Genomic DNA, 51891 nt, shown 5'->3' with positions numbered 1-51891 from the left:
CCTAAAGGAATTTTGCGTTTAAACATAATTAGTTACTCCCTACTCCCCAGTCATCGCAACTCTAACTTTAGAATTTGTTAAACCCTCTACCTTTTGACTCGACTCTGGGGTGAGGCGGATTTTAACTTCTACTACTCGTGAATCAATATCGGCTGCGGGGTCGGTGCTGAGTACGTCTTTTTTGGCTATCAGTAAGCCAATGTCATCTACTGTCCCTTCTAGTTTTCCTGGGAAGTTAAGTTGGGTGATAGTTGCACTTTGTCCGATTTTGACGCGATTGATGTCAACTTCATAAACTTCTGCAACGACATACATTTGATTAGTCTGTCCGATTTCTACAATCCCTTTGTCGCTGACTACTTCCCCACCCCAAGTCTGAATTTTGAGGATTTGACCGACTTTAGGCGATTTAACATAAGCTAAATCTAAGTTAGCTTGAGCTTCTTGTACGGCGGCTTTGGCATTTTCTACTTCTGCTTGTGCGGCTTGCACATCAGTGGGACGCACCTCTGCAATCTTTTCTAAAGTGGCTTTTGCTTGTTTGAGTCTTTCTTTGAGGGTTTCTGATGTTTGAGTCCGGTTAGCCACAGCCTCCTGTAAACGCTCTTGTGCTGTTTCTAGGGTTAATTTTTTGCTATCTCTCATAGAAGCAGAAACAGCACCTGTTTTTTGCAGATATTGGTAACGCTGATATTCTATTTCAGCATTTCTAACTTCGGCTTCTAAGCGTTTGACGGTCGCGACTCTAGCAACTACTTCTTGACGCAGTTTGGCTTCTAATTCAGATATTGTGGCTTGTTGAGCAGCAAGTTCTCCCTGTTTTGCCCCAGCTTTTACCTGTGCTAATTGTGATTGGGCAACTTTAACCTGTTGTTTGGCTCTATTTAAAGCCGCCAGCCGAATATCCCGATTATCTAGAATAGCAATGATTTGACCTTTCTGAATGCGATCGCCCTGTTTCACCAAAAGTTCTGCTACGCGATTACTACCAGCTGTCTGCGAAACCGATACTTGTATCACTTCCCCTTGGGGTTCTATCCGACCTAAAGCTGTCACTGCTTTCATTACAGGACGACTGACAACGGAAGTAGCTTTTTCCCCAGAATTTCCCGCACTGGACAAAAAATACCATGAACTCGCACCACTAGCCACAGCTAAAGCCACAGCACCCACAATCAGAGTTCTATTGGGATACTTAAAATTCCTAACTCTATCTGGATGAAGGTTTTGCATAAAGTCACCGCCGGAGTTGGAGCAATTAAATTTACTGTATACAACATTTATTACTAAATGAGCTTTATTCAACTTGTTGTATACATTTTCTAGTGTACACTTAAGAAAATATCTGTCAAGTAATTCCCTATGGGTTTATCGCAAGCAATTCTGACCTGTTTAATTGATGCTCCTCACAGTGGTTATGATCTGTCTAAGGTTTTTAGTGAATATGTAGGTTATTTTTGGCAAGCTTCCCAGCAACAAATTTACAGAGAACTAGGGAAACTGGAGTCCACAGGCTTGGTTGTGTCCGAAATTATTCCCCGTGAAGGTCGCCTAGACAAGAAAATTTACTCAATCACAGAACAGGGGAAGCAGCATTTAGTGGAATGGATGCACAAACCCAGTGAACCTGATGTCATTAGAGAAGATATATTAGTGAAGATTTTTGCTGGTAGTTTAGTACCAGTTGGTGTGCTGATAGAAGATGTAGAACGTCATCGGAGAGTTCATATAGACAAATTATCGACATATCGACAAATGGAGCAAGAAAAATGTCCTCCATCAAAAGTATTAATTAAGGAAGATAAACTAAGAAATTTAGTTTTAAAAGCAGGTATGAGATATGAACAAAATTGGATAGATTGGTGTGAGGAAACACTTGAATTATTAAAAAATCTACCCCCAGATTGAAGCAGATTTAGATGGTGTGGATTAAGCATCTATTTTTTAATAAAAAAATAGCATTTATAACTTAATTTATAAAAATTGTGAGACTGCATAAACCCAGTTTCTCCAATAGATTGGGTTTACGCAATCTCAAATATGATTGGAAATCGCTACATAAATAAAACCCCGGAATTTTTCCAGGGCTGTCCTCGTGAACCACCATTTAATTTTTATCCAATTACTCCAGAAATGATGAAAATTATCTAGACATAATTCTCTTATTTATGTCTCAATAATCAGGTGATCTAAACTACTTTGTTCGTTAGGTGGTAAGCTTAGAAATATATGGAATTAATCTAAATACAGAAAAATATACCCAGGGTTAAAGTAATTTTTAAATAATTATTTCCAGACATATTTCAGGTTTTTATGTCTAAGGAATCAATCTTCAGCACTTGCTTTATTCAACATATTAATCAAGAATGAAATCAGCCTCTAGCAATATAGCAGGCCATCTTGGTAATAACCTAACCTTATCCAATGTCCGTAGTCCGCGCAAGCGGACTTTTTTTATATCAACTATTATGTCTAAAACTTTGATGTTTTAGCCTTGATTAAATGAATTATCTAGGAGATAATCAAAACGCTATCTGACATAATTGTTAATTACAAAGGTAGCAATTAGCCCTTGTAGTTAGTCCGCCAAAGCGGACTTTATTTATACTTTTTATAGATTGTCATTGTTGTTATATCAAAAAACATAGATGTATCAATTCACTCCGGACTAGCTTAAAAAAGGTAGCAGGGTATATTCATGTTTCATCTTTAGTTGTGAATTTTTTTTCATGAGGATTTGGATTAAAAATACTACTTCCAACAATATCAATGTAGATACCTCAATACCTATTGTTATATGTTCTGGTGTAGGTAGTTCATGCCAACTACTTATAGTCTAGTTAGAATAACTAAATGTAGAGTATTATTGGAGATAAAACTGTGGATAATTTAGGTAAAAAGAGATTGGAAACTGTGTTAGCAATTACCACTTACGCCATTGGTAGTGGTACGGCTTCAGTTACACCTACACCAGGTGGAGAAATTCCCAAACAGTTAATATTAACTACTTCCGATATCCTTATGTACACTGCTATTTGGAAGATTTACTTTGAAGAAGACTTATCAAGTAAGGGACTGATAGAAATCTTGGCAGAATTGGGTTTAGTGACATTTGGTGCTACGGGAACAGCTTATGTAGTGAGCAAAGCAACTACAGGAATTTTAAAAGAAATTACTAACTGGACTGGCCCTGTGGGATGGGGTTTTACATCTGCGATCGCAGGTTCTTTAAGCGGTTTATTTGGTGCTATTTGGGCAATATATTGTGATTACCTTTATTCTCGAAGAGAGCAGCCAGTTTAATTGATTAGTGTCCTATAGGTTTCGATAAGTTTAATTGGGAAATAGCTAATAGGTGAACTATCGACAGTTTATACATAAAACTGGAAATATATCAGATACGAATACAACAACTGATTCAGTTGTACAATAATTCCCTATTTCTCACTTGAACTTATCAACTAGCTATAAAAATAGTATCCAGGCATCAATTCTCATCCCTTGATTTTCAATAAATGGCAGTTGCATTTAAGGAATTATTGCTGAGAAAAAACAATAAATCTAATTATTTTCCTGCATTTTTCTGACTATTTTAGTTACTATCTTTCTGGGTATGAATCTTACCAGTTTGGCTAGTATTTTATTTTCTAGCCCAGGAATAACAATAGTTTTACCCTTCATTAAACCACGATAACCAATCTCTGCTACTGTTTGAGCATCCATCATATTTTTTTTCTTGATCAGCTTCGAGTCTGCCATTCCGGTTCTTTCATGAAAAGCTGATTCCGTTGTTCCTGGACACATAACTGTCACACTCACACCTGTACCTTCTAATTCATTAGCAAGTGCTTCGGAGAAAGATAAAACATAGGCTTTAGTCGCAAAATAAACTGCCATTAAAGGGCCTGGTTGAAAAGCAGCAGATGACGCGACATTTAATATTTTACCCTCACCTTGCTTGACCATACTTTTCAAAAATAATTTAGTTAAATGGGTAAGACATACTAAATTCACCTGGAGCATTTCCAGTTCATCATTAAGGCTTGTTTCATTAAACAATCCATAAGTGCCAAATCCCACATTATTGACGAGTACATCAACATTAATGCTCTCCTGCTGCAACTCTGTAAAAATTTCTTCAGGAGAGGTTGAACGAGATAAATCTTTACTAATAATTTTGAGAGAAATATTAAATTTTTCTTGAAATTCAGTAGCAATTTCTGTGAGTTTTAACTGATTTCTATCTACTAGTACAAGGTTGTAATTATCATGGGCAAAAATACGTGCTAGTTCGTAACCAATGCCGCTAGCTGCACCAGTAATCAGAGCAGTTTTCTTGTAGGACTGATCGTGTGGTTTATTCATATGTAATGTTATTGCAAGTAATAGTAATAGATTTTCTACTTAGTGTTTAAGTAATTCTTACTTAAGATATATACTTACCAATTGATATTTCTTAAATAAGATCAAACCCTACAACAGTATATTTAAAGTATTGCCATAATTCTGTATTAAGATATGCCAGTTGTAAAATTTCTCAGAGCAAATTTGAATAGCTTAGATTGTTTGATCCAGTTTATATTTTTGTAGCGATTTACCATGCTTTGTAGTGACGTATAATAGCACAATACATTTCAGATAAGCCCAAAACTTTCATATATAGGCGCAATTTATCACGTCTTTTAGTGGGTTTAAAATAAACCTAAATCTACATATTTTGCTCAAAAATACCCCAGATTACTTAAAATTATCACTCTTGACAGAGTGTACCTAAACCTGGAAATATGCAACCTATATGCAAAAAATATATTCGTAAAACTTTCGTGAAAACAGACAGCATATTTTACCGATTGTTCCAAAGTTTCCCCGGTATTTTCTTTGAACTTATCGACCAGTCTCCAACAATAGCAAATATCTATCAATTTTCGTCAGTTGAAGTCAAGCAACTAGCATTTCGTATTGATGGGGTATTTCTCCCCAACAACAATACATTACCTATTTATTTTGTTGAAGTTCAATTCCAACCAGACAAAAAAATATATTCACGGTTCTTTACAGAAATTTTTCTGTATCTGGATAAAACCGAATTGCTCAATAATTGGCAAGGAGTAATTGTTTATCCTAGTAAAAGTATTGATATAGGAGAAACAGAAAGATATATTGAATTACTGACATCGCAACGAGTAAAACGTGTCTATCTTGATGAGTTAGACTCAACAGATGAACAGTCGATTGGTATAGAGACAGTCAAGTTAGTCATTGAACCAGAAACCACTGCGGGGATGAAAGCCAGGGAGTTAATAGTCCTTGCTCGACAACAAATAAAAGATGAAATTACCCAACGAGACATTATACAATTAATAGAGACGATAATTATCTATAAATTTCCTAAAGTTAGTAGAAAGGAGATTGAGCAAATGTTAGGTTTAAGCGATTTAAAACAAACTAAAGTTTATCAAGAAGGCAAACAAGAAGGCAAACAAGAAGGTAAACTTGAGACTGTACCCTTTATGCTCAGTTTAGGTGCAACAGTAGAGCAAATAGCAGAGCAACTAGGCTTAGATATTGAACAAGTTAGACAAGTAGCTCAAAGCCAGCAATCACAGCAGCAAAAATAATCAATTGATTACAACAATTCTGTAATAGAAAACTGTCGTTGACGGTCTAATTCTTGCAGCTTCAATTTTTCGGTATAAAAAGCTTGATAATAAGACTGCCATTTTTCTGGTTCAGCTTCTGGATCTGTTGTTTCCCACAGTTCCAAAAAGTGGCGATAACGCTTTTCTCTTAGCACTCGTTCCATACAAGCGATCGCAGCTTGCACAACTTGAGGAGTACGCATGATCTCTTTCTTCCCTTTCTCATTGAGATGAAACAGATGAGAGATGATTGCTATATCTTCAGATAATTCTAAATATCTGTCTTGCAAACTAGAGATTAAATCTACCTGTTCCTCCATTAACTCTAAAATCTTTTGCCACAAAAATCGATGGTGAGAAAGGCTAAATTCTAAATCTCGCTCTTCTAAAGCTGCAACAATAGCTTGACGCTGTTCAGCACAATGTAAGTAAATTCCTAGTAACAAGGCTTCTGCTTGTTCTAGAAGGCTGCGGTCTTTGGGAATTAGGGATTGGGGACTGGGTACTAGAGAAAGTTTGCCCCCATTACCCGTTCTTTTGATAGCTACAGGCTGAGAATATTTAGCTATAGATGGAGTGATTTGAGTTAAAAGATTTTCGACTCTTAGAGGTTTAAGCCTATCATCTCCTAAAGAAAGTATTTCAGCACAGTGATCTATGTAATAGTCGCGTGTATCAAGATTGTTGATATTTTGCAGTAATTTAACAATTTGTTGTGTAACTTGTTGAAAATCTGTAGCCTGTTTTAAGTTACGGTCTTGAATAATTTGCTGAATCTGCCAATCTATCCACAGAGGCGCATTGACTAATAATTGTTCATAATCTTCAGGGTTATGGGAACGTAAATACTCATCAGCATCTTTGCCATCGGGAATATTGAGAATTTTCAGCTGAACTTCACCCTTGTAAGCTAAATCAGCTATTTCCCCAATAGCTCGTTCTGCCGCATTTGTTCCTGCTTTATCAGCATCAAAATTGAGTACCAATTGTTTCGAGTCAGTGTAGCGCAACATCAGCCTGACTTGTTCCAAACTCAATGCTGTACCGAGGGAGGCAACAGCATTATTAATACCCGCAGCGTGGAGAGCGATCGCATCAAAATATCCCTCCACTACCACCGCTTGATCAAGTTGGGAAATCCCAGCTTTGGCTTGATCTAAGGCGAATAAAGTTCTCCCCTTATTAAATAATTCTGTTTCTGGGGAATTTAAATACTTTGGTTGCTCGTCACTCAAAGTTCTACCACCAAAGGCAATCACTCGTCCTTGCACATCACGAATCGGAATCATCAGGCGATCGCGAAATACATCATAATACCCGCCGCCTTCCTTCCGGGGTTTAATCAAACCTGCCTTTTCCACCAACTGCACCGGATAGTGCTTATCTTCTACCAAATAGCGGTGCAGAGTTTCCCAACCGGGAGGGGCATAACCCAAGCCAAACTGCTGGATTGTAGCTTCATTGAAAAGGCGATCGCTGCGTAAATACTTGAGTGCCGATTGTCCTTGAGATTGACGCAAGGCGTGTTGATAAAACTGTGCGGCTGAAGCCAGAACCTCATACAACTGTTCCCGCAAAGATATCTGACGCTGTAACTCTTGGCGTTGTTCTGGTTCGAGGGTTTTGACAGGCACTTGGTAACGCCGTGCTAAATCTAACACCACCTCAGAAAAGGAGTGCTTACCCAAATCCATCAAAAATTTAATTGCATTACCCCCAGCTTGACAGCCAAAGCAATAATACATTTGCTTAGTTTGGCTGACAGTAAAACTAGGACTTTTCTCATCATGGAAAGGACATAAACCGACGAAATCCTTACCACGTTTGCGTAATACCACATATTCTGATACAACATCCACAATATCAGCACGATGTTTAATTTCTTCAATTGTGTCTGGGTGTAAGCGCGGAATTTGCATATTAGTTAATGGTCATTAATCATTAGTGAATAGTCATGAATTTTTCTTCTCTGCCCCTCTGCTCCCCTCGTTCTTCCCCAACTTGGGAGAAATAGCAAAATATCAATGATTAATCACATCTGATAGATATTATATTGTTGTTGCCAAATGAAGAATATTGTATAGAATTGCTAGTCTTAATTTTATTCAGAGGAATTACGGTAAATGGGGCGTATCTTTATTTCAGCAGCCCACGGAGGCCAAGAAGCGGGAGGGATAGATCCAGGTTCGATCGCTGGCGGGACTACAGAAGCGAAGGAAATGATTTTGCTGCGCGATTTGATTGTAACAGAACTGCGATCGCGGAGTTTTGAAGTGTTATCTGTTCCTGATGATCTCAGTGCTGCGGGTACTATTGCCTGGATTAATTCTCGCGGTCGTCGTGGTGATGTGGCTCTAGAAATCCATGCTGATGCTGCTAGTAGTCCGGTTGTAAGGGGGGCTAGTGTTTTTCACATTGCCAGTAATAATGAGCGCAAGAATAACGGCGAACTACTGCTAGTGGGACTGTTGCGCCGTGTTCCTCAACTGCCAAACCGAGGTGTAAAACCAGATACCGAGAGTGGTTTAGGGAGTTTAGCCTTTTGTCGGCAAATTGCGATCGCCTCTTTATTGCTACAAGTAGGGTTTATCAGCAATCCAGAGGATCGGGCTTTGCTGCAAAATCGCCGCCGAGATTTCGCTTTGGGCATTGCCGATGGTTTAGCATCTTGGAGTCGTGTTATTGACCCCACCCCAGGCACTCCCCCAGATCCCAATTATCCCCCAATCAACATCAACATTAACGGGCAAACCTACGCAGAGCAAGGAGTTTTAGTCAATGGTAATGCTTATATTCCCATTGATTTAGTAGATCGGCTGCGAATTGACTTGTCAAAATCACCCAATGTCAATCGGATTACCTATCGCAAAGTGGTGTATCTCAAAGCTGTAGAATTGCGCGATTTTAATATTGCTGTTGGTTGGGATGCAACTACTCGTACTGTCACTTTGCGCTCAAATTTGGTGATTTGCCCTGGTCAATTTGACAGAATTATGGCGAATGGCAACACTTCAGAAGTTGAGATGCAACTCTTCTTAAGAAACAACAATGAAAATGCCCTCAATAAGTTTCCTGACATACCAAAACTCTATCGAGAAGAAGGAGCTTCAGAAGGAGTTAATTATGACATTGCCTTCTGTCAGATGTGCCTAGAAACAGGATTTCTGCGCTTTGGCGGAGACTTAAGACCTGAGCAAAATAACTTTGCGGGTTTAGGATCTATTGGTGGTGGTGCTGAAGCCGCCTCTTTTCCTAGTGCCAGAATTGGAGTCAGGGCGCACATTCAACATCTCAAAGCCTACGCCAGCCTAGAACCTCTAGTGAATGAGGTTGTCGATCCTCGATTTCGTTTTGTTACACGTGGCGTAGCCCCACTCATTGAACAACTCTCAGGACGCTGGTCAGCAGATTTAGAGTACGGTACAAAAATTACCGCCATGCTCAAACGCCTATATGATTCAGCTGGATTTCTGAATGCTAATAGAGTTTAGAAATTGGGCAGTGAGCGAGTAAAGGAGTGAAGGATAATAACTAATGACTTACTACTAAGCACTCACTACTCACTACTCACTACTCACTACTCACTACTCAGCACTCAGCACTCACCATTCATAGCGCATCTATAAACTGCTTTACCTTGTCTTGGATAGTCGCATCTGCGATTTGCTCTGCTAATTGCTGGGCATTTTGATAACAAACTCGCGCTAAACTTTTACGTTTTGTTTTGGCGTACAGGCTACCCATGTTGAGCAAAGTAGCAATTTCACCGACAGAATCACCCTGTTGTTGATAAATCTCCACAGCTTGCCTGTAGAATTTTAGGGCTTTGCGGTGAATATCTAGGTGGTTGTAGATATAACCGATGTTGTTGAGGGTATTCGCCTCGCCAGAGCGATCGCCCATAGTACGACGTGATAAAAGCACTTGATGATAAAGCAATAATGCTTGTTTGGGTTGTCCTATATCTATATAAATAGAAGCAATATTGTTTAAGGTAATCGCTTCACCAACAGCATTTTTCGTAGCCTTTTGAATTGGTAGTGCTGCTTGTAGAAATTCTAGAGCTTTTTCATGATCGCCTAAAATACTGTAAGCAAATCCAATGCCATTGAGGGTTGTCGCTTCACCAGAAAAGTCTCCCAGTAATCGACGCATTGCTAAAATTTGATTTTGTAGTAATAAAGCCCGTTTGGGTTCACCTAATCTGATATAAATCAGTGCTACATCATTGAGAGTAGAAACTTCCCCAAGGGTGTCTTGCACTTCTCGAAAAATTTGTGCGGCTTTCTCTAGATACTCCAACGCCTGGGAAAGTTTTCCTATCCGACTATAAGTAGAGCCTACATTACTGAGTGCTGTTGCTTCTGCTTGCAAGTTACCAAGCTCAACCGCAACAGCTAAAGCCTGCTTAAAAGCATCTAATGCTTGTTGCATCTGACAACAACCCAGATAAGCTAAACCAATGTCATTTAATGTATGCCCTTCTCTGGCTCGATCGGAAATGGCTCTGGCTAAATGTAAATTTTCCTTGACTAAATCGAGATATTCTGGAAATTTTCCCTGCTTATAGTAGCCATTGGCTGTATCACGACGTTCTTCCCACTCTTTGGCTTGATTGCAAGATTGCGTCATTTGACCTCAGTTGCACTGCAAATAAATTGGCGGGTTATTCTTGGACTTCTAGCGAGAGCAAGTAGCCCAAGTTAAGTTTAGGTTAACCTTTATTTTCTACCTTTAGGTACAAGACGTAAAGAAATAGGTGTGGTAGATTTAACCCGCTATCAGCAGTATTAGTTAAGCTGTCTTAAAAAATCGAATGATTTCGCGGACATGATCCAAAAATTGCCCATCGGTGGAAAGTTGCGCGATCGCATTGCGTGCTTCCTTAGCTAATTTTTCATGTTCGGTTTGATTGGTAGCACGTAATTCCTCTAAGTTAGCAGCTATTCTAGCTAAGTCTTTGCGGGTTTCATCAGCAAAACGTTGTTGAGTAGCTGGTAAGGAATAAGGTTGTTCTGGGTTGAGTTGGTCTTCTAAAACTTGGACTTTTTGCTCAAATTCGTAGAAGCGATTGCGGAGTTCGACAATATCTTCACGGGGATATTTCCACTCTTGGCTAATCATCGTCAGCCTGGCGTATAAATATTCATAAGCGCGGATAGCTGGACGCAAGATAGTTAATAACAAAGCCGCACCAGAACTGATATAACCTACAGCACTAATACCCGTGGCGGCGAGGGTATAAAGACCAATAGTTGAAACTAAGTGTAAAGCTAAAGCAGCCCAGAGCGATCGCTTGGCTAAAATTTTGACATACTTAACTTGTCTTTCGTCTACAGGTATTTCTTTTTCAATTGACTGTGCGGCTTCCGCTAAAACTTGCTTGGCTTGAAAATGGATATTCCAAGGGACAGTGACAATCACCAACAACCACCAAAAACTTGCACCCCCAATTACCCAGTCGAGGAAATTACCGGCTGGGACATGAAACCATTGCAGCACGCCAAAACCTAGCAGCACTACAGCCACAATCCCGACAATCGAACTAATAAAAAAATTGAAATACATATATAGCCCTGATCTTGGTAAAACTATCACCTCAATCATGGCTAGACTATGGCATTTCTACGGAAAACTTTGTGATGCTTTTTCTAGCTGCATACATTATCTACGGGATGAGATAGCTACGCCAAACTGTTTGGGTGTCTTGACTACTCTTACTTGGTGACAGCAATCGCCAAGTTTTACCTTCTTGTTGAATCTGTAAGTAAATTTCAAACGGTTGTTGCAGTTTTGTCAACTGTCTCTTGGGTAGCTGAAAAATTAAGTCGTAGTTTCCCAACACTCGGAAAGCCGGTAAATTTTCAATCGTCAAAGGTTGTTCCTGGCGAATTTTCAGGTGTTTAATTTCAAACCTTTGGAACTTAAGATCCAACTGCTGATTGAGTTGCTCTTGGGTTTGTTCTAGCTGGAGTGCGATCGCTTTCTGCACTAACTCACTAGTTGGTAACAATCCAATATTGCCACAACCCACTAATAGCATCAGCAAAACCACCGTTACAACGAACCGCACCATGTTAATTCTTATATAGTTTCAGCGATAGTATAGCGGGAGATACCTAAAACTCCCTCATATATTATGTCATCACAAACTATTGGTCTTAATCAAGAACTTTACACCTACCTACTGGCTAATTCTGTGCGAGAACCGGAAATTCTCCAAAAATTACGCCAAGAAACAGCTAATCATCCCCACTCTGTCATGCAGATTTCTCCAGAACAGGGACAATTTATGAGCCTGCTAGTGCAGTTAATGAGCGCAAAAAAAACCTTAGAAATAGGCGTATTTACTGGCTATAGTTCCCTTTCTGTCGCCTTATCGTTACCTAGTGATGGTCAGTTAATTGCTTGTGATCTCAGTGAGGAATTTACAGCCATTGCCAAGCGTTATTGGCAAGCAGCAGGAGTTGCGGATAAAATTGACTTGCGATTAGCACCAGCAGTAGAAACTTTAGATACCCTATTAGCAGAAGGACAAGCAGCAACTTTTGATTTTGCTTTTATTGACGCAGATAAAGAAAATTACCTCAATTATTACGAACGGGCTTTGCAATTAATCCGTCCTGGTGGATTGATCGCCATTGACAACGTTTTATGGTCTGGAAGAGTTGCCGATCCGCAAATCCAAAACCCTAGTACGCAAGCTATCCGTAACTTCAATCAAAAGTTACATGATGATGAACGAGTCACAATTTCTCTTGTGCCAATAGGCGATGGCCTAACTTTAGCACTCAAGCGCAGTTAATAGAGATGTAAATATTAAGTAGATGAGGCAAAAAGCGGTGTGAAGATTCCTCCCGCTTTATTGCCGTAACACAACGGCAATAAAGCGGGAGGATTTGAGCGTTAGAGACAGTAGAAATTAGCCATCACACAATACCATTCTGCGTTGCATTACTCGTTGCTTTAAAGCAACCTACAATTTAAGGTTTATTTTATAAATAATCTCTGACTACAAACTTGTTCAATAATATCTGCCAGATGTGCAATTTCACTCTAAATCTATAACTAAAGTCAGATATTTAGTCTCTCCCAATGACAGTATTTTTATAAGGCTTCATGATTACCAAAATATCATTGCGTCTTGTTGCGCGATGGTGTTCCGCCCAGTATAGCTGATGACCGACCGTCGGTGGGAGACATTGCCAATTTATACAAAATTATATTTCTCTAACTTATTGTTAAAAATTTTCAGATGCAAGTAATTTAAAATTAATTAGTGTAGGAACAAAATTTAATGTTGAGATTATTCCCCAGAATCCAAAATAAACTATTAAGAAATTTCATAAGATTTCCTTTAATAAGATATCATGCTGATCTTGCTTATCAAACAGATATAAAAGAACATCTTCCCTATTTACCGATTCTTTCAAGCCATGATTTAAATATAGTAAAAGCAATAAAAACTCAAGGAATAGCAATTACATCTTTAGATGAATTAGGTATTTCATCTAATCTCCAAATTCTCCAATTAGCACAAAAATTATTACCCAATATTAAATCTAATATTGCTGTACAAAAAAATGGATTTGTGGTTCATGCTAATGCTGAACAAATGATTGAGTATCCAGAAATATTCTTGTGGGGATTAGAACAAAGATTGTTAAATATTATTGAAAATTATCTTGGTTTACCAGTAGCCTATCATGGTGCATATTTTCGTAGGGATATTGCTAATCAGTTAGAAACAGGATCAAGACTTTGGCATATAGATACAGAAGACCGACAAGTTATAAAAATAATACTTTATATCAATAATGTGGATGAAGAGACCGGGCCATTTCAGTACCTGCCTCAACCTTTAACAACAGAAGTGGCTAAATCTTTAAATTACACATCTGGCTATCTTACAGATAAAACAATGCAAAAGGTGATATCTCCAAAACAATATCAATCATGTGTAGGGGCTGCTGGTACAGTAATTTTTGCAGCCACTGGCAGTATTTTTCATCGCGGTAAGCCACCAAGCAATTCAGATAGATTTGCCATTTTCTTTGATTACACTTCTCATAGAAAAAAATATTTATACTATAATACTTCGCCTTTAACTAATGAGTTTTTAGTCAAATATTATAACCATCTTTCAGAGCAACAAAAAAAATATATTTATTGGCAATAAAAAAGGAATTGGGCATTAGAAAAAATTATCCCTAATCCCCATTTCCCATTCCCCAGGAGTTATTTAATTAATTTTGACTTTTGACTTGATTTGTCCCCAATCCCCTCATTCACTCATCACAGAGGCGCAGGCTTGCGCTGCCTGCCAGAGTTTCTGTACAAATAGTTCTGTGCGTGAAGCAAAGCTGTCGCCATTAGGCGAATCGCTGATTACGGTCACAAACACACCGTCTGCATCTTCAGAACCATCTGATAACCAAGAACCCCGCAGGGTAATTTCCACATACTCAGCATCACCAGTTGACACATCAATAATTTCACTGTCAGCAAATCTGGATTCAGCCTTGAGTGCTTCAATTCCTGGCAAATCCGCAGGTAGCAAAAAGGAAGCAGTGCTGGGTTCAACGCATAAAGCTTGACCAACCCGTAGTGCTAAAATTACTCGTTTTTGTACCCATTCTTCTAGCGATAAGGCAAGATATTCCAAATAAAAACTGCTTTCGGTGTAAGTTAATTTCAGCATTCCTTATGCTCTCCTGCTATTCCAGGTTTGCTTGCACATCTATCCAAAATTCTGTGGCACTTTCTCGCCAAGTTTCACTAAATCCAAAGGCTACAGCCGGGTGAATTGGTGGTTTTGGTTTAGTCCGCAACTGCATACCCACCTCAACCGGAGTGCGGTCGCCTTTTCGAGAGTTACACCTTTCACAAGCTGCAACCACATTATCCCAAGTGTGAGAACCACCCCTAGAACGGGGAATCACATGGTCTAGTGTTAAACGCTTATTGCTACCGCAATATTGGCAGCTGTGATGGTCTCTACGCATAACCTCCCGCCGATTCACAGGGGGAACTTTCCATGTCCGTTCAATCGCAGCAATTTTTAGGCGAATATATTTTGGGACATCAACTATCAAGCTGGGTGAGTGAACTCGCCACCCACCTTCTGTAGAACCAAGCAAAGGTTCGGCTTTATTGGTAATTAACAGCACAATAGCCCGCTTAATATTAACCCGGCACAGTGGTAAGTAGTTTTGCGAAAAAACCACCACGAATTGCTCTAATCTTGGCATCGCGTTAGCGTAGCTTATCGAAGATGTCGCCACAGCTTCACTCCTTAATAAAAAACCCCCGCTTCTGATTTAGGTGAGGCGGGGGTAAAAATTTGACCATCATTTTGTTTGGTCTTACCTTGGTACAGCATTTCTCCGTCTGTACCTCCCGCTTGTTACATCTAGTTGTGGTTTGGCATTCAGCCCATCCATGCTGAAATATCTAAAATCATGATTTTCCTCTGTGATTTGCTCATGCTTGTGGCTACCATCGCCCATAAATAAATACTCCACGCCCACAGCAGCTGATTCCCAACTAATGCGATAGTTAGTTGCGCTCCAGAAAGTAGAGATGGGGTAAATGGCTTTCACAGAAAATTTCACCTATTGAACATTTCTTTAAACATACTACACTTGTATTACTATCCTGTCCATACTTTAAAGGAGAAAAATTCATGCACACAATTACTCGCACCCCAACTACCGATATGGAAGTTACTAGCATTCGCTTGGAGCGAGAACTTAAAGAGAAACTCAAAGAAATCGCAGGCAATCAGGGGTATCAAGCTCTCATCCGCAATATTCTCTGGAATTATGTACAGCAAAAATCTGGCGAGTGGAAACCGCGATTTTCAAGAGCCGATATTCGCGCTAGTATAGCCGCCACAGCTCAACAAGAAGAACGTTGTGTACTCACAGGTCAACTCATTCAACCCCAACAACCCATGTTATTAGGACTAACCAAAAACGGCGATATGGTTCCTCTCACTGTCGAGAGTCTAGCCGGATAGTCTGCTATGCAGGTGAATACAGCTTAGTTGCTGCTTGATAAGCTACTAGGTTGTATTCATCACTTTTTTATTAGAAAATTTCTATGTTTATTACTTGACAAATAAATAATTTTAATTTAATTAAGTTAAACACTATAAGTTTAAACACTATAAGTAGAACGACTTGAAAAAACCAAACTATGTTAAGTAATGTAAAAAAACTAGGATTGAGTTCGTAGTAAGGACTTTAGTCCTTTTTTGTTCGCGGAGCGTCCCGCAGGGAACGGAGAGAACGCAGAGAGAACTAAAGTTCTTACTACAAACCTTTAATTATTTACCCTGTTCTACTTAGTAATCTGCTTTAATTTTCCTACTTAATTTGAATAGACAGGGAATAGGGAATCAGCCTTTTTGAGTAGGGGAAGTTTTAAAAATTGGACACAACAAAAAACCCTTTCCCCTCTTTTAACGGCCTATTCCTTCACTTCACCCCACAATTGTGGGGTGCTAAATTCCCAGGTAAGCTTTTTTACAAGCTATCTTACTTAAAAATTTGCTTCGCAACAGTAGTAATGCGGTGAATACATATGAAGTTCTGGTTTGAAATCTAGAGATATCACGGTTTATGTATAGTTCCCAACAAGATATCTTAAGGCAAAAGTTATTGATGAATACTAGACCATCTACTTAAACATAAGTTAGATTAAGTGTTCTCGAAAGTTTTGAGTCTTTCAATGATCATGTATAAATTTTCTTAATATACTGATAATTTGCTCATCTGCAAAATAAAGGGGCTATAACAGAATGATAGAAAATCTTGAAGGAAGATTTGCCATCCATCCGGTATAGCCACACAAATAACGGTGAATAATATGCCAAAAATTTGGGTGCAAGCACAATGGGGTCATTATTCAAGAACAAATCAGGAATGAAAAAGCATTTACTAGTGTCACTACAACGCCCCGATGACCCAGAGAGACTCAAACCATACCCAGTCAAACTGATGCAGCATCAGGAAGAAACAGCCCACAAGTTGGCACAAAAGATTAATCACATCATTGCTAGCCGTCCATCGACAGCATTGATGCTGCCAGAAATTGCCAAATGGATAGGAATGTCCACCAATGTAGATTGTTGCTGCTTAGTTACGGTGACGAGTGAGGACTCAACCGAAGCAACAACCGCTAGTTGGTGTTCGGATGAATATCTAGGAATGCCCCAGCCAGATGAACTATTCTCTGTTGAACAGTTAGTGCTGCAATGTGCTAATGAACCCTTCACGATTGAGGATATTGCCACAATTCGTAATAGTTTAGCAATTGGGTGTCAACAGTTACCATTACCTATCAAAGCGGTGTTAGCAATTCCTACCCGCTTTGGCGGCAAAAATAATGGTGTAATAAATCTGATACAGTTCCAATCCTATGATTGGGGGAATTCAGAAAAACAAATTCTCAACACGATCGCCTCATCCTGTGCGATCGCTTTTTCCCAAGTCACCCAAATACAGTTAATTTCTACCCAGCAGCAATATCTACAAAAAAGCAATCAGCATCAAAGCCTGATCAAGCAATTAACTATACTTAGTCGCAGTAACTTGGAGTTAAATCAAATGCTCCAACTCGCCATAGCATCGACTGCTGAATCTTTACAAGCAGACCGGGGTTTATTAATCCTCCTCAAATATACAGATCCATTATTTAGAACTCGCACTAAAAAACAAATTCCCCAAGCTAAAGCCGACATTGTTGGTGAATGGTGTAGGGACAATCCCAGTCAAACTGAGTCTTTAAATCAATCTTTTGCTCTAGCAGATTGTGCTTTGTGTCAGCGAGCTTTTCTGGAGGGGGGCAAGCCATTGATCATCAATGACTACACGGATTTACAAGATACTACAACCGTTGCCCCATTATTTGCGATTACAGAATTGCCAGCTGTGCTGTTAATGCCGTTAGAAAATCAAGGTAGAATTTTAGGCTTTTTAGTGCTACAGCAAGCAGTAGCTCGTGAATGGCAACTAGCAGAATTAAACTTGGTGGAAATGGTCTGCGCTCAAGTCAGCAATGCCATTATTCAGTCAAAAACACTACGACAAGTCCAGACTTTAGTCGATGAGCGCACCGCCAAACTGCAAACCAGCCTGGAACTACAGGCCAAACTGCATGAAAGAACACGGCAATATGTAGACCAATTGCGGGAGTTGAGTCGGCTCAAAGATGAATTTATGAGCAACATCAGCGATCGCCTGCGTTACCCTCTGACGAATATGATGTTGTCTATCAAGAACTTGCGTCTACCAGGGATTACAGCCGAACGCCAAGACAGATACTTAGAAATTCTCGAAAAAGAATGTTCTAAAGAAATCAACTTAATTAATGACTTGCTCACTCTGCAAAAACTAGAGACGCAGCAAGAACCACCACGCTATGAAAATATTCATGTCAACACGAAAATCCAAGAACTCAGCACTTCTTTGACTGCAAAACTGGTAGAGAAAGGCTTAAGTATAAATTTAGATATACCAGAGCAACCGTTAAAACTTCAAACCGAACTGGAGAGTTTTGACAGAATTCTGCATGAGTTATTAAATAATGCGTATACATACTCAGAGCGGGATACGATTATTCACCTGCACGCCAGTCACCAAGTTAATCAGTTAGTAGATCAAGTTATGATCAAAGTGACTAACACAGGACGTGGCATCTCCCAAGAAGAGGCAACCTATATCTTTGATAGGTTTCGTCGCGGTAGAGGCGGTCGTTGGACACCCGGTACTGGCTTAGGACTCGCTTTAGTGAAATCCTTAGTGCAGCATTTAAATGGAGCGATCGCAGTTGAGAGTACGCCCATACCTGATTCTCAACTCAGTGAAATCTGTTTCACCCTGACTCTGCCCCAATTTTCTGACGAGAACACACCATATTCTGAAAGTGACTAACCAACAAACAAGCACAGAGGACTTTGAACTCGATCCCCATCTTGATCCTGACTTGGGTTTGGTTGCGGATACAGCTAACTTACCCCCAGTAGAAGTCCAAATCGCCAAAGTCGCCGAGCGACAACGACAAATTACGGCTAAAGTTCAAATTCCCCATCCAGTAGAACGAGTCTGGAAGGTATTAACAGATTATGAAGCTTTGACTGATTTCATTCCCAACCTAGCCAAAAGCAGTCTCTTAGAGCATCCTGATGGTGGGATTCGACTCGAACAAATCGGCTCTCAGCGTTTACTCAATTTAAACTTTTGCGCCCGTGTAGTTCTAGACTTGGAAGAATCTTTCCCCAGAGAAATCAACTTCCAAATGGTAGAGGGAGATTTTAAAGGCTTTTCTGGTTATTGGTGTTTAGAGCCTTATGTCCTTGATCAACTAATCGGCACTAATCTCTGCTACAGCATTGAAATTTGGCCAAAATTGACTATGCCGATCACAATTATTGAACGTCGCCTCAGCAATGATCTCAAATCCAATTTGCTAGCGATTTACCAGCGAGTCAATTACCTAGCAAATCAAAAGTAACTATAAAGATTAAGTTCCTACAGAAATCTATCTGTAGGAACTAATTCTTAAATATAGGTGAGACTTTTCAATCTCTTTTAATTTAATCAGTACCCCCAGGGGAATTCGAATCCCCGTTACCTCCGTGAAAGGGAGGTGTCCTAGGCCTCTAGACGATGGGGGCATCAACCTCAGACCTTTTATAAATTAACGGATTTTCCCGATGATGTCAATAGATTTGGCAAAAAAAATTTTTAAGTTCGTCGTAAGGACTTTAGTCCTTCCTTTTTCAGCAATTTAGCCTACCCTGTTAGACACTTATCCCAAAGTACACAGTGAACATCTTCCAAAAGGCAAATTATTCACATCTATCAACAGGTGTATTTTTTTTAGTGTTTAATACTCAGAAAGTTATGCTGATTGTTGGCAACTTGCCATACTCACTCGCCAATATAGCGAGAAATAGAGTATTGTGAAAAACTACGTATGAAAAAAACTCTGAAGTTCACAAAAAATAAATGGTCTAATGTTGTACCCTGTAAAGGGAATCTTCATTATTCTTTACAAAAGATTTTGCAATACATCGCTCAAAATCCATAGCATGGAAGCATCTTTTGAAGTCACCCTCCAGATGGTGATCACTGTCGTTGCAGGTATTAGCGCGCAAGTATTGGCGGCATATTTTCGTGTACCCAGCATCGTCCTATTATTATTCGTGGGTATTTTCCTCGGTTCTGATGGAATTGGGCTATTACATCCCCAGTTACTCGGCACAGGACTGGAAGTAATTGTGGCCTTAGCAACGGCAATTATTCTATTTGAAGGTGGACTAAACCTAGATTTGCGAGAGTTGGGTAGAGTTTCTTTAAGCCTACAACTGCTTGTCACCTTGGGGACACTGGTAACGTTGATTGGTGGGAGCATGGCGGCTCATTGGTTGGGTGAGTTTCCTTGGAATATAGCTTTTCTTTACGCTTCTATTGTCGTGGTGACAGGGCCAACAGTGGTTGGCCCCTTACTCAAACAAATCAATGTAGATCGACAAGTAGCAACACTGCTCGAAGGGGAAGGTGTATTAATCGATCCAGTTGGTGCAATTCTCGCCTTTGTGGTGCTGGACACCATCGTTAATGGTGACGGTGATCCTATCAATGCCATCGTCGGGTTAGTCATGCGCCTTGGTGTTGGTGCGGCGATCGGTGCTGTAGGCGGTTATGTGATGAGCTTGATTTTCAAACGCGCCAATTTTTTGTCATTTGAGTTGAAAAACCTCGTCGTTTTGGCGGTGCTATGGGGTTTGTTTACCCTAGCGCAGATGATTCGCACCGAATCAGGGGTAATGACTACAGTAGTTGCTGGGGCAGTATTTGCTAACTCCTCTGTACCAGAGGAACGCCTCTTGCGCAGCTTTAAAGGTCAACTAACCATTTTAAGTGTTTCTGTACTCTTTATTCTGCTAGCGGCTGATTTATCTATTGCCAGTGTGTTTGCTTTAGGTTGGGGCAGTTTATTTACTGTTTTGGTGTTGATGTTTGTCGTTCGCCCCATTAATATCCTGTTGTGTACTGGGAACAGTGACTTAAATTGGCGACAGAAATTATTTTTAAGCTGGGTTGCGCCTAGAGGTATTGTTTCCGCCTCAGTCGCTTCCTTGTTTGCGATTTTGTTGACCAAACATGGAATTAATGGTGGTGATGCAATTAAAGCTTTGGTCTTCCTGACAATTATCATGACAGTGGTTTGTCAAGGATTGACGGCTGGCTGGGTTGCTAGATGCCTACAAATCACCTCTCAAGACGCTAAAGGTGCGGTAATTGTCGGTTGTAATCCCTTAAGTCTATTAATTGCCCGTTTCTTTCAAGAACGGGGGGAAAATGTTGTACTCATCGATACTGAACCAGAATTTTTAGCTCAAGCTGAAGCTCAAAATATCAGAGTAATTGCTAGCAGTGCGCTGGATGCTGAGGTGTTGGAAGAAGCAGGACTAGCTTCGATGGGGACTTTCTTAGCGATGACTAATAATGGTGAGGTGAATTTTGTTTTGGCGCAACGAGCCGCCGAGGAATTTAATCCTCCAAGGGTTTTAGCTGTTTTTCCCCGTGACCCCCAAGCTAATAATTCCGCTAATAATAAAGTTCACCAAGCTTTTGTCTCGGATTTGGCAATTAAAACTTGGAATGAGTATCTCAGTAATGGACGGGTAAAATTAGGGACAACTACACTCAATAAAGCAGAATTTGCTACCCAAAAGGAACGTATCCAAGAAAAAATTCGGACTGGAGTTTTAGTCCCGTTGTTGGTAGAAAGAGCAGCACGTCTCCAGATTACGCCAGCCAACCAAGAGTGGGAAGTAGGCGATCGCATTATCTACCTATTGCATGACCCCAGACCGAACCTGTTAAAACGCTTATCTGGTGCTAGTCAGTCTACGCCTCTAGTTCTAGAAAAGTTACCGGAGTTGGAAGAACTACCTTTAACAAAATTGGCTCAACTTTCTGCTAGTGATGCACCTGCAAGTTGAATTTTCTCCTCGGCTTGTTCTGCATACATTTGCTGTTCTTGCCACAATAAAGCTGCCAAATGCACCACAGCTAAAATAATTGCCCCTAGAGAAATTATGTAGCTGTGCAGGGTGTATAAATGTTCAACCGTAATGCTGCTAATTGCTCCACCACCTGTAAGAATATCTCGCAGTTGTGAACCAATCACAGGAATAGCTTGGATCTTGCCTAGCTCAATGTTAAACCGCCAGTAACCTTCTTGAGTCCAATCGAGGATCATGGCTGTCCAATCTAGCGCGATCGCACTCAAGGTAAATAAAATCCCACTTACCCAAGCAAATAGCCAACTCCGGCGAAATTGCCGTCCTAAAAACATGATGACAATCTGCACCAGAGCGATCGCAATCATCGCATTACCTGCAATATCATGCGCTCTATGGAACAGCCAACCATAGGAAACCTCTGTATCAATCATTCTCAAAGAGTTATAAGCCCCGCCGGCTGTCGGTTCGTAATAAAAAGACAACAAAATGCCAGTAGAGACATAAATCAGGCATAGAGAAAGAATTACGACCGATAATATCGTGGCGATTCGCCGCAAAATCCTATCAAACTGGGTGCTTTGCATAGCTCACCCCTCCTAATTATTGGATTAATGATATATTTTTATTACAATTCTAACTAAGATTTATTAAAAATAATAACTAAAAATCAATTTCTCTCTGTGCCTCTGTGCCTCTGTGCTAAAAGCCCTATGCTACCGTCACCTGTCTTTTTCAGAAGAAATAGCAAAACAGGCAACATTTCCTGATGTGGTAGCTATGGTAATATATCTCGGCTTGCCGATATTCATCACCACAGCTTGAGTTTTCTTTCAGAAGTGCAACTAGTGACTAATCTTTGGTTTTGAGCAAATAGACTTATGCTCTTAGACTGATGCGATCGCCCTGACTAGTAACTACCCTATGCTTAAGCTGAAATGGTGCGGGATGGTGCAACGCATAACAATGGAAATTTCTGAGTGAGCATCTCATTAACCAGCTCATCAGCCAGTGCAACCAAGAAAACGCGTGATAGCTTAAAAAATTAAAGAGTGGAAAAAGTTTCCATGATCGTGTTTTGCGCGTCAACATGGACAGCTATGATTTTTCCAAGGGACGCATTTATTACAATCAAGATAAAATTTCTTTGCTAGTCAACTGCAACCGAGCCGAGTGAACGATTAACAGCTATGTCTTACGTCTCCCTGATAAAAAATATACCAGAATTTCTCAGCCAACCAACTGGGATAGCAGCAATAGCCTCTGTCGGCATTCACGGTGCTATTGCATTGATTGTGCCATTGATGCCTGTAGATTCTAACCAACCGAAAGAATCATCTACACAAAAAACAGTTGGAGTCTTAGAACTCAGCCAAGCTGACCAAAGTCGGCTACCACAGACACCAGAGATGAACTCAGTTGCACTACAACCACAAGTGCCTTTACTACAAAATCAATTTCCTCAACAACCGCAACTGAGCAATCCACCTAATCTGGATACCCAGACAACAGTCTTAGCTCCTTTGCCACCACCTGTCAATACACCGCTATCAATGCCACCGCTTGCGACAATTCCTGAAAATTATTATCGCACACCCTCTTTTCCACAACGTCAGGCTTTGCGGGTATCTCCCAAGAGAAATTTCCAATTTGATAATTCTACCTTCAATCCGGCTAATAATAAATTCGCTCGTGTCACACCTCCTAGTTTTGATAACAAGGAGATAGTTCCAGAAGCCTCAAAACCTCTATCTGTAGACAAATTGCCAGAATTGAGTGCAGCGACACTACCAAACGATTTGCCTGCGACTCAACCTGTTACGCCACCTGCTATTACTACACCCAATAACAATCAAGCCAATACACAACTTGGTGGTAATGCAGCTAAACTCACTCCCATTACTGAGACTCCCAAAGTAGGAGATAATTTAGCCCTTGCCAATCCAAGCATACCCAAATCAGAGCAAGGAAATACCCCCAATCTGAATAATTTGCCTTCAAAGCAAGCTGAAATTGGTGAAATTGCTCAGGTAAACTCATACGAAAATTTGAGAAAAGCACTTCAGCAGCAATACCCCAACTCGCAGGAAAAAGCAGTTATTCGGAGCATTATCCCTACAGAGAAACCAGGTCTTGACAGTACACTATTAGGTGTCTTAGTGGTAGACCCCGAAGGTAAAGTGTTAGATATCAAGTTTCAAGACAGGTCAGTTTCTCCTGAACTAGAACTGAAAGCAAGGCAATATTTTAATCGAAACAAGCCTAAAGCTGATCAGCAAATCAGCCGTTATCCATTTAGCTTGCGTTTTCAACATGGCAGCAGTGTTACAGATGAAACGAGTCAAGAAAAAGCTCCGGCTGTAGTTATTCCCAATTCAGGTAATAATCCGGGTGTCAATAATAGTCAACCTACACCTAAACCCGAAGCTAAATCAGAGCCTTTACCACAACTACAAATCAACAAAAATCAACCTGCATCGAATGCAGTCATAAAAGCACCTTCTGAGCAGACTGTAAACAAAGATGATTTATCATCCTCGCTAGAATCTGGTCAAGACCTGATACAGAAGTTGCAAAATTTGCGTGAGGCTAGACAGCAAAAGCAAAACTCTAATCCTTCAAAGCCATAAAATTAGCTAATTGATTCATAAAACTTAAGAACCTCGGTGTCGCAGAGAAACCGAGGTTCTCTAAGTATGGGAATATTCACCAACCTTTCTCGGCTTTTTGGAAGACGTAAGCAGCCACCGCTAGAATTTCTTGCTCACTTAACTTCTTCTTGAAGGCAGGCATAGCATTTTTACCATTTTCTACTTGATGAATAATTGCCTGTATGGAGTCAGTATTATAATTGTCTAGATACTTTGACAGTGCTTCTCTTTGCAAGGTTTTGTGGGAAATTAGAATATTACCGCCACCTATATGACAAGCAGCGCAGTTATTCTGAAAAATTTTAGCACCTGGGGATATTTCTGCTGCTAGAACTGGATTAGTAAATGTAAGTTTAAGTATAGCGATCGCCACGAATAAAATTAATAAGACTATTTTCAAAATATTTTCCTCAGAACCAAGCTTTGGCAATTGCAACGCTTTGATTGCTCAACCGTCCCACCCACAAAGGGATGGGGTTTTACGCATCACGTCTCATAAAATTTGTGGTGACTAGTCATATTACCCTCTAACTAAGGGGGAATATGACTAGTCACCACTATTAATTTATAGTATTGCTCTTGGCTAATTTAGCTGTGGAGCATGGAAAATCATTTGGTCTAGCCTTCGACAATGATTTTACCGACCATACCAGCACCCCGATGAGGTTCGCAGTAGAAGGTGTATTCCCCAGCAGGAGCATCTGCGGCGAAGGTAGTTGTTTCTTTTTGGCCAGGACTCATCATCAACTGTTTATGAGACAGTGCTTTAGCTAAATCAGCACTTTTAGCAGGGTTGAGGCCAGAATCAAAAACAACGTTGTGGGGAGGTACTTTGTTGTTTAACCATTCAATAGTATCGCCTGGTTTAATTGTCAACTTTGCTGGCTCAAATGCCAACATTCCTTTATCAGTACCCAGTTTAACTGTATATGTTTCAGCCGCAGCACTAGGCGTGAAGATGGCGACACTGCTCACAACTAAAACAAGTGTCAATACAGCCAGACTAAAGCGTCTCCAGCTTGCCGCAATTAATTTCATAGCGTTCTCCTAGATAAAGAGTTTTCATTTTCCTGATCTCATTTTAAATAAAATCAAGACCAAATATGACAAGTTGTCGTAGATAGAAGTTTTTTTTTGAAGAAAAGCCAGAAATCAATAGTAAAAACTTAACTAAGAGCTATATTTTTATATTTTTTCAAAATACTGTTGAGCCTTGTATGTATAGCAAAAATTCCGAGTTCTGGATTCTGAGTTTTGGGTAAACTAGGAAATAATGATGAGAAATCAAATACGATCACTCAATAAGATTCCTGGTCTTATTACTCAAAACTCAGAACTCAAAACCGGCTAAACGCCGCGCTACCGCTAACAGCGAGAAGTTGCAAAGAGGGTCTCCCTCTCTTACGAGACGCTTACGCGAACCGGGCAAACTTCGGTGACTCAAAACCGGCTAAACGCCGCGCTACCGCTAACAGCACTGAATTTAGTAGTAGATTTTACCACCACCCCATTTGTCGCCCAGAATCTTGGGCTGTAGAAGGATATGACCTGCGATCGCTTTCAGGTCATCGTCGGTCAGATTTCGCATTTCTGTGAAAATATCTGCGCTCTTGATGCTGGGGTGTAATTCGGAAATTTCCTCTTCCCCGTCGTAGGTGGTGGGATTTTTCATGTAATCTACCAAACCTTCAACGTTGTCACGCTTAGGTGTTGCTAAAGCCAATGCTTCTGGTTCAAGCCCTACGTTCTGGTTGGTCTTAGTTACACCACCGACGTGACATTGCGCGCAAGCGTACTGAAATAACCGTTTACCTTCTTTGACTTGTTTTAAACTCAGTGTAACGTTATCACCCTGAGCATTTAATTTCACTGTTCTGGTAGCTTCGTCTAGTTCCACTGCTGTTGCGCTACCGATAACCAACTGAAACGTCAGTAAAATAGTAGCGGCAACAACGCCAATAAGTCTTCTAAACATGTTTCCCCTTAAAGATTTTGACGCTCAACACAGCTAAAAAAGTGATACTCAATCTCTAGGATTAGCACAGAAAAACCTTTGGCTACAGTCACACTGTAGTCTACTGATATCTCTGCAATCGCTAGGTTTGCAAAACCCATAATGTGTGTTAGCTAACAGATAGAGATTAAGTCGCTGTAATACCAATATCATGTTCAGAGTGCAATTTGTTGCCCAAAATCTGGAATGGGGGATCAGGGAGTGCTGTTAGCGGTAGCTCGGCGTTTAGCCGGTGTTGTTAGCGGTAGCGCGGCGTTTAGCCGGTGCTGAGTGCTGATGAGAGAATACTTGCTCAACTCCTATTCATCCCTTACCACCTGTGAAGGTGGCACTTTGGATGAAGTAACGGTTAAAAAAGGCGTAAATACATAAGGCTGGTAGGGTAAAGACCATAGAGGCGGCCATGATGTAGTTCCAATAGCTGATGTACTGTCCTTTGAAGGTGTTTAAACCTAGGGGGAGAGTAAACATTTCTGGGTCGAATAAGATGACTACTGGTAGTAAAAAATTATTCCAACTACCCATAAACACAAAAACCGCCTGTGCTGCTAAGGCTGGTTGGGCTAGAGGTAAAATAATATGCCGGAAAATCCCAAAGGTGTTTAAGCCATCGAGTTGTCCGGCTTCTTCTAGCTCTTTAGGAAAATTAACAAAAAACTGCCGCATCATAAATATAAAAGTAGCGTTGACCATACTAGGCACAATCATGCCTTGATAAGAATTGAGCCAACCTATCGCTTTCAATATCAAAAATGTGGGAATTAGAGTAATTTGTGCGGGTACAGCTAGGACTGCCAAAATCAAGAAGAACCAGAAATTTCTCCCAGTGAAGCGTAGTCTAGCTAAGGCATAACCAGCCATAGAATTAAACAGTAAGTTTAACCCCGTGACGCTGACAGCAATTAATACACTGTTGAACAACCAGCGTAAAAATAGAGGTTCTTGTAAGAATATTTGCTTGTAGTTGTCAAAGGTAAAATCTTTGGGAAAAAAATTAAGTTCCCCCCCAATAATCTCAGAAAGGGGCTTAAATGATGCTGACAAAGCCCACAGAAAGGGAATTAAGGTAATAACTGCATAGATAGCGAGGACTATATATAACAGTCCCTTGAGCCAGGAAAAGCTAGAGATATTTTTCACCTTCTTTCTCCTCCAAACAGTCGCCGTTGTAGCAGTGTCACGGCAATGATCACTACTGCTAATAAAAAGGCGATCGCAGCAGCATATCCCATCTGTAAATAGCGAAACACAGTTTGATAAATCAGCAGCACAACAGTCAGAGTGGCATTATTTGGCCCACCAGTCCCACCAGAGAAAATATAAGACTGATCAAATAATTGAAAAGTCCCAATTATGCCTATTGCTACCACAAAGAAAGTCACAGGTTGCAGTAAGGGAATAGTAATGTAAATAAATTTTTGCCACCCATTAGCCCCATCAATTTCTGCTGCTTCATAAATTTTTTGAGGAATATCTTGTAATGCTGCCAAATATATGACCATATAAAATGGTGCAGTTGACCAAATATTCATAATCATGATGCCTTTAAGAGCAACTGATGGATCACCCAACCAATTGTAAGTAGGTAGTCCTATAAAGGCGAGAAAATTATTTAGTAATCCATCAGTGTTATAAATCCACATAAAGATGAGGGTTAGCACCGCCGAAGATGTAACGGTAGGCAAAAAGTAGAGAATACGCCACCAATTTTGAGCATGAATCCCAGAATTTAAGGTTACGGCTAAAACCAATGCCAAGATAGTTTGGCTGGGTACAACAATTGCGACATATTCGGCTGTATTTTTCAGCGCAATTCCAACTCTGGTATCTGTAAATAGTCGCTGGAAATTACGAAATCCAATAAACTCATAATCAATACCGCCTAAAAGTTGCACTTTGTGCAGGGAAAGAAACACAGCGTAGAGAATAGGCAGTAATACGAAAGTTCCTAAAACCAGAATGGTAGGCATCATGAACATATACCCTGCGATGGTGTCTTGGATGTTCCATCTGCGGCTTCTTCTGTACCTGCGTTCTAGAAACACAATTAAACCTCCATCTCAACTGCTATTCAGTCGATTGTAGCGATGAAGAATACGAAATACTTGTGGCCTATGGCGAAGAATACTCCTGGTAGTCTCGATAGCCTTACTCCAGTTAATCTAGATGATCCTTTTGCTAATGCTGCTACATATGGTTCAGCTATCAAGACAGACTTCAATAATATACAAGTTGGTGATATTTTCTGTTTTAACTGGGATCTTACACTCGCATTTGATGAAGAACGCAGAACTTTTGACGCTGACAAAGCTTTTGTGACTATTAATGGTGCAATTACTCTTGTTTGTTGACAGATTACTATCTAGCACCATTGATAATCCATCTACTATTCTCTGCATCCCATAACAGAGAGAAGCGCACAGGATTAGATGATTGATTACCAGCTTTCATGAAATATGTCAACCGAGTAGTAACTGTAGCTGTTTCTGTATTCGCTTCTACTAAATTGACGTTCTCAACATTAACGCTTTGTACCTGTCCTCCCCACCACTCCACGTAAGATAGATAGCCTTTGGGGTGCAGCTTGCTATTTTGAAAGCTGGGAGATAGCATATTCCAGGCAGTTTTATACTCACCCTGATTGATAGTTGCATAATAATTCTCAATTGCTTGTTCTGGTGAGGGTCTTTCAACTACTGGAGTTTGAGATGATGTATTCTCTTCTGGTTCTGATGTAGTGGGTTCAACAGGTGGTAAATTTTTGGTGACAGGAGGATTTACCTGTGGTGCAGTATTTTGAGTTGTTTGCTGATTTGTGGCTGTTTCAGGTACTTGAGGGGTAGGTGTCGGTTCTACATTTTGGCTGGTGTTGCTGTTGGTTGTAGATTCATTAGAAGATGTTGTTGACTGTGCTACTGGTTGATTTGGTCTAGTCAAGGCGAAACCAATTAAGACAGATGCACCAACTAAACCCCCAGCAATTAAACTACCAAGTACAACTCCCCGATTACTATTGCTCTGATTTACAGGTTGAGACGATGGGGACGATGCTGGACTGACGGCGACAGTATTGGATAATGTTGCAGCAGGTGGAACTGTAGCTATTTGTGGTTGTTGATAAGGAACGGTTGGGGGAGTTTGTGGTTGTTGATAAGGAACAGTTGGAGGGAAGGTGGCTGCACCTAATTGCAAGGCTTCTAACATTTCCCTAGCGGTGGCGAAGCGTTCTCTGGGGTGGTAGGCGATCGCGCGATCAATCACACCTGCTAATGTAGGACTGACACTCAAGGCGTGTGTGCGCCAGATAATTTCCCCACTCCTGGGATCTGTCTCTAATTCCTGTGGCTGTTTCCCCGTCAGCAAATAAATTGTTGTCATCCCCAAACTATATATATCACTGGAATACATCGGTCTACCTGCGGCTTGTTCACTGGGCATATAGCCTGGTGTCCCAATCACAATCGAGCTGGTAGGATCACCTTGGGAATTAACTACTGTTCCCATAGATTCCCTTACTGCACCAAAGTCAATCAGTACAGGTTTGCCATCCCGATGACGCAGAATAATATTATCTGGTTTAATATCGCGATGAATGATCCGCTTAGAATGGACGTACTCTAAGACGGGTAATAGATTCACGAGAATGTCTTTAACCGCGCTTTCGCTGAATATGCCTTGTTGACGAAATTTGGCTGTGAGTGTATCCCCTTGCACCCACTCTTGGATCACATAAAATTGCCCATCCGATTGAAAATAAGCATATAAAGTGGGAATTTGATCTGTATAACTCCCCAAGTCTTCTAAAATGGCCGCTTCCCGTTGAAAACGCTCTTGTACTAGTTGGTAAATCTGGGGATTATGGTGAATAGGTTTAAGCTGTTTCACTACGCAGCGACGGCTAGATGGCATTTGGGTATCTTCTGCCAAGAATGTTTCCCCAAATCCACCACTACCCAAAGTTTGAACTACTCGATAGCGATTGTCTAGCAGCGTTTCCATAAGTCGGTGTCAGTCAGGACGAGGGTGTTTACGGTATACTTTAACTCATTTAGTCTAGTTAACTATACTAATAATTTATGCGAATTGATGTAACTGCGTATTTTGTATTTCTAATTTTACTGTTGATGCGATCGCTAATTAAATCAGTGGATAGATTCATTCATGGGGATACCCCAAACCCCATACCCTTCTTACAGCCTTTCTGTTTTATCAATCAGCCATAATGGAGATGATGTTTCTCTCTTTAAAAAGAAACGGAGAGATTGAGATATGTTTCTGCCTGATGTTGTGGAATAAGAAACTTGAGCATCTATAGTTGCTGTGTCATTACTTAATTCTTGACTAGTCAGTTGTTGAATCTCTGCATATTTGACTTGTTGCCACCAATCTCTAAATGAATTGAAACCAGTAGTATTTTGATTTTCTTTTGATAGATAATTCCAGGCAGCTTCATATTCACGTCGATTTATATGTCCGTAAAAATCTTGGATAACTTTCTCTGGTGATGGTCTTGTTGCAGGAATTACTGTAACTTGAAAAACTTGCCCATTACGTTCTACTTCAATTGACAAAGGATTGCCGATTGTGCTATTTGCTATTAATTTTAGTGCTTCTTCATCTGTAGCAACAATTTGATTATCAATATTGCGAATTACATCACCTACACGCAATCCCCCAATAGAAGCTGGATATCCCGGAACGACTGTAAATACTAAAACTCCATTATTTAATGTAATCGGAACGCCTAAACGACTGCTGAAATTTTCTCGATTTTCTGGTGTCAGTGTCACCATTTGAAAACCCAAATAAGGTTTCTCCGTTGATGTTGTTGTTGATGTTCGTGTAGGTGTCTGCGGTTCAGCCGTAGGGGTTTCACTAGGTAGGCTGGAGATGGGAGTTGAAATTGTGGGTTGTTCAGTAGGTACAGGCGTAGACACATCTACTGTTTGCGGTTGTTGGTTATTGTTGTTGGCGAAACTAATAATCGCCACCGCAGCAATCAAACCACCAGTAATTAAACTCCCCACCAAAATTCTTTGTTTACCATTACTTTGATTTGCAGGTTGAGGAGAAACGGCTGGACTGACAGAAATTGTTTTTTCAGGTATGCTTTGGGGTGTTCCTACTGTCGGGGGAAAGGCGGCTGCACCTAATTGCAAGGCTTGTAACATTTCCCTGGCGGTAGTGAAGCGTTCTCTGGGGTGGTAGGCGATCGCGCGATCGATCACACCTGCTAATGTAGGACTGACACTCAAGGCGTGTGTACGCCAAATAATTTCCCCATTCCTGGGGTCTGCGTCTAATTCATGCGGCTGTTTCCCAGTCAGCAAATAAATTGCTGTCATCCCCAAACTATATATATCACTGGAATACATTGGTCTACCTGCGGCTTGTTCACTGGGCATATAGCCTGGTGTCCCAATCACAATCGAACTGGTAGGTAACCCTTGTGAATTGAATACTGTTCCCATAGATTCCCGCACTGCACCAAAGTCAATCAGTATAGGTTTGCTATCCCGATGGCGCAGAATAATATTGTCTGGTTTAATATCACGGTGAATGATCCGTTTAGAATGGACGTACTCTAAGACGGGTAATAGATTCACGAGAATGTCTTTAACTGCGCTTTCACTAAATACACCTTGTTGGCGAAATTTAGCTGTGAGTGTATCACCTTGCACCCACTCTTGGATTACATAAAATTGCCCATCCGATTGAAAATAAGCATATAGGGCAGGTATTTGGTCATTATAGCTGCCTAAATCTTCTAAAATGGCCGCTTCTCGTTGAAAACGCTCTTGTACTAGTTGGTAAATTTGCGGGTTATTGTGTATCGGTTTAAGCTGTTTCACCACGCAGCGACGGCTAGATGGCATTTGGGTATCTTCTGCCAAGAATGTTTCCCCAAATCCACCGCTACCCAAAGTTTGAATTACTCGATAGCGATTCTCTAGTAGCGTTTCCATAAGTTGCTAGACACAGGGGTAATAATTTTTTGTTTTAAAAATTGCCACTAAAAATGCTGATGAGTAAAACCCATCAGGGATAATCAGGTTGACGTGATTACTTTTAACTACATACGCACTAGGGCTTATTTCTTAAAATATCTTAAATTATTACGGTCTTGATATCTAGCAATATAAGCTGCATTATTCTGCTCTAATCTTGAGAGTAGGTTTCCCGGAAATTCTTTTGGTGAGTATAAAGGACGATACCAAGGTTGGTTGTTAAAGTAATTCTGGATTCCAGGATTGTTAAAACGGCGACCGTGAACGGCGAAAACTGTATTTCGCATAATATCTAGCTCAAAGCCAGTTTTACCAGCTAAATCTGCATCAGTAACAGCTCTTTCGGAAAGCCAAAAATAATTGTTAGTAGTTGGTAAGTCTGACTGTTCTAATGGTGGTCTTTCGACATCTGGAGGTAGTTGAGGTTGAGGATTTTCTGGAGAGTTAGCGGGGTTAGCTTTGCGCGAGGAACGAATTTCCCGCAACGTCTCGACTAGGGATGGTGACGCTGCTACAGGTGTTGTCACAGGAGTAGAAGTTGCAATAACTTGGGGTGTGACCGAAGATGTAATATTTTGGTTGGCTAAGGGTTGCGGCGATTTTGTTAATACTTGACCAATAATCACAGAACCACCTATTAACCCGCCTGCAATCAAACCGCCAATCAAAATCGCATTCTGATTATTACCTGAAGTTGGCGGCTGAGTACTAGTGGGAATTGTGTTAGGCGTTGGTGTGGTGGCTAATGGTTGTGTAACGGGGATGTCTGCTAAGGGTCTGGTGACTGCTTGAGTTGGTGGTATGGTGTTGGCTAAACCTTGCAAAGCCTCTAGCATGGATTTTGCTGTGGGGAAGCGATCGCGGGGATGGTAGGCGATCGCACGATCAATTACACTGGCAAGAACAGGACTAATATTCTGTGCGTAATTACGCCAAATAATTTCGCCTGTTTGCGAGTCGGTCTCTAATTGTTGTGGCTGCATCCCCGTCAACGAATAAATCGCGGTCAGCCCTAAACTATACAAATCACTAGAATAAACTGGTCTACCTGCGGCTTGTTCGCTGGGCATATACCCAGGTGTACCAATGACAATCGAACTGGTAGGTAACCCTTGTGAATTTACTACTGTCCCCATTGATTCCCGCACTGCACCAAAGTCAATTAGTACAGGTTTCCCATCTCGATGGCGTACCATGATATTATCGGGCTTAATATCACGGTGGACAATTTGCTCGGAGTGGACGTAATCCAGAATAGGTAAGACATTCAGCAATATTTCCCGGACTGTATTCTCACTTAATCGCCCTTGTTGTTGAACTTTGGCTGTGAGTGTATCCCCTTCAACCCACTCCTGCACTAAATAAAATTGCCCATCCGCAACGAAATAAGCATATAAGGACGGTATTTGGTCAGTTTTCCCACCCAGTTCTTCTAAAATTGCCGCTTCTCGTTGAAATCGTTCTTGAACTAACTGATAAATCTGGGGATTATTTTGAATTGGTCTAAGTTGTTTCACCACACACCGCCGCTTAGACGGCATATAACTATCTTCTGCTAGATAGGTTTCGCCAAAGCCACCAGCCCCCAATGTGCGAATCACTTGATAGCGATCGTTTAACATTTGTATAGTCATATTTTATTTTATTTCAACATAATTCGTAACTGGTAATTAAGATGATATAGTTCCCAAGCTAAGTTCTAAAATTAGCATTTTTAAATTAGTTGTGGTCTAAATCTTAAAATAATTCAATTACGAATTACGAATTACGTTAGCGGAGCGGGACGTTAGTCCATTACGAATTATTTTAAATCCAGTAATCCTGTTTCTTTTAACTTAGGATTGAACCGAATTTGTGTTTTTAATCCACGCAATTCTAAAGCTGCTAGAATTTCTGTTTCTAATCTTCTGGCTGCATTTTTAATGATTTTCATTTGCGTGAGTTCATCATTAGTCGGTTTTTGATAATTAGCCTCTTCTTCCGGTGTCATTATTGTTTTAACATCAATAGGCTGCGTCCATACGGCTTTTTGTTCCCCATTTCCTACAGGAAGACTACCATTTTCAGCTATCCAAGCCTGCTCAATATTTTCTAAAATTGTCCGACTAGGACGTTCAATTGTTTCTACTTGCACCCAATAACATTGTTGGGGTTGACGAACTAAATGCTGTCTGAGACTTAAGTAAACATCACGAGAGTAACCAACAAATTGCAGTTCTCTTTCCTGATTAAAGATGGCATATACTCCAATTTTTCCCTGTAAATCTTCAGGTAATTGACCATTTTCATCAATGTAAGGAATATATTCTAAAGCTGTGAGGGTAGGTAGATTCGTTTCGTTAGTCATACTTAATTCAAGTTAGGGAATGGAAAATGGGTAATTGGGACTAGCAAAAGCAGAGGGTTAGAGAAGATTTTACCCCATTCCCTATACCCCATTTTCAAAACAGTATTGATTTCAACTAGCCTGTGATTGTTGTTGTGTTTGAACTAAATACAAGAGTTCTTGTGTAGTCAGACTACGTTTTTTTTGGACTGATTCTTCTCGTACTGCATCTAAAAGAGATTGGGTGTCTTTAGGGTTGAGAATAATGCCGTGTTGCTGCAATATGCTAGATAAAAGATGTTTACCAGAATGCTTACCAATGACTAAACGTCGAGAATTACCTACTTCTTCTGGTGCAAATGGCTCGTAAGTGTTGGGGTTTTGCAGTACCCCGTGAGCATGAATACCTGATTCATGAGCGAAGTTATTTGTTCCCACTACGGCTTTCCAAGGTGGTAAATCATAACCAGATGCAGATGCTACCAGTCGAGACATTTCGATTAATCGTCGTGTGTCAATATTTAAATCATAGTGATACAAGTGTTTCAGAGCCATCACAACTTCTTCTAAAGCTGCATTCCCAGCCCTTTCACCTAAACCATTAACTGTAGTATTTATTGATAAAGCACCTGCTTTGATGCCGGCTAAAGCGTTGGCTGTTGCCAACCCAAAATCATTGTGAGTGTGCATTTCTACTGGTATAGCCAAAGATGTGACTAGTTGTTTGATTTTGGTGTAAGTTGTAAAAGGTTCGAGAATGCCTACTGTGTCACAATAGCGAAACCGTGATGCACCCCATTCTTGGGCAGACAGCACTACGTCTAAAAGGAACTTTTCTTCGGCTCTGGAAGAGTCTTCTCCCCCTACAGAGACAAAAAGACCTTGATCTAGGGCAAAATTCACACTATCTTTGAGTTTTTGTAGCACTAATTGCCATTGCCCTTGGAATTTGGCGTTAATTTGGATTGCAGAGACGGGAATTGATATATGTACGCGTTGTAACCCACAAGCTATGCAAGCTTGAATATCGGCAATTACAGCGCGATTCCAACCCAATAACTTGGCTTGTAAACCTAACTCACAAATTGCTGCTATGGCGTTCTGTTCCGCCTGACCCATAGCCGGAATGCCTACTTCAATTTCATCAACGCCAATTGTATCCAGAAATGTGGCGATCGCTATTTTTTCTTCTAAGTTAAAAACAACACTAGCTGCTTGCTCACCATCACGTAATGTAGTGTCATTAATCAAAACTGGGTTCATTTTTATGGGTGATGACTGTTAAATATTTATAGTAATTTATTATGCCTGTCAGTGTTACCGATTATGAAAAGATTATTATACTCAGCATTACTATAAATACTTAGCCAATGTTATTAGTAAATTAACTCTATATTGTTTCTGGAAGATCATAGAAATTGTACTAATTTAGTAACTGCGATCGCTCCCAGAAAATTACTACATTCAAGTTATTTTTTACCTATTTATTTTATCTGTAGAAATTCGTTTATTCCTTTTCTGATTGGCCTGCGATCGCCTATCTATTATTATGTATCAAGCCTAACAAAATGATATAAGACTCATATAGGACTAGTATTTGATTTTTGTTAGTGTTGGTACTAGCCTGCACTTGCGTTTAAAAACTCAAGATAACTCCCAAAGGCTTCTTTCCATCTCCCCAATTCCCCACTCCCCACGATCTATTCTCTAAATTCAAAAATCAAACCGGATTTCCATATTTATAACCTACCTACTTAATCAGCATTAATTGAGGTATTCGACAATAAGTCTGTATCATCTGCTGATATTTCCGCGTTGGTAATTCTGACATGATGAAAAAATCCAGATATCCAGGGTAAAGCTATGAGAATTGCTGTTAAAACTAACAAAAATAAGGAGATGCCAAAAATTTGATCACGGGGAATCTCCAGCACACCCCGCAGAATTACTTCCCGTAAAGCAGAAACTATGGTAATTTCTGCGGCTGCACCTACTGAAATTTTCTGTGTTTGTAAATAGTCAATTAATAAGCGAAATAACTCTACCAAAATTAAAATAAACAAAATATCAGATGTTACTTCCCGTAAATCTAATGGGTGTAAAAAAGATAAAAACATATCACCCAAACGGATGAACATAACGCAAAATAAGCCTACACAAAGAGAAATAATAATAATATCTTGAAAAACTTCAAGATTAGTGACAATTGTTGCTCGATTAAACCAGGTATTTAACTTGGTGATGATCCGTTTTGGCATATTGTCTCCAGGATATTTTGAGTTCTATTTTTCCATGATAGACAATTAAATAAATAAAATTATCATAATTTCATTAGTTTTTATATTTTTCCTAACAATCTAAAATCATGAAGATTCACCTCATCTTAAATGTATGCAAATTCACTTTTTATGCGTCTAATTTATAAAATATAGGAATCTTATTTGATTTTTGAAAAACATTAAGAGAAAATACGTGTGAGGATATAGGACTCATCTTTGATTTTTGAAATACACATAAGGTATGTTAGCGTCAGCGTAACGCACCTTCCCCAAAGCTTTTGGTGCGTTAAGGCTTACGCCTAGCACACCCTACATATACTAAGATTTTTTTTTATAAATCAATCGGATTCCTATAGATATAGGTTTCCCAGTCAGCAAATACAAACGGAAAATGCTTCTATGACAGCACTTACATTGAATCTCAATTCTGTAATTAAACTGACAAGAGAGCAGTTTTATCAGTTGTGTGCAGAAAACCCCGATTTAAAATTAGAACGCAATGTCCAGGGAGAGTTAATTATAATGCCACCGACGGGAGGAGAAACAGGGAGAAGCAATGTTAATTTAATTCTGCAAGTAGCATCATGGAACGAACAAAATCAACTTGGCGAAGTTTTTGATTCATCTACTGGATTTACTTTACCAAATGGTGCTGACCGTTCTCCTGATGTTTCTTGGGTGGAAAAATCCCGTTGGGAGGTTTTGACTAAAGAACAAAGAGAGAAGTTTCTGCCTCTGTGTCCTGATTTTGTCATTGAAATCATGTCACCATCTGACACTTTGAAAAAAGTTCAAGACAAAATGGATGAATATAGATCAAATGGGTGTCGTTTAGGTTGGTTGATCAATAGAAAAAGGCAGGAAGTAGAAATTTATCGCCCAGGACAAGCAGTGGAAGTATTAAAATTACCTCCAACTCTTTCTGGGGAGAATACTTTACCTGGATTTGTACTCAATTTACAAAAAATCTGGTAAAAATGCGTAGTGAGAACTTCAGTCTTCATCTCAACTAAGTAAGTCTGTGCAATAAAACCAAACTGTGTGAAGAAGAGTAGATAAGGCTCAAACTCTTTTTCCCCCTGCTCTCTGTACCTGCCCTTATTCCAACAATAATTATTTACGCCGACCTACTTATTTCTTAGTTCAATTAATGATTCTCGTTTGACAACCTACAATTGATACGACGCTGTCAAAGCTACAGCCAGACCATCCGCCGCATCATCAGGCTTGGGAATCTCTTCTAAATCCAACTCCCGTGCTACAGCTTCCTGCACTTCTGATTTATCAGCATTGCCATAGCCAGTCAAAGCTTGTTTAATTTGAGCAGGGGTAAATTCTACATAGGGTAGATGATGCTGCGCCAAGGCTAACATAACTACGCCTCTGGCCTGTGCCACGAGGATAGTGCTTGACATACGATAGAAGAACAGTTTTTCAATCGCCACCAAATCTGGCTGCAAATGATCAATCAGGGTATGTAAATCATCGAACAAGGTACACAGGCGTTCTCCTGTATCTATGCCTGCCGAAGTTCTAATTACCCCGAAATCCAAGACACTGACTGTTGTATCTTGTATACTAGTTGGGCTTTTTGTACAGGTAATTGCCCCAAATCCTAAAATTGCTAGTCCGGGATCTAATCCTAAAATGCGCTTTTCCATGAAAGTTTATGCAACCAAGCCAAATTATTTGGCAACTTTGACGATCTGCCCTTAGTGTAAATGCAACGGGAAAGTTCCATAACTTCATACTTGGTGTTAAAACCAGTTAGTGTACATTTTCTGTTAATTATTGTTTGTACCACTGTTCCGAATCAGGTATGTCAATAGGTTTTCTCAGACAAGCCCTCCACAGGCTGCAAAAACAATCACGCAGTCGAACTTCCCATCGGGTGAACCAGTGGTTTAAATGGTTATCTCCTGGACTGTCGATCAAACGATGGTTGCTGATTAGTGTTGGGGGTGTACTGCTGACAATTTTGGGGTTGGCTATTTGGATCAAGCTGACCCCCATTTTTTTGATATTGGAATTGCTTAAGGGATTTTTGAGTGCGATCGCCAATATTTTACCCAACTATGTCAGCGGCCCTCTAGTCATACTTTTTGGTTTGTTATTGGTGCTTTGGGGGCAAACTCGCACTGTGGGTTCAATTACTCAGGTACTAAGGCCAGATGGAGAAGAAGAACTTATTGATGTACTTTTAGCCCATCGCCGATTGTACCGAGGCCCGAAAATAGTTGTGATTGGTGGCGGTACAGGACTATCTAATTTACTCAGGGGATTAAAAACCTACAGTGCTAATATTACCGCTATTGTCACCGTCGCTGATGATGGTGGTTCTTCTGGTAGACTGCGCCAAGAGTTTGGAGTTTTACCACCAGGAGATATTCGCAATTGTCTAGCAGCCCTCGCAGATGAAGAAAAATTATTAACAGAATTATTTCAATACCGTTTTCGGGCTGGTGATGGGTTGACTGGCCATAGTTTTGGCAACTTGTTTCTCACAGCCATGAGTGAAATTACTGGGGACTTAGAAAGGGCTGTGGCTGCTAGTTCTAAAGTGCTGGCGGTGCGAGGACAAGTTTTACCTGCTACTTTAAGTGACGTTCGTCTGTGGGCAGAATTAGCTGATGGTCGCCGCATCGAGGGCGAGTCGAATATTCCCAAAGCTGCGGGTAAAATTGTCAAGATTGGTTGCGTTCCTGATAACCCTCCAGCTTTACCGGCAGCTATTAAAGCTATCAAAGAAGCTGACTACATTATTATTGGCCCTGGTAGCCTTTATACCAGCTTAATTCCTAATTTGTTAGTCACGGGAATTGCTGATGCGATCGCTCAAACTGAAGTCCCTCGCATCTATATTTGCAATATCATGACCCAACCAGGCGAAACTCAAGGATATAGTGTTGCTGACCACATTCAGTCTATTGATGCTGCTTGTGGGCAAAGACGGCTATTTGATGCGGTATTAGTCCACAAAAAATCCCCCTCAGCCAAATCACTCATCCGTTATGCTCAACAAAATTCTCACCCTGTTTTCTTAGATAGAGAAGCTGTATCCCAACTAGGGCGAAGAATTGTTTTAGCGAATATTCTGTATGAAGATGAAATCGGCTGCGTGCGCCACAATCCCCAGAAGCTCGCAAAAGTCCTATTAAAGTGGTACGGTGGCGCGCATCATGGAAAATAAGAAATAGTCCACAGTCAAAAGTCTATAGTCAGAATACCTAATGACCATTGACCATTGACTAATTATGAAAATTTTACTCAAAGATGCAGACGCAACGCTCAACTTAGGTATCAAGCTGGGGCAAACTCTGATTCCTGGTAGCGTCATTTTACTAGAAGGTGATTTAGGTGCTGGTAAAACTACATTGGTACAAGGGATTGGACAAGGTTTAGGCATCACTGACCCTATTGTTAGTCCTACATTCACCCTGATTAATGAATATTCCGAAGGACGCTTACCCCTTTACCATCTTGATTTGTACCGCTTAGAGCCACAAGAGGTTTCAGGATTAAACTTAGAAATTTACTGGGAAGGTGTTGAGGTGACTCCCGGTATTGTAGCGATTGAGTGGGCAGAACGAATGCCCTACAAGCCAACTAGTTATCTCCAGGTGCATTTGACTTATGGGGATGAAGGCACTCGTCAAGCCGAAATTACACCCTTCAATTGCACTATCAACGACTTGATTGCTAATTTGTGAAAAGCTTTTGTTAAATTTTGGTAAAAAGCTGCCAATACTTCAGTAATGTCAGGGTTGCTCATCAAAGACTGTGCATGAGGATAAATCAACAATTCACCCTCCAATACATCGGTATTTTTTTGATTTACCAGCACTAACAGCATGATTACCAATCAACTTTAATTAAGACACGACAAAATATTTAGTGATAGTCGAGGGAGAATTCCCGGCTCGTTCTATCTACCACTACCACGCTCATCTAAAAAATTAGTTACCATAATTTTGTTCTTTATTCAAAAATCGCTGAAATATTCTTCACTAGCACATCTGGTGTATTTACCATCTACTCAGTTGTTGTCTGAGATCAACTAAATTGCGTATGATCGCGGTCATTCTGACAGTAGTTGGATAAAAATTTAACTTGCTTTGTTTCAGAAATGCTTTTTTCGATGCTATGTAGCAAGCAGTGAGATTTTTTTAATACCTGCTTTTTAAGCAAATTAAACTAACATGAAAACTGACATAAACTTGTCCTTAAGTGGATAATTTTGTTGTTTAGTTTTTTAGAAGACCTCGGTTCACTGGTTGATACTGGTAAAAATTCTGCGTCTTCTGCACTACGGTTGTTACTGTTAGCCCATTCTTAAAAATCTCTGTAAACTGGCTCTGGAATTGACTTCAACGAATGTCTATTTATCGTTTCTCGTCGTGTTTTACTAAGTAATACTAAGATTCTCAACCACAGCATTACCAGTCACAGTTAGCAATCAGAGAACAGAAATCGGTTTTAAGCAGGTACAAAATAAGCACTTATAAAATTTTTGTATGTATAAAACATATTTTTCACAGAAATTCGCCCGTTTACTTAACCCTATTTTTCTCTACAGTTATTTGCTAAAACATCCGGATAGTTGAACGCAAAAAAGCTAATGGGGTGAAATTCAGTCATGATTAATTTCTGTATTAGCTGTCTAACCTGTCTTCGCACTTAAGTATTCCCAAATTCAATTCAGGATCTCTACCTGTAAAGTTACTAATTGTTAATTTATGAGATAACCTGATTTAGCTTCTCTGCTGTGACAAGAGATACTTATATTTGGGTATAGACAGATGAAAATAACAATAATTTAATATAAGAAAAAGAGTATTTATCCGATTTCTCGTATAAACGCTCTTGTATTTGTCAATAAAGATTTTGCCTAAAGATTTTTACGTAAAAATACTAATTGGACATAATAAAAGCCGCGATCGCATCTTTGACTTTTGGCCCACAATGATTTCTGGTGTAATAAGTACAGCCTTCATCAATAAATTGGGATGCAGCATATATAAACTTTTCTACAGTCTCGGTTCTAGCATCATCCATTTCTTCGCTGACTGGAGTTTGGGTAAACCTGTTGGTTCTTTCCTCTCGTTTTAAGAGAGTCCGAGTATCTCTGTAGGTTTCCTCTTGTTTAGATTTAAATTTCTCATTTAGGTCGAACTGAAGACGCAAATACCGTTGAGAGTTGTATCCGCCCATGATTTGCTGGCAAATGGTGCTACTAACCTCTGATGTCGGCTCCATGAATATATCAATTAGATGCTGCGCCCAGTTTATACCCCGCCAACTGTGGACTTGCTCAAATCGAAATGGTTCGCCACTCTGACCTGTCCCAATAGAAAGGATGGCAATGTCTTTTAACTCTACACCATCTAAATTATATTCTTGTTTAATTGCTGGTGAAATTGAGGATTGACTTAGCCTCATGACTAGACTAAGTGCTGCTAGTGCCGGGTTATTAGCCCCCACTCCGCCATCAATGTGAGGAAATACCCAATCGCCAAATTTCTCTTTGTTCATCGGCTCTAATTTATAAGCCGGAAAAAATGTAGGTGCAGAGGCCGATGCAGTACATATCTGCCATAAGTAACATTCGTCATACCATCTTGCCCCCAAATCTGGATGACAGTTAGTAAAAAATGTTGTGTTCCGGTAAAGAGTATCGTAAGCCAAGATTAAAATCATCGGTTTGGCAATGTCCTGGATTCTTTTGTAACCCAATACATCAGTTAAGACATCAATCAGCCCTTGATGAGAATATTTAGGTGGTGACAACGCCTCTAGCACTGGTTGGATGATACTGGGGATTTTCTTGTAGCGTTCTTTTTTATTCAGGGGGAATATCTGCTGACCCTGTTGTCTATATAGTTTAACTAGCTCATCACTCTTTTTTCCTACAGCAATCCCTGCTGTTAAAATTGACCCGGTAGAAGTGCCGGCAATCAGGTCAAAATATTCATGTAAAGATTGACCCTTCTGTTCTTGAATTTGTCGCTCAACTTCTTGAAGAATGCGTGCTGTAATCACTCCACGTATACCACCACCATCCAAACTCAAGATTTTGAAGGACATTGCAATTCTCCTTGATAGTATTTTGTTTCTTGTTTTGGGTATAGTTTCTGACCTATACAGACGTTAGCCAAGAGATTATTCATTGAGATAGGGTGTAGAGAATTAAGTTAGTAAACCTCTCAACCTAGTCTCAACGAATTACCTTTTCTGTCAGTTCTGCTGTGATTTGAACCAAGTAAAACTTAAAACGTCAGAATTTTACCTGGTTACACTATGGTCTAAATTGGTTTAATACGTAAAGACTAGCTAATATTTGCTACACGAAACTTAAAGCTTGACCCCGCACTTCCGTATTCAGTTCACCTTGGTCATAGACAATTTGACCGCCGACAATAGTTGTTACAGCCCATCCTGTAAGATTCCAACCTTCAAAGGGACTCCATCCACACTTGGTTACTAGTTCCTCTCGCCGGACAGGGCGATATGTATTCAAGTCTACCAGCACTAAATCGGCATCATAACCAGGTGCGATCGCTCCCTTATTGGGAATACCATAAGCTTCAGCTACAGCCTTAGACATCCAGTTAACAACTTGGGCAACAGTACACTTACCCTCCATCGCCGCCGTTAACATTACAGCTAAAGATGTTTCTACTCCAGGCATCCCAGAGGGAGTGTTGGGATATTCTTGGGCTTTTTCCGCTAAGGTATGGGGGGCATGATCTGTAGCAATAAAATCAATCACCCCATCCCGCAAGGCTTGCCATAATACCTCATTATCGTGGGGCGATCGCAGTGGTGGATTCATCTGTGCTAAAGTCCCAATCTCTTCATAAGCACTGGTATTGAGCAACAAATGTTGTGGTGTCACCTCTGCCGTTACCCAACTGGGTTTGTCTTGACGCAGCAATTCTGTTTCCTCAGCCGTTGACATATGTAAGATATGTAACCGTCGGTGATATTTTTTCGCTAGTTTTAATGCCAACTGGGTTGCTAACAGTGCCGCTTGATTATCTTGAATTTGGGAATGAATCGCCGGATCGTGAATACCCGCAAACTCTTGGCGACGTTGCTGAATTCTGGCTTGGTCTTCCGCATGAACAGCAATCAATCGCTCACCTTGAGCAAATATTGTCTCCAGCAAAGCTTCTTGATCAATCAACAACTGACCGTGCATTGACCCCATGAAAATTTTAATTCCCGGTGTGGGCGATGCGGTCAGTAAATCGGGAAGGTTTTCTGCCGTTGCCCCAATAAAAAAGCCATAATTAACTAAGCACTTATTCGAGGCACGTTGTAATTTGTCGTCTAAAGCTTGCTGGGTGGTAGTTAGAGGACGGGTGTTGGGCATCTCTAAAAAAGATGTCACCCCACCTTTAGCACAGGCACAACTAGCTGTGAATAAATCTTCCTTATGTTCTAACCCTGGCTCTCGAAAATGCACCTGGGGGTCAATGACTCCTGGCAACAAAGTTAAGTTTTGTGCGTCAATTTCTAATGCTGGTGTCGTCGTGGCAATTTTTGGTGCAACTTCAACGATCTGGCGATCGCGTGTCAATACATCTCCTACCATAAATTCACCATTGGGTAAGATGATGCGAGCGTTCCGAATTAATATACTTTGGGACAATGGCATGGGATTAACAAGTTTCCAACGAGGAACGAAAGATGAAGTAACTTGGCCTCAATTAGTCCTGATTTCCGAGATTTTTGTTTATCCAAGGTGAGATAGCCACAAAAAAACTAATCATGATGACTACTGAATCAAGTTTCTCCCATTAAAATTAACAAATATAGTATTCCTCAGTGAGTTAATTACCTGCAATTTTCCTTAGTTCAACAATTTCATGCAAAATCAAGTGTCTGACAACAATTCTAGTCAACAACCCGATAATTCCTGGATCGCCGAGCTAGGTAGAACAGTTGTATTAAGTATCGTTCTCGCATTAGGTATTCGTACCTTTGTGGCTGAAGCACGCTGGATTCCTTCTGGCTCTATGGAACCCACTCTGCACGGCACTCCGAACCAATGGGAAGCAGACAAGATTATTGTTGATAAATTGAAGTACAAATTTTCCCAACCACAGAGGGGCGATATTGTCGTATTTTCGCCTACAGAAGAGTTGCAAAAAGAACAATATCATGATGCCTTTATTAAGCGAATCATTGCCTTACCTGGCGAAACCGTAGCTATCAAAAATGGTCAAGTCTATATCAACAATCAACCCCTGAAAGAAGAAAAATATCTTAACTCTACTCAGAACACAGTGACTGATGTTTGTACATCAGGAAAACAGCCACCTTTCTTAGCCAAACCCCAAACAATACCCCCTGATTCCTATCTGGTACTAGGCGACAACCGTAATAGTAGCTACGATAGTCGTTGTTGGGGTGTTGTTCCTCGTAATAATATTATCGGTCGTGCTGTAGTCCGGTTCTGGCCACTCAACAATGTAGGCGAAATAGATAAGTTACCACTCTATCCACAATAAATAATTACCCACAGCAGTTGAGGTAAAATTCATACGAACAGCTCATTGACCATCATAATTCACCAAAAAATTGCCCAATAAAGGTTTCAGACCGGATAAATTATGCTTTTTACACCTAAGGGGCTTCCAAATCACAAAATATCCTGTCGCTTTTATGGTGGAGGGAGCAGGGGAGGAATAATCGTTTTGATTTTAGAAATTGGATAATTTATTTTTTGGAGTTCTCTAAAACAAGAATTTTATATTAACAACTAGCTTTGAATAAAACATAAAATTTAAGGAACTGAGAGTATGTAGTAGTTATTTTGTTCCTTAAATTTATTTTTATGAAGAAATTTATCAAAACTTAAAACATACAAGTCGGATTTACCTCCCTTAATGGATAGTAGCCACTTGCAGGATAGTCAGATGAGAAGCAGAGTTTTGCCAAACTCAGGTTATTTAGATATTTTTTTGCAGCTATCACAGTTTAAAAAGCTTATTGCTTAAGCATTCTTTCCTTCTAGCTTTTGAGGAATTTGCGCAGTCTTTTTTATACATTAATTAATAAGAATAGTAATTTATAATACAATCATTTTATTTTATTGAACTGATTGTTAGTGCTAATGGTGACATTATTTATAATTAGCAGCCTTTTATAAAACTGTGGAAATAGACCTTAACACTTAATTAAGATACATATTATGTATTTCCAGGTGATAGAGGACAAATTATGGTGTTATAACAAAGTTTGATGTTTAAATATCAGAAGATATGCTCTAAAAGCTTCAGTATACAAAATTAAAATCAGTATTTTTCTACACGAGTAGCAGCTAATTGCTTGATATACTTTGCTATTGTAATTTAGTAGTAACCCTGAAATTGAATGTAGCTGATATTATCTCGAATGATGAATATGCAGACACAGATAATAGACATTTATTAAGTTACTAACTTGATTTGTTCCCTGAAATTTTGCCATGACTAACAAAATTGGTTAGATAGCACCAAGTACACAAAAGATATTCTGCTGTGTTTTGTGCAAATTTCACTTTCATTAATGGAGAACAAGAATCATGGTGTAGCAAATTATAGATATCAGCCTCTTTAAAAGTTACTACAGCAAATTTCTTTAGATCGAAACTAGTTATTCGATTTCTAAAGAATTTAGCAAACAAGTATTATTTTGAGAAAATCATGGAACTGATCGGAAAAAATGCAGAATGAATTACCAGTGGTTAGATACATCTAAAAAAGATATTTTGATAATTGACGACATGGTAGACAACCTGCGAGTGTTGTCTTCAATTCTGACTAGAGCAGGATATAACGTTCGCAAAGCTTTAAACTGGCAGATGGCTTTAACTGCGTGTCAAACAGTATTACCAGATTTAATTTTACTGGACATTATGATGCCCGAAGTGGATGGTTATGAAGTTTGTCAACGTTTTAAAGCTTGGGAACTCACTGCGGATATTCCTGTAATTTTTATTAGTGCTTTAGATGATGTTTTCGATAAAGTTAAGGCTTTTAAAACAGGAGGTGTAGATTATATTACTAAGCCATTTGAATTAGAAGAAGTTTTAGTGCGAGTACAAAATCAAATAAAATTAAGGACAGCACAATTAGAAATAATTACACTCAATTCAGAATTAGAACAAAGGGTAAAACAGCGCACTTACGAACTAGAAAAAGCTTTAATAAAATTACAAACAGAAGTTACTGTTCGTGAATCTCTGCAAAGTAAATTAATGGAAATAGCCCTACATGATTCACTTACTGGGTTACCTAACAGAGTTTTATTTATTCAGTACATAGAAAAAGCATTAAATTGTGCCAATCAGAAATCCAATTATCATTTTGCAGTTATGTTTTTGGACTGCGATCGCTTCAAAGTTATCAATGATTCTTTGGGACATTTAGTAGGAGATGAATTGCTAATTGCTATTGCCAGTCGGATTCAATTATGTCTCACATCATTTGATATTCTAGCACGATTAGGTGGTGATGAATTTGGGATTATTTTAGAAAATTTGACAGATATTAATATGGCGATACAAGTTGCAGAATCTATTTTACAAAAGTTATCAACTACATTTAAACTATCCAGATATGAAGTTTTCATGAATGTCAGCATTGGTATTAATTGGGGTAGTAAAGACTACGAAAAGCCAGAACATCTGTTGCGAGATACTGACACAGCAATGTACCATGCTAAAGCTTTAGGAAGAGCTAGATATCATGTTTTCAATCCACATATGTATCAGGATGCGATCCATGTGTTAGAAATGGACAATGACCTGCGTAAAGCTATTGAACGACAAGAATTCCTGATTTATTATCAGCCAATTATTTCTTTGTCTACAGGTAAAATTTCTGGATTTGAAGCTCTTTTACGCTGGAAACATCCAAATAGAGGTTTAATTTATCCCACAGAGTTTATTCCCGTAGCGGAAGAAACAGGTTTAATTAAACCGATTAATACATGGGTTTTGCAGTTAGCATGTCAACAACTTTGTATTTGGCAAAATCATCCAGCAACACCAGAAAATCTTACTATCAGCGTTAACTTGAGCGCACGCTTATTTTATCAACCTAACTTCATTGCTCAAATTGATCAAATTCTCCATGAAACCCAAGTCAATCCAAGTAGCTTAGAGTTAGAAATTACAGAAAGTGTAATTATGGAAAATACTGAAGAAATAAAGCTAATTTTACAAGAACTGAAGAAGCGAAAAATTAAACTTATTATGGATGATTTTGGCACAGGTTATTCATCTTTAAGTTACTTACATAATTTTCCGTTTGACGGCTTAAAAATTGATAAATCTTTTGTCAAGCTTATGCAAGAGAATAAAGCAAATATGGGCTTAGTTCCTGCAATGATTAGTATTGCTGAATCTATGGGAATGACTGCAATTGCAGAAGGTGTTGAAACCCAAGAACAATTAATCCAACTCAAAAAGTTAAATTGTGATTTCGCTCAAGGCTATCTATTTTCTCAACCTATAGAACAAAAATTAATCATTGATTTTCTTGAATTGCTACCTCAATGGTAATATAAATAAAAAAATTAAGAAACGAAAATATACAATCCAATTGAAAACTGACATACTATGAATAGTCAATATTCAAGATATAGCTACAAAAATCTTTGATATGTTTGTCTGCTTTAAACACCTTATTTCAATATTTCTTCCTAATGCTTCCAAAATTTTAAAATTTAATTATTTTGGTATTTTATGATACATGAACTGAATAAAATTCCGAACTGAGATAATAAATTTATACCAGCACTAAATTACAAAATGTAGTCAAGCTTTTAGCTTAATATTTACTTATTTATAAAATAATTGCAGTTAATCCAAAGCAATAACCCGGTTTAAGTGAGTGAAAGCCAAAAATCTGGAATCAAAAAATCAATATTTTTATCTCAGACTTTTATTTTCAGTCACATAAAAGCATAATAGAAATGTGACTAATATCTTAGCCCCATTACAATCCTTAAAAACAGGTCGCTGGTTCAAGCTCATCTGCGGAGCTAGTTTCCAACACCTACCTACAGTCAGGAGTTTAACATTAGCCTACACTTTGGCAGGTGCTGACTGTATAGATGTTGCTGCCGATCCAGCAGTAATTTTAGCAGTTCAAGAAGCTTTACAAGTAGCCAAGAGTCTCCTGACTGATGCCCAAATACGCGGCTTTGACTATCAAGGTAATTCTCCGCTTTTGATGGTCAGCTTGAACGATGGAGAAGACCCTCACTTCCGCAAAGCCGAATTTGATCACGCGAAGTGTCCCGAAGACTGCCTTAGACCATGTGAAAAAATTTGTCCAGCACAGGCAATTATATTTGACCGTAGAGCAGACAATTTTTCAGGAGTTGAATCCCAGAAGTGCTACGGCTGTGGTCGTTGTTTGCCAATTTGCCCATATGATATAATTTATACAAAATCTTATATATCAACACGAGATGCGATCGCACCACTGGTAATATCAACAGGGGTAGATGCAGTAGAAATCCACACAAAAGTAGGGCGTTTAGCCGAATTTAAGCAGCTATGGCAAGTAATTTCACCGTGTGCAGAACAATTGAAGATATTAGCCATCAGTTGTCCTGATGGAGAAGGAATAGTCGCATATCTTCAGTCTATCTACAACCTCATTTCTCCTCAATGTAAAGAAATAATTTGGCAAACCGATGGTCGTCCTATGAGTGGTGATATTGGAGACGGTACTACATTAGCAACTGTGAAATTAGGTCAAAAAGTTTTAGCAGCTAATTTACCAGGATATGTACAGTTAGCAGGTGGCACTAATAGATATACAGTTGCTAAGTTAAAAGCAATGGGATTATTAAATAGTGCTGATCAAAGAAGCAAAAATCAGCACCACATTGCTGGAGTAGCTTATGGTAGCTACGCTCGTGTATTAATTTCACCCATTATCGAACAGTTAGAAACCAAGGAGGTAAATCAAAATAAGATCAAGGCAACTATCCGCCTAGAAGAAGAACCAGAGTTACTTTGGCAAGCCGTGGAGCTTGCACATTCTCTCGTTTCCCAGATCAAGTCACAGCCGGAGCGATAATCGCTCGTTCGTTATCTCTCAAGACGTCACTATAGAAAGCATGACGATTACAGACGATCTCCAAAAGTTGTTAGACATTTTGCCCCAAGACCTGCGGCAAATACTAGAGAATCACCTCAAAATAGAGACTTTAGTAGAAGTGGTTTTGGATTTGGGTCGTCGTCCAGAGGCTCGGTTTCCCAATCAAGCTGAGTATCTGAGCGAAAATCCAGTCACTCAAGAACAGATAGATGATTGTATTCAGAGAGTTGGAATCTTTGGCGGAGATAATCGAGCAGGAATTGAGCAAACCTTGCATCGCATCAGTGCCATCCGCAATCGTAATGGGAAGATCATTGGACTGACTTGCCGTGTGGGTCGGGCTATATTTGGCACAATAGGCATGATCCGCGATTTAGTAGAAACTGGTAAATCGATTCTCATGCTGGGACGGCCAGGTGTAGGCAAGACTACTGCTTTAAGAGAAATAGCTCGTGTTTTAGCAGATGAATTGAACAAACGTGTAGTCATTATCGACACCTCCAATGAAATTGCTGGAGATGGTGATGTGGCTCACCCTGCTATTGGTCGTGCTAGAAGGATGCAGGTAGCTCATCCAGAACTTCAGCATCAAGTGATGATTGAGGCAGTAGAAAACCATATGCCAGAAGTCATTGTCATTGATGAAATTGGTACGGAACTAGAAGCTTTAGCCGCTCGTACCATTGCTGAACGAGGCGTGCAATTGGTAGGTACTGCCCACGGAAACCAGATAGAAAACTTAATTAAAAACCCTACCCTTTCCGATTTAGTTGGTGGTATCCAAGCTGTGACACTGGGGGACGATGAAGCCAGACGAAGAGGTAGTCAAAAAACTGTTTTAGAACGCAAAGCTCCTCCTACCTTTGAAATTGCTGTAGAAATGCTAGAACGGCAACGTTGGGTAGTACACGAAAACGTTGCGGACACAGTTGATAATCTTCTCAGAGGTCGCCAAACTAATCCGCAAACGAGAACTGTGGATGAGCAAGGTAAAGTTGCAATTACACGGCAACTAACTGTTGTTAACGGTCGCGGGGGACACTTATCAACATCTGAAGACTCTTTCTCATCAGCAAGACAATCTACAGGCTGGCGGACATCAGGACAAATGCTGGCGTTGCCATCGTTCCCTATAGAACGGGAACGAGTTCCTAGTCCAAGTGAATTTGACCGCTTACTGGATGAGTCATTCAACTATTCAGAGAGCATTGAGTTCAGCACCAGCAGACAAGCTGGCCCAAATGGTGAAGACTTACCACTGCATATTTATCCATACGGTGTCAGCCGTCATCAGCTAGAACAGGTCATTAATGTGCTAACTTTACCAGTGGTATTGACAAAAGACATTGATAGTGCAGATGCAATTTTGGCACTGCGATCGCACGTCAAAAATCATGCCAAATTAAGGCAAATGGCTAAAGCTCGTCATGTCCCTATCCACATGATTAAGTCCAGCACTATCCCACAAATTACTCGTGGTTTGCGGCGGTTGCTAAACATCGATGACCCAGAAATTGCTGATGATCGAGAACTGCAACTGTTTTTGCATAATGGCAGCGACGACGAGATTGACGCTCTAGAAGAAGCTAGACTTGCCGTTGAGCAAATAGTCATTCCTCAAGGACAGCCTGTTGAGTTATTACCTCGCTCTCCTCAAGTCCGCAAAATGCAACATGAATTAGTAGAACACTATCGACTCAAGTCCCACAGTTTCGGAGAAGAACCAAATAGACGATTGCGTATTTACCCTGCATAGTTTCAGGAAGAAAAACTAGGCTAAAAGAAAGACTCCCTTCATGATTATGAGGGGAGTCTTTCTTATTTAAAAG

The 51891-nt window shown here is 39.9% G+C and carries 43 protein-coding genes and 1 tRNA gene; 19 read left to right on the top strand and 25 right to left on the bottom strand.

The features are described from left to right. Positions 1-39: 39 nt before the first annotated feature. Positions 40-1233 carry an ABC exporter membrane fusion protein gene (locus VB693_RS23330; protein WP_323268339.1) on the bottom strand — a complete coding sequence of 398 codons (1194 nt, stop codon included), beginning with the start codon at positions 1231-1233 and terminating at the stop codon, positions 40-42. A gap of 129 nt (positions 1234-1362) precedes the next feature. Between VB693_RS23330 and VB693_RS23325 the strand changes: the two genes are divergently transcribed. Then, the gene (locus VB693_RS23325; RefSeq protein ID WP_323268338.1) at positions 1363-1908 is read left to right on the top strand and encodes a PadR family transcriptional regulator; all 546 of its coding nucleotides are present in this window, start codon (positions 1363-1365) and stop codon (positions 1906-1908) included. A 972-nt stretch (positions 1909-2880) separates the two neighbouring features. Further along, positions 2881-3303, top strand: coding sequence for a hypothetical protein (locus tag VB693_RS23320; RefSeq protein WP_190706656.1), 423 nt, complete (start codon positions 2881-2883; stop codon positions 3301-3303). Positions 3304-3561: 258 nt separating this feature from the next. Here VB693_RS23320 and VB693_RS23315 read toward each other — a convergent pair whose 3' ends face one another. Then, complete coding sequence (locus VB693_RS23315; protein ID WP_323268337.1) at positions 3562-4365, bottom strand: SDR family oxidoreductase; 804 nt, start codon at positions 4363-4365, stop codon at positions 3562-3564. A gap of 458 nt (positions 4366-4823) precedes the next feature. Between VB693_RS23315 and VB693_RS23310 the strand changes: the two genes are divergently transcribed. Continuing rightward, complete coding sequence (locus VB693_RS23310; protein WP_323268336.1) at positions 4824-5618, top strand: Rpn family recombination-promoting nuclease/putative transposase; 795 nt, start codon at positions 4824-4826, stop codon at positions 5616-5618. Between the two features lie 8 nt (positions 5619-5626). On the opposite strand, the gene dnaG is transcribed toward VB693_RS23310, so the two are convergent. After that, a complete protein-coding gene (gene dnaG / locus VB693_RS23305) occupies positions 5627-7558 on the bottom strand; it encodes a DNA primase (protein WP_323268335.1) in 1932 nt (643 codons plus the stop codon). Between the two features lie 204 nt (positions 7559-7762). On the opposite strand from dnaG, the gene VB693_RS23300 reads away from it, so the two are divergent. Further along, on the top strand, positions 7763-9130 hold the full coding sequence (locus VB693_RS23300) for an N-acetylmuramoyl-L-alanine amidase (protein WP_323268334.1): 1368 nt from the start codon (positions 7763-7765) through the stop codon (positions 9128-9130). A gap of 118 nt (positions 9131-9248) precedes the next feature. Here the strand turns inward: VB693_RS23300 and VB693_RS23295 are convergent, their stop codons facing one another. The 3 genes from VB693_RS23295 to VB693_RS23285 form a co-directional block, all read right to left on the bottom strand. Then, positions 9249-10271: a tetratricopeptide repeat protein gene (locus tag VB693_RS23295; RefSeq protein WP_323268333.1), complete on the bottom strand. Its 1023-nt coding sequence runs from the start codon at positions 10269-10271 to the stop codon at positions 9249-9251. A gap of 162 nt (positions 10272-10433) precedes the next feature. Beyond that, positions 10434-11207, bottom strand: a complete 774-nt coding sequence (locus VB693_RS23290; RefSeq protein ID WP_323268332.1) for a hypothetical protein — start codon at positions 11205-11207, stop codon at positions 10434-10436. 100 nt (positions 11208-11307) lie between these two features. Further along, a complete protein-coding gene (locus VB693_RS23285) occupies positions 11308-11715 on the bottom strand; it encodes a hypothetical protein (RefSeq protein ID WP_190706675.1) in 408 nt (135 codons plus the stop codon). Between the two features lie 63 nt (positions 11716-11778). Here VB693_RS23285 and VB693_RS23280 point away from each other — a divergent pair, with 63 nt between their 5' ends. Both VB693_RS23280 and VB693_RS23275 read left to right on the top strand, forming a co-directional pair. Beyond that, on the top strand, positions 11779-12444 hold the full coding sequence (locus VB693_RS23280) for a class I SAM-dependent methyltransferase (protein ID WP_323268331.1): 666 nt from the start codon (positions 11779-11781) through the stop codon (positions 12442-12444). A gap of 492 nt (positions 12445-12936) precedes the next feature. Next, positions 12937-13818, top strand: coding sequence for a 2OG-Fe(II) oxygenase (locus VB693_RS23275; protein WP_323268330.1), 882 nt, complete (start codon positions 12937-12939; stop codon positions 13816-13818). A gap of 105 nt (positions 13819-13923) precedes the next feature. Here VB693_RS23275 and VB693_RS23270 read toward each other — a convergent pair whose 3' ends face one another. The 3 genes from VB693_RS23270 to VB693_RS23260 all read right to left on the bottom strand — a co-directional run bounded on the left by VB693_RS23270 (position 13924) and on the right by VB693_RS23260 (position 15253). Continuing rightward, positions 13924-14340 (bottom strand): alr0857 family protein, encoded by a 417-nt coding sequence (locus VB693_RS23270; protein ID WP_323268329.1) that lies wholly within the window; start codon positions 14338-14340, stop codon positions 13924-13926. A 16-nt stretch (positions 14341-14356) separates the two neighbouring features. Next, complete coding sequence (locus VB693_RS23265; RefSeq protein ID WP_323268340.1) at positions 14357-14890, bottom strand: HNH endonuclease; 534 nt, start codon at positions 14888-14890, stop codon at positions 14357-14359. 114 nt (positions 14891-15004) lie between these two features. Further along, the gene (locus tag VB693_RS23260; protein ID WP_323268328.1) at positions 15005-15253 is read right to left on the bottom strand and encodes a hypothetical protein; all 249 of its coding nucleotides are present in this window, start codon (positions 15251-15253) and stop codon (positions 15005-15007) included. Positions 15254-15324: 71 nt separating this feature from the next. Between VB693_RS23260 and VB693_RS23255 the strand changes: the two genes are divergently transcribed. From VB693_RS23255 to VB693_RS23245, 3 genes are all read left to right on the top strand, one after another. Continuing rightward, complete coding sequence (locus VB693_RS23255) at positions 15325-15660, top strand: hypothetical protein (protein WP_323268327.1); 336 nt, start codon at positions 15325-15327, stop codon at positions 15658-15660. A 907-nt stretch (positions 15661-16567) separates the two neighbouring features. Further along, complete coding sequence (locus tag VB693_RS23250; RefSeq protein ID WP_323268326.1) at positions 16568-18577, top strand: GAF domain-containing protein; 2010 nt, start codon at positions 16568-16570, stop codon at positions 18575-18577. Continuing rightward, positions 18570-19157 carry an SRPBCC family protein gene (locus VB693_RS23245; RefSeq protein ID WP_323268325.1) on the top strand — a complete coding sequence of 196 codons (588 nt, stop codon included), beginning with the start codon at positions 18570-18572 and terminating at the stop codon, positions 19155-19157. Before VB693_RS23250 ends, VB693_RS23245 begins: the two co-directional genes overlap by 8 nt. 90 nt (positions 19158-19247) lie before the next feature. Here the strand turns inward: VB693_RS23245 and VB693_RS23240 are convergent. Further along, positions 19248-19320 (bottom strand) — tRNA-Glu (locus tag VB693_RS23240). A gap of 417 nt (positions 19321-19737) precedes the next feature. Between VB693_RS23240 and VB693_RS23235 the strand changes: the two genes are divergently transcribed. Next, positions 19738-21657: a cation:proton antiporter gene (locus VB693_RS23235; RefSeq protein WP_323268324.1), complete on the top strand. Its 1920-nt coding sequence runs from the start codon at positions 19738-19740 to the stop codon at positions 21655-21657. On the opposite strand, the gene VB693_RS23230 is transcribed toward VB693_RS23235, so the two are convergent. Then, positions 21624-22265, bottom strand: a complete 642-nt coding sequence (locus VB693_RS23230; protein ID WP_190706704.1) for a cytochrome b N-terminal domain-containing protein — start codon at positions 22263-22265, stop codon at positions 21624-21626. The genes VB693_RS23235 and VB693_RS23230 overlap by 34 nt on opposite strands. 603 nt (positions 22266-22868) lie before the next feature. On the opposite strand from VB693_RS23230, the gene VB693_RS23225 reads away from it, so the two are divergent. Further along, entirely contained in the window at positions 22869-24308 is a 1440-nt protein-coding gene (locus VB693_RS23225; protein ID WP_323268323.1) for a hypothetical protein, read from the top strand. Positions 24309-24384: 76 nt separating this feature from the next. Here VB693_RS23225 and petJ read toward each other — a convergent pair whose 3' ends face one another. The 5 genes from petJ to VB693_RS23200 form a co-directional block, all read right to left on the bottom strand. Continuing rightward, complete coding sequence (gene petJ / locus VB693_RS23220) at positions 24385-24729, bottom strand: cytochrome c6 PetJ (protein WP_323268322.1); 345 nt, start codon at positions 24727-24729, stop codon at positions 24385-24387. 218 nt (positions 24730-24947) lie between these two features. Next, on the bottom strand, positions 24948-25367 hold the full coding sequence (gene petE / locus VB693_RS23215; protein ID WP_190706709.1) for a plastocyanin: 420 nt from the start codon (positions 25365-25367) through the stop codon (positions 24948-24950). Between the two features lie 445 nt (positions 25368-25812). Then, positions 25813-26304 (bottom strand): photosystem II cytochrome c-550, encoded by a 492-nt coding sequence (psbV, locus tag VB693_RS23210; RefSeq protein ID WP_190706710.1) that lies wholly within the window; start codon positions 26302-26304, stop codon positions 25813-25815. A 342-nt stretch (positions 26305-26646) separates the two neighbouring features. Then, positions 26647-27483 (bottom strand): carbohydrate ABC transporter permease, encoded by an 837-nt coding sequence (locus VB693_RS23205; RefSeq protein ID WP_323268321.1) that lies wholly within the window; start codon positions 27481-27483, stop codon positions 26647-26649. After that, on the bottom strand, positions 27480-28388 hold the full coding sequence (locus VB693_RS23200) for a sugar ABC transporter permease (protein ID WP_323268320.1): 909 nt from the start codon (positions 28386-28388) through the stop codon (positions 27480-27482). The genes VB693_RS23205 and VB693_RS23200 overlap by 4 nt, the downstream gene beginning before the upstream one ends. A 69-nt stretch (positions 28389-28457) precedes the next feature. On the opposite strand from VB693_RS23200, the gene VB693_RS23195 reads away from it, so the two are divergent. Further along, on the top strand, positions 28458-28694 hold the full coding sequence (locus VB693_RS23195) for a hypothetical protein (protein WP_323268319.1): 237 nt from the start codon (positions 28458-28460) through the stop codon (positions 28692-28694). Between the two features lie 7 nt (positions 28695-28701). Here the strand turns inward: VB693_RS23195 and VB693_RS23190 are convergent, their stop codons facing one another. The 6 genes from VB693_RS23190 to VB693_RS23165 all read right to left on the bottom strand — a co-directional run bounded on the left by VB693_RS23190 (position 28702) and on the right by VB693_RS23165 (position 36935). After that, positions 28702-30342, bottom strand: coding sequence for a protein kinase domain-containing protein (locus VB693_RS23190; protein ID WP_323268318.1), 1641 nt, complete (start codon positions 30340-30342; stop codon positions 28702-28704). 191 nt (positions 30343-30533) lie between these two features. Next, complete coding sequence (locus VB693_RS23185) at positions 30534-32309, bottom strand: protein kinase domain-containing protein (RefSeq protein WP_323268317.1); 1776 nt, start codon at positions 32307-32309, stop codon at positions 30534-30536. A gap of 125 nt (positions 32310-32434) precedes the next feature. Next, the gene (locus VB693_RS23180) at positions 32435-33985 is read right to left on the bottom strand and encodes a protein kinase domain-containing protein (protein ID WP_323268316.1); all 1551 of its coding nucleotides are present in this window, start codon (positions 33983-33985) and stop codon (positions 32435-32437) included. A gap of 167 nt (positions 33986-34152) precedes the next feature. Further along, positions 34153-34698, bottom strand: coding sequence for a GIY-YIG nuclease family protein (locus VB693_RS23175; protein WP_323268315.1), 546 nt, complete (start codon positions 34696-34698; stop codon positions 34153-34155). Positions 34699-34809: 111 nt separating this feature from the next. Further along, positions 34810-35940 (bottom strand): homocitrate synthase, encoded by a 1131-nt coding sequence (gene nifV, locus VB693_RS23170; protein WP_323268314.1) that lies wholly within the window; start codon positions 35938-35940, stop codon positions 34810-34812. Between the two features lie 491 nt (positions 35941-36431). Next, a complete protein-coding gene (locus tag VB693_RS23165) occupies positions 36432-36935 on the bottom strand; it encodes a phosphate-starvation-inducible PsiE family protein (protein WP_190706728.1) in 504 nt (167 codons plus the stop codon). 420 nt (positions 36936-37355) lie between these two features. Between VB693_RS23165 and VB693_RS23160 the strand changes: the two genes are divergently transcribed. Further along, complete coding sequence (locus tag VB693_RS23160) at positions 37356-37931, top strand: Uma2 family endonuclease (RefSeq protein ID WP_323268313.1); 576 nt, start codon at positions 37356-37358, stop codon at positions 37929-37931. 194 nt (positions 37932-38125) lie between these two features. Here VB693_RS23160 and ruvC read toward each other — a convergent pair whose 3' ends face one another. Beyond that, the gene (gene ruvC / locus VB693_RS23155; RefSeq protein WP_190706733.1) at positions 38126-38617 is read right to left on the bottom strand and encodes a crossover junction endodeoxyribonuclease RuvC; all 492 of its coding nucleotides are present in this window, start codon (positions 38615-38617) and stop codon (positions 38126-38128) included. A gap of 158 nt (positions 38618-38775) precedes the next feature. Between ruvC and VB693_RS23150 the strand changes: the two genes are divergently transcribed. Both VB693_RS23150 and tsaE read left to right on the top strand, forming a co-directional pair. After that, complete coding sequence (locus tag VB693_RS23150; RefSeq protein WP_190706736.1) at positions 38776-40146, top strand: gluconeogenesis factor YvcK family protein; 1371 nt, start codon at positions 38776-38778, stop codon at positions 40144-40146. Positions 40147-40210: 64 nt separating this feature from the next. Next, on the top strand, positions 40211-40666 hold the full coding sequence (gene tsaE / locus VB693_RS23145) for a tRNA (adenosine(37)-N6)-threonylcarbamoyltransferase complex ATPase subunit type 1 TsaE (RefSeq protein ID WP_190706738.1): 456 nt from the start codon (positions 40211-40213) through the stop codon (positions 40664-40666). A 1201-nt stretch (positions 40667-41867) separates the two neighbouring features. Here the strand turns inward: tsaE and VB693_RS23140 are convergent. Beyond that, positions 41868-43040: a patatin-like phospholipase family protein gene (locus VB693_RS23140; RefSeq protein WP_323268312.1), complete on the bottom strand. Its 1173-nt coding sequence runs from the start codon at positions 43038-43040 to the stop codon at positions 41868-41870. A gap of 256 nt (positions 43041-43296) precedes the next feature. Continuing rightward, positions 43297-44616 carry a dihydroorotase gene (locus VB693_RS23135; protein WP_323268311.1) on the bottom strand — a complete coding sequence of 440 codons (1320 nt, stop codon included), beginning with the start codon at positions 44614-44616 and terminating at the stop codon, positions 43297-43299. Positions 44617-44827: 211 nt separating this feature from the next. On the opposite strand from VB693_RS23135, the gene lepB reads away from it, so the two are divergent. From lepB to VB693_RS23115, 4 genes are all read left to right on the top strand, one after another. Then, complete coding sequence (gene lepB, locus VB693_RS23130) at positions 44828-45472, top strand: signal peptidase I (protein ID WP_323268310.1); 645 nt, start codon at positions 44828-44830, stop codon at positions 45470-45472. A 1202-nt stretch (positions 45473-46674) separates the two neighbouring features. Continuing rightward, the gene (locus VB693_RS23125; RefSeq protein ID WP_323268309.1) at positions 46675-48510 is read left to right on the top strand and encodes an EAL domain-containing protein; all 1836 of its coding nucleotides are present in this window, start codon (positions 46675-46677) and stop codon (positions 48508-48510) included. A 415-nt stretch (positions 48511-48925) separates the two neighbouring features. Then, entirely contained in the window at positions 48926-50041 is a 1116-nt protein-coding gene (gene ldpA, locus VB693_RS23120; protein WP_323268308.1) for a circadian clock protein LdpA, read from the top strand. A 40-nt stretch (positions 50042-50081) separates the two neighbouring features. Continuing rightward, positions 50082-51818 carry a R3H domain-containing nucleic acid-binding protein gene (locus VB693_RS23115; protein WP_190706754.1) on the top strand — a complete coding sequence of 579 codons (1737 nt, stop codon included), beginning with the start codon at positions 50082-50084 and terminating at the stop codon, positions 51816-51818. Positions 51819-51891: the final 73 nt, after the last annotated feature.

The sequence above is a fragment of the Anabaena sp. UHCC 0399 genome (genome assembly GCF_034931465.1).
GTDB lineage: Bacteria > Cyanobacteriota > Cyanobacteriia > Cyanobacteriales > Nostocaceae > Trichormus > Trichormus minutissimus.
Note: the sequence above shows the minus strand (reverse complement) of the source record. Positions and strands in the feature narration are given on the sequence as shown.

Coding starts and splice junctions, on each gene's coding strand:
- VB693_RS23330 (WP_323268339.1), bottom strand. CDS start 1,233: ATGCAAAACCTTCATCCAGATAGAGTTAGGAATTTTAAGTATCCCAAT.
- VB693_RS23325 (WP_323268338.1), top strand. CDS start 1,363: ATGGGTTTATCGCAAGCAATTCTGACCTGTTTAATTGATGCTCCTCAC.
- VB693_RS23315 (WP_323268337.1), bottom strand. CDS start 4,365: ATGAATAAACCACACGATCAGTCCTACAAGAAAACTGCTCTGATTACT.
- dnaG (WP_323268335.1), bottom strand. CDS start 7,558: ATGCAAATTCCGCGCTTACACCCAGACACAATTGAAGAAATTAAACAT.
- VB693_RS23300 (WP_323268334.1), top strand. CDS start 7,763: ATGGGGCGTATCTTTATTTCAGCAGCCCACGGAGGCCAAGAAGCGGGA.
- VB693_RS23295 (WP_323268333.1), bottom strand. CDS start 10,271: ATGACGCAATCTTGCAATCAAGCCAAAGAGTGGGAAGAACGTCGTGAT.
- VB693_RS23290 (WP_323268332.1), bottom strand. CDS start 11,207: ATGTATTTCAATTTTTTTATTAGTTCGATTGTCGGGATTGTGGCTGTA.
- VB693_RS23285 (WP_190706675.1), bottom strand. CDS start 11,715: ATGGTGCGGTTCGTTGTAACGGTGGTTTTGCTGATGCTATTAGTGGGT.
- VB693_RS23280 (WP_323268331.1), top strand. CDS start 11,779: ATGTCATCACAAACTATTGGTCTTAATCAAGAACTTTACACCTACCTA.
- VB693_RS23275 (WP_323268330.1), top strand. CDS start 12,937: ATGTTGAGATTATTCCCCAGAATCCAAAATAAACTATTAAGAAATTTC.
- VB693_RS23270 (WP_323268329.1), bottom strand. CDS start 14,340: ATGCTGAAATTAACTTACACCGAAAGCAGTTTTTATTTGGAATATCTT.
- VB693_RS23265 (WP_323268340.1), bottom strand. CDS start 14,890: ATGCCAAGATTAGAGCAATTCGTGGTGGTTTTTTCGCAAAACTACTTA.
- VB693_RS23255 (WP_323268327.1), top strand. CDS start 15,325: ATGCACACAATTACTCGCACCCCAACTACCGATATGGAAGTTACTAGC.
- VB693_RS23250 (WP_323268326.1), top strand. CDS start 16,568: ATGAAAAAGCATTTACTAGTGTCACTACAACGCCCCGATGACCCAGAG.
- VB693_RS23235 (WP_323268324.1), top strand. CDS start 19,738: ATGGAAGCATCTTTTGAAGTCACCCTCCAGATGGTGATCACTGTCGTT.
- VB693_RS23230 (WP_190706704.1), bottom strand. CDS start 22,265: ATGCAAAGCACCCAGTTTGATAGGATTTTGCGGCGAATCGCCACGATA.
- VB693_RS23225 (WP_323268323.1), top strand. CDS start 22,869: ATGTCTTACGTCTCCCTGATAAAAAATATACCAGAATTTCTCAGCCAA.
- petE (WP_190706709.1), bottom strand. CDS start 25,367: ATGAAATTAATTGCGGCAAGCTGGAGACGCTTTAGTCTGGCTGTATTG.
- psbV (WP_190706710.1), bottom strand. CDS start 26,304: ATGTTTAGAAGACTTATTGGCGTTGTTGCCGCTACTATTTTACTGACG.
- VB693_RS23195 (WP_323268319.1), top strand. CDS start 28,458: ATGGCGAAGAATACTCCTGGTAGTCTCGATAGCCTTACTCCAGTTAAT.
- VB693_RS23190 (WP_323268318.1), bottom strand. CDS start 30,342: ATGGAAACGCTGCTAGACAATCGCTATCGAGTAGTTCAAACTTTGGGT.
- VB693_RS23185 (WP_323268317.1), bottom strand. CDS start 32,309: ATGGAAACGCTACTAGAGAATCGCTATCGAGTAATTCAAACTTTGGGT.
- VB693_RS23180 (WP_323268316.1), bottom strand. CDS start 33,985: ATGACTATACAAATGTTAAACGATCGCTATCAAGTGATTCGCACATTG.
- VB693_RS23175 (WP_323268315.1), bottom strand. CDS start 34,698: ATGACTAACGAAACGAATCTACCTACCCTCACAGCTTTAGAATATATT.
- nifV (WP_323268314.1), bottom strand. CDS start 35,940: ATGAACCCAGTTTTGATTAATGACACTACATTACGTGATGGTGAGCAA.
- VB693_RS23165 (WP_190706728.1), bottom strand. CDS start 36,935: ATGCCAAAACGGATCATCACCAAGTTAAATACCTGGTTTAATCGAGCA.
- VB693_RS23160 (WP_323268313.1), top strand. CDS start 37,356: ATGACAGCACTTACATTGAATCTCAATTCTGTAATTAAACTGACAAGA.
- ruvC (WP_190706733.1), bottom strand. CDS start 38,617: ATGGAAAAGCGCATTTTAGGATTAGATCCCGGACTAGCAATTTTAGGA.
- VB693_RS23150 (WP_190706736.1), top strand. CDS start 38,776: ATGTCAATAGGTTTTCTCAGACAAGCCCTCCACAGGCTGCAAAAACAA.
- tsaE (WP_190706738.1), top strand. CDS start 40,211: ATGAAAATTTTACTCAAAGATGCAGACGCAACGCTCAACTTAGGTATC.
- VB693_RS23140 (WP_323268312.1), bottom strand. CDS start 43,040: ATGTCCTTCAAAATCTTGAGTTTGGATGGTGGTGGTATACGTGGAGTG.
- VB693_RS23135 (WP_323268311.1), bottom strand. CDS start 44,616: ATGCCATTGTCCCAAAGTATATTAATTCGGAACGCTCGCATCATCTTA.
- lepB (WP_323268310.1), top strand. CDS start 44,828: ATGCAAAATCAAGTGTCTGACAACAATTCTAGTCAACAACCCGATAAT.
- VB693_RS23125 (WP_323268309.1), top strand. CDS start 46,675: ATGAATTACCAGTGGTTAGATACATCTAAAAAAGATATTTTGATAATT.
- VB693_RS23115 (WP_190706754.1), top strand. CDS start 50,082: ATGACGATTACAGACGATCTCCAAAAGTTGTTAGACATTTTGCCCCAA.